General features: G+C 48.2%; 56 protein-coding genes and 1 pseudogene (1 of these 57 only partly in view). 21 read left to right on the top strand and 36 right to left on the bottom strand.

The window, feature by feature from the left end; genetic code table 11:
- Window positions 1-543: the 5' portion of a peptidylprolyl isomerase gene (locus RBH92_RS08370; protein WP_307931647.1), read on the bottom strand. The gene continues 51 nt to the left of window position 1, outside the view; only the first 543 of its 594 coding nucleotides appear in the window; it begins with the start codon at window positions 541-543; its stop codon lies beyond the left edge, outside the window.
- Between the two features lie 148 nt (window positions 544-691).
- On the opposite strand from RBH92_RS08370, the gene cysS reads away from it, so the two are divergent.
- Window positions 692-2,074 (top strand): cysteine--tRNA ligase, encoded by a 1,383-nt coding sequence (cysS, locus tag RBH92_RS08365; protein WP_307931646.1) that lies wholly within the window; start codon window positions 692-694, stop codon window positions 2,072-2,074.
- Window positions 2,075-2,091: 17 nt separating this feature from the next.
- On the opposite strand, the gene RBH92_RS08360 is transcribed toward cysS, so the two are convergent.
- From RBH92_RS08360 to RBH92_RS08340, 5 genes are all read right to left on the bottom strand, one after another.
- Window positions 2,092-2,838 (bottom strand): class I SAM-dependent methyltransferase, encoded by a 747-nt coding sequence (locus tag RBH92_RS08360; RefSeq protein ID WP_307931645.1) that lies wholly within the window; start codon window positions 2,836-2,838, stop codon window positions 2,092-2,094.
- A gap of 23 nt (window positions 2,839-2,861) precedes the next feature.
- Window positions 2,862-3,776, bottom strand: coding sequence for a flagellar motor protein MotB (motB, locus tag RBH92_RS08355; protein WP_307931644.1), 915 nt, complete (start codon window positions 3,774-3,776; stop codon window positions 2,862-2,864).
- Window positions 3,777-3,815: 39 nt separating this feature from the next.
- Window positions 3,816-4,676 carry a flagellar motor stator protein MotA gene (gene motA, locus RBH92_RS08350; protein WP_307931643.1) on the bottom strand — a complete coding sequence of 287 codons (861 nt, stop codon included), beginning with the start codon at window positions 4,674-4,676 and terminating at the stop codon, window positions 3,816-3,818.
- Window positions 4,677-4,839: 163 nt separating this feature from the next.
- Window positions 4,840-6,657 carry an ABCB family ABC transporter ATP-binding protein/permease gene (locus RBH92_RS08345; protein WP_307931642.1) on the bottom strand — a complete coding sequence of 606 codons (1,818 nt, stop codon included), beginning with the start codon at window positions 6,655-6,657 and terminating at the stop codon, window positions 4,840-4,842.
- Window positions 6,658-6,678: 21 nt separating this feature from the next.
- A complete protein-coding gene (locus tag RBH92_RS08340; protein WP_307931641.1) occupies window positions 6,679-7,947 on the bottom strand; it encodes an NRAMP family divalent metal transporter in 1,269 nt (422 codons plus the stop codon).
- Between the two features lie 173 nt (window positions 7,948-8,120).
- On the opposite strand from RBH92_RS08340, the gene RBH92_RS08335 reads away from it, so the two are divergent.
- Window positions 8,121-8,525 carry a hypothetical protein gene (locus tag RBH92_RS08335; protein WP_292923781.1) on the top strand — a complete coding sequence of 135 codons (405 nt, stop codon included), beginning with the start codon at window positions 8,121-8,123 and terminating at the stop codon, window positions 8,523-8,525.
- A 6-nt stretch (window positions 8,526-8,531) separates the two neighbouring features.
- Here RBH92_RS08335 and RBH92_RS08330 read toward each other — a convergent pair whose 3' ends face one another.
- From RBH92_RS08330 to RBH92_RS08320, 3 genes are read right to left on the bottom strand one after another with little or no spacing between them, the layout of a single operon-like run.
- On the bottom strand, window positions 8,532-8,834 hold the full coding sequence (locus RBH92_RS08330) for a hypothetical protein (RefSeq protein ID WP_307931640.1): 303 nt from the start codon (window positions 8,832-8,834) through the stop codon (window positions 8,532-8,534).
- Window positions 8,835-8,864: 30 nt separating this feature from the next.
- Window positions 8,865-10,583, bottom strand: coding sequence for a cation:proton antiporter domain-containing protein (locus tag RBH92_RS08325; protein ID WP_307931639.1), 1,719 nt, complete (start codon window positions 10,581-10,583; stop codon window positions 8,865-8,867).
- Between the two features lie 34 nt (window positions 10,584-10,617).
- Entirely contained in the window at window positions 10,618-12,501 is a 1,884-nt protein-coding gene (locus tag RBH92_RS08320; protein WP_307931638.1) for a hypothetical protein, read from the bottom strand.
- A 204-nt stretch (window positions 12,502-12,705) separates the two neighbouring features.
- Between RBH92_RS08320 and RBH92_RS08315 the strand changes: the two genes are divergently transcribed.
- Together RBH92_RS08315 and RBH92_RS08310 are read left to right on the top strand one after the other, a co-directional pair.
- Entirely contained in the window at window positions 12,706-14,445 is a 1,740-nt protein-coding gene (locus RBH92_RS08315; protein WP_307931637.1) for a dihydroxyacetone kinase family protein, read from the top strand.
- A 222-nt stretch (window positions 14,446-14,667) separates the two neighbouring features.
- A complete protein-coding gene (locus RBH92_RS08310; protein ID WP_307931636.1) occupies window positions 14,668-14,850 on the top strand; it encodes an HVO_A0114 family putative DNA-binding protein in 183 nt (60 codons plus the stop codon).
- Window positions 14,851-14,968: 118 nt separating this feature from the next.
- On the opposite strand, the gene RBH92_RS08305 is transcribed toward RBH92_RS08310, so the two are convergent.
- The 5 genes from RBH92_RS08305 to RBH92_RS08285 form a co-directional block, all read right to left on the bottom strand.
- On the bottom strand, window positions 14,969-15,259 hold the full coding sequence (locus tag RBH92_RS08305; RefSeq protein ID WP_307931635.1) for a hypothetical protein: 291 nt from the start codon (window positions 15,257-15,259) through the stop codon (window positions 14,969-14,971).
- Window positions 15,260-15,461: 202 nt separating this feature from the next.
- A complete protein-coding gene (locus RBH92_RS08300; RefSeq protein ID WP_307931634.1) occupies window positions 15,462-17,789 on the bottom strand; it encodes a nitric oxide reductase activation protein NorD in 2,328 nt (775 codons plus the stop codon).
- A 56-nt stretch (window positions 17,790-17,845) separates the two neighbouring features.
- Window positions 17,846-18,652 carry a CbbQ/NirQ/NorQ/GpvN family protein gene (locus tag RBH92_RS08295; RefSeq protein ID WP_307931633.1) on the bottom strand — a complete coding sequence of 269 codons (807 nt, stop codon included), beginning with the start codon at window positions 18,650-18,652 and terminating at the stop codon, window positions 17,846-17,848.
- Window positions 18,653-18,924: 272 nt separating this feature from the next.
- Complete coding sequence (locus RBH92_RS08290; protein WP_107803688.1) at window positions 18,925-19,281, bottom strand: ribulose bisphosphate carboxylase small subunit; 357 nt, start codon at window positions 19,279-19,281, stop codon at window positions 18,925-18,927.
- A 79-nt stretch (window positions 19,282-19,360) separates the two neighbouring features.
- A complete protein-coding gene (locus RBH92_RS08285; protein ID WP_292923801.1) occupies window positions 19,361-20,782 on the bottom strand; it encodes a form I ribulose bisphosphate carboxylase large subunit in 1,422 nt (473 codons plus the stop codon).
- 234 nt (window positions 20,783-21,016) lie between these two features.
- Here RBH92_RS08285 and RBH92_RS08280 point away from each other — a divergent pair, with 234 nt between their 5' ends.
- From RBH92_RS08280 to rimO, 4 genes are all read left to right on the top strand, one after another.
- Window positions 21,017-21,928, top strand: coding sequence for a LysR family transcriptional regulator (locus tag RBH92_RS08280; protein ID WP_307931632.1), 912 nt, complete (start codon window positions 21,017-21,019; stop codon window positions 21,926-21,928).
- Window positions 21,929-22,034: 106 nt separating this feature from the next.
- Window positions 22,035-22,745: a hypothetical protein gene (locus tag RBH92_RS08275; protein WP_307931631.1), complete on the top strand. Its 711-nt coding sequence runs from the start codon at window positions 22,035-22,037 to the stop codon at window positions 22,743-22,745.
- 12 nt (window positions 22,746-22,757) lie between these two features.
- Window positions 22,758-22,991 carry a hypothetical protein gene (locus RBH92_RS08270; protein WP_307931630.1) on the top strand — a complete coding sequence of 78 codons (234 nt, stop codon included), beginning with the start codon at window positions 22,758-22,760 and terminating at the stop codon, window positions 22,989-22,991.
- Window positions 22,992-23,207: 216 nt separating this feature from the next.
- Window positions 23,208-24,542: a 30S ribosomal protein S12 methylthiotransferase RimO gene (rimO, locus tag RBH92_RS08265; RefSeq protein ID WP_307931629.1), complete on the top strand. Its 1,335-nt coding sequence runs from the start codon at window positions 23,208-23,210 to the stop codon at window positions 24,540-24,542.
- Between the two features lie 72 nt (window positions 24,543-24,614).
- Here rimO and truB read toward each other — a convergent pair whose 3' ends face one another.
- The 5 genes from truB to rimP all read right to left on the bottom strand — a co-directional run bounded on the left by truB (window position 24,615) and on the right by rimP (window position 30,621).
- Window positions 24,615-25,535: a tRNA pseudouridine(55) synthase TruB gene (gene truB, locus RBH92_RS08260; protein ID WP_307931628.1), complete on the bottom strand. Its 921-nt coding sequence runs from the start codon at window positions 25,533-25,535 to the stop codon at window positions 24,615-24,617.
- 33 nt (window positions 25,536-25,568) lie between these two features.
- Window positions 25,569-25,943, bottom strand: coding sequence for a 30S ribosome-binding factor RbfA (rbfA, locus tag RBH92_RS08255; RefSeq protein WP_292923813.1), 375 nt, complete (start codon window positions 25,941-25,943; stop codon window positions 25,569-25,571).
- Window positions 25,944-25,970: 27 nt separating this feature from the next.
- Window positions 25,971-28,613 carry a translation initiation factor IF-2 gene (gene infB, locus RBH92_RS08250; protein ID WP_307931627.1) on the bottom strand — a complete coding sequence of 881 codons (2,643 nt, stop codon included), beginning with the start codon at window positions 28,611-28,613 and terminating at the stop codon, window positions 25,971-25,973.
- A 77-nt stretch (window positions 28,614-28,690) separates the two neighbouring features.
- On the bottom strand, window positions 28,691-30,163 hold the full coding sequence (gene nusA / locus RBH92_RS08245) for a transcription termination factor NusA (protein WP_307931626.1): 1,473 nt from the start codon (window positions 30,161-30,163) through the stop codon (window positions 28,691-28,693).
- Window positions 30,164-30,192: 29 nt separating this feature from the next.
- Window positions 30,193-30,621, bottom strand: coding sequence for a ribosome maturation factor RimP (gene rimP, locus RBH92_RS08240; RefSeq protein ID WP_307933948.1), 429 nt, complete (start codon window positions 30,619-30,621; stop codon window positions 30,193-30,195).
- Between the two features lie 274 nt (window positions 30,622-30,895).
- Here rimP and acs point away from each other — a divergent pair, with 274 nt between their 5' ends.
- Both acs and RBH92_RS08230 read left to right on the top strand, forming a co-directional pair.
- On the top strand, window positions 30,896-32,872 hold the full coding sequence (gene acs, locus RBH92_RS08235) for an acetate--CoA ligase (protein WP_307931625.1): 1,977 nt from the start codon (window positions 30,896-30,898) through the stop codon (window positions 32,870-32,872).
- Window positions 32,873-32,921: 49 nt separating this feature from the next.
- Entirely contained in the window at window positions 32,922-33,887 is a 966-nt protein-coding gene (locus RBH92_RS08230; RefSeq protein ID WP_307931624.1) for an MBL fold metallo-hydrolase, read from the top strand.
- 119 nt (window positions 33,888-34,006) lie between these two features.
- Here the strand turns inward: RBH92_RS08230 and RBH92_RS08225 are convergent, their stop codons facing one another.
- The 3 genes and pseudogenes from RBH92_RS08225 to RBH92_RS08215 form a co-directional block, all read right to left on the bottom strand.
- Window positions 34,007-34,225, bottom strand: a complete 219-nt coding sequence (locus tag RBH92_RS08225; protein WP_307931623.1) for a C4-dicarboxylate ABC transporter — start codon at window positions 34,223-34,225, stop codon at window positions 34,007-34,009.
- A gap of 80 nt (window positions 34,226-34,305) precedes the next feature.
- A complete protein-coding gene (locus RBH92_RS08220; RefSeq protein WP_292923825.1) occupies window positions 34,306-34,500 on the bottom strand; it encodes a C4-dicarboxylate ABC transporter in 195 nt (64 codons plus the stop codon).
- 368 nt (window positions 34,501-34,868) lie between these two features.
- Window positions 34,869-35,120 (bottom strand): annotated as a pseudogene (locus RBH92_RS08215) (IS3 family transposase); the annotation flags it as partial.
- Window positions 35,121-35,263: 143 nt separating this feature from the next.
- On the opposite strand from RBH92_RS08215, the gene RBH92_RS08210 reads away from it, so the two are divergent.
- The gene (locus RBH92_RS08210; RefSeq protein WP_307931622.1) at window positions 35,264-37,711 is read left to right on the top strand and encodes a DNA internalization-related competence protein ComEC/Rec2; all 2,448 of its coding nucleotides are present in this window, start codon (window positions 35,264-35,266) and stop codon (window positions 37,709-37,711) included.
- On the opposite strand, the gene RBH92_RS08205 is transcribed toward RBH92_RS08210, so the two are convergent.
- The 4 genes from RBH92_RS08205 to RBH92_RS08190 all read right to left on the bottom strand — a co-directional run bounded on the left by RBH92_RS08205 (window position 37,708) and on the right by RBH92_RS08190 (window position 40,961).
- The gene (locus RBH92_RS08205; RefSeq protein ID WP_307931621.1) at window positions 37,708-39,156 is read right to left on the bottom strand and encodes a sensor histidine kinase; all 1,449 of its coding nucleotides are present in this window, start codon (window positions 39,154-39,156) and stop codon (window positions 37,708-37,710) included. The two genes, RBH92_RS08210 and RBH92_RS08205, sit on opposite strands and share 4 nt — an antisense overlap.
- Before the next feature lie 14 nt (window positions 39,157-39,170).
- On the bottom strand, window positions 39,171-39,560 hold the full coding sequence (locus RBH92_RS08200; protein ID WP_307931620.1) for a response regulator transcription factor: 390 nt from the start codon (window positions 39,558-39,560) through the stop codon (window positions 39,171-39,173).
- Window positions 39,561-39,766: 206 nt separating this feature from the next.
- Window positions 39,767-40,501: a bifunctional demethylmenaquinone methyltransferase/2-methoxy-6-polyprenyl-1,4-benzoquinol methylase UbiE gene (gene ubiE, locus RBH92_RS08195; protein WP_307931619.1), complete on the bottom strand. Its 735-nt coding sequence runs from the start codon at window positions 40,499-40,501 to the stop codon at window positions 39,767-39,769.
- Window positions 40,502-40,577: 76 nt separating this feature from the next.
- Window positions 40,578-40,961 carry a gamma-butyrobetaine hydroxylase family protein gene (locus RBH92_RS08190; protein WP_292923830.1) on the bottom strand — a complete coding sequence of 128 codons (384 nt, stop codon included), beginning with the start codon at window positions 40,959-40,961 and terminating at the stop codon, window positions 40,578-40,580.
- A gap of 393 nt (window positions 40,962-41,354) precedes the next feature.
- Here RBH92_RS08190 and tnpA (RBH92_RS08185) point away from each other — a divergent pair, with 393 nt between their 5' ends.
- Window positions 41,355-41,786, top strand: a complete 432-nt coding sequence (gene tnpA / locus RBH92_RS08185) for an IS200/IS605 family transposase (protein ID WP_307931618.1) — start codon at window positions 41,355-41,357, stop codon at window positions 41,784-41,786.
- 157 nt (window positions 41,787-41,943) lie between these two features.
- The gene (gene tnpA, locus RBH92_RS08180) at window positions 41,944-42,375 is read left to right on the top strand and encodes an IS200/IS605 family transposase (protein WP_307931469.1); all 432 of its coding nucleotides are present in this window, start codon (window positions 41,944-41,946) and stop codon (window positions 42,373-42,375) included.
- A 75-nt stretch (window positions 42,376-42,450) separates the two neighbouring features.
- Here the strand turns inward: tnpA (RBH92_RS08180) and smbP are convergent, their stop codons facing one another.
- The 5 genes from smbP to nadA form a co-directional block, all read right to left on the bottom strand.
- Entirely contained in the window at window positions 42,451-42,807 is a 357-nt protein-coding gene (smbP, locus tag RBH92_RS08175; protein WP_307931617.1) for a small metal-binding protein SmbP, read from the bottom strand.
- Window positions 42,808-42,839: 32 nt separating this feature from the next.
- Window positions 42,840-43,616, bottom strand: coding sequence for an HAD family hydrolase (locus tag RBH92_RS08170; RefSeq protein WP_307931616.1), 777 nt, complete (start codon window positions 43,614-43,616; stop codon window positions 42,840-42,842).
- Window positions 43,617-43,619: 3 nt separating this feature from the next.
- A complete protein-coding gene (locus RBH92_RS08165) occupies window positions 43,620-44,660 on the bottom strand; it encodes an L-threonylcarbamoyladenylate synthase (RefSeq protein ID WP_307931615.1) in 1,041 nt (346 codons plus the stop codon).
- 54 nt (window positions 44,661-44,714) lie between these two features.
- Window positions 44,715-45,887: a cardiolipin synthase ClsB gene (gene clsB / locus RBH92_RS08160; RefSeq protein ID WP_307931614.1), complete on the bottom strand. Its 1,173-nt coding sequence runs from the start codon at window positions 45,885-45,887 to the stop codon at window positions 44,715-44,717.
- 64 nt (window positions 45,888-45,951) lie between these two features.
- Window positions 45,952-47,049, bottom strand: a complete 1,098-nt coding sequence (gene nadA / locus RBH92_RS08155; RefSeq protein WP_307931613.1) for a quinolinate synthase NadA — start codon at window positions 47,047-47,049, stop codon at window positions 45,952-45,954.
- Between the two features lie 271 nt (window positions 47,050-47,320).
- On the opposite strand from nadA, the gene lptC reads away from it, so the two are divergent.
- The 8 genes from lptC to RBH92_RS08115 all read left to right on the top strand — a co-directional run bounded on the left by lptC (window position 47,321) and on the right by RBH92_RS08115 (window position 53,204).
- Entirely contained in the window at window positions 47,321-47,839 is a 519-nt protein-coding gene (lptC, locus tag RBH92_RS08150; RefSeq protein WP_307931612.1) for an LPS export ABC transporter periplasmic protein LptC, read from the top strand.
- Window positions 47,840-47,848: 9 nt separating this feature from the next.
- Window positions 47,849-48,382: a lipopolysaccharide transport periplasmic protein LptA gene (gene lptA, locus RBH92_RS08145; protein ID WP_307931611.1), complete on the top strand. Its 534-nt coding sequence runs from the start codon at window positions 47,849-47,851 to the stop codon at window positions 48,380-48,382.
- Between the two features lie 41 nt (window positions 48,383-48,423).
- Window positions 48,424-49,146 carry an LPS export ABC transporter ATP-binding protein gene (lptB, locus tag RBH92_RS08140; protein WP_292923841.1) on the top strand — a complete coding sequence of 241 codons (723 nt, stop codon included), beginning with the start codon at window positions 48,424-48,426 and terminating at the stop codon, window positions 49,144-49,146.
- Between the two features lie 54 nt (window positions 49,147-49,200).
- Complete coding sequence (locus RBH92_RS08135; protein WP_307931610.1) at window positions 49,201-50,649, top strand: RNA polymerase factor sigma-54; 1,449 nt, start codon at window positions 49,201-49,203, stop codon at window positions 50,647-50,649.
- A gap of 18 nt (window positions 50,650-50,667) precedes the next feature.
- A complete protein-coding gene (hpf, locus tag RBH92_RS08130; RefSeq protein ID WP_292923844.1) occupies window positions 50,668-50,991 on the top strand; it encodes a ribosome hibernation-promoting factor, HPF/YfiA family in 324 nt (107 codons plus the stop codon).
- Window positions 50,992-51,110: 119 nt separating this feature from the next.
- A complete protein-coding gene (locus tag RBH92_RS08125; protein ID WP_307931609.1) occupies window positions 51,111-51,581 on the top strand; it encodes a PTS sugar transporter subunit IIA in 471 nt (156 codons plus the stop codon).
- Complete coding sequence (gene hprK, locus RBH92_RS08120; RefSeq protein WP_307931608.1) at window positions 51,568-52,527, top strand: HPr(Ser) kinase/phosphatase; 960 nt, start codon at window positions 51,568-51,570, stop codon at window positions 52,525-52,527. Before RBH92_RS08125 ends, hprK begins: the two co-directional genes overlap by 14 nt.
- A gap of 50 nt (window positions 52,528-52,577) precedes the next feature.
- Complete coding sequence (locus tag RBH92_RS08115) at window positions 52,578-53,204, top strand: flavin prenyltransferase UbiX (protein ID WP_307931607.1); 627 nt, start codon at window positions 52,578-52,580, stop codon at window positions 53,202-53,204.
- A gap of 2 nt (window positions 53,205-53,206) precedes the next feature.
- On the opposite strand, the gene RBH92_RS08110 is transcribed toward RBH92_RS08115, so the two are convergent.
- From RBH92_RS08110 to RBH92_RS08090, 5 genes are all read right to left on the bottom strand, one after another.
- Window positions 53,207-53,836, bottom strand: coding sequence for a 5-formyltetrahydrofolate cyclo-ligase (locus RBH92_RS08110; RefSeq protein WP_307931606.1), 630 nt, complete (start codon window positions 53,834-53,836; stop codon window positions 53,207-53,209).
- 301 nt (window positions 53,837-54,137) lie between these two features.
- A complete protein-coding gene (gene mutY / locus RBH92_RS08105) occupies window positions 54,138-55,211 on the bottom strand; it encodes an A/G-specific adenine glycosylase (RefSeq protein ID WP_307931605.1) in 1,074 nt (357 codons plus the stop codon).
- 18 nt (window positions 55,212-55,229) lie between these two features.
- Window positions 55,230-55,484 carry a Rho-binding antiterminator gene (locus tag RBH92_RS08100; protein WP_292923851.1) on the bottom strand — a complete coding sequence of 85 codons (255 nt, stop codon included), beginning with the start codon at window positions 55,482-55,484 and terminating at the stop codon, window positions 55,230-55,232.
- Window positions 55,485-55,587: 103 nt separating this feature from the next.
- Window positions 55,588-56,700, bottom strand: coding sequence for a lytic transglycosylase domain-containing protein (locus tag RBH92_RS08095; RefSeq protein WP_307931604.1), 1,113 nt, complete (start codon window positions 56,698-56,700; stop codon window positions 55,588-55,590).
- 36 nt (window positions 56,701-56,736) lie between these two features.
- Complete coding sequence (locus RBH92_RS08090) at window positions 56,737-57,375, bottom strand: hypothetical protein (protein ID WP_307931603.1); 639 nt, start codon at window positions 57,373-57,375, stop codon at window positions 56,737-56,739.
- Window positions 57,376-57,671: the final 296 nt, after the last annotated feature.

Here is a 57,671-nt window from a genome sequence, read left to right as displayed (position 1 = left end):
AATCACTTTATTTTTCGGTACGTCGCTGGGAAACGGACCGGCCGGACCGGTAGGCGTTGCAGCAATTTTGTTAACAACTTCCATTCCACTTACGACTTTTCCAAATACCGCATAACCATAGCCGCTTTGACTGGGTGCTTTAAAATCAAGAAATCGATTATTGGCGACATTAATAAAAAATTGCGCCGATGCCGAATGCGGATCCGATGTACGCGCCATGGCAATGGTTCCAATTTCATTTTTGAGATCATTCGCGGCTTCATTGCGAATCGGCGGACGGGTCGGTTTTTGATTGAGCGCTTGGTCGAAACCGCCGCCCTGAATCATAAACCCGGCAATGACGCGATGGAATATCGTATTTTTGTAGAAACCGTTCTCAATATATTCCAGGAAGTTTTCTACGGTTTTGGGGGCTTTATCAGGATAAAGCTCCAGAACGATGTTGCCAAGATTCGTTCTCATTTCGACCGTGATAGATGCTGCAAAAACGTTCAAATGAATTGAAAATAAAATAATGAGCAGAAGAATTTGGCAGCGTCGCATCGATAATCAGCCTGTGGTAATGGATGGTAAGAGTTTCATATAAACACTATGTTATACTCTGCGGCTATTTATTTTGGGTGCAGATAATAACAGTTTCCGAGATTCTATCAATAAGATAGACAGAATTACAATTTGAATCGTTGATCCTATGCTAAAAATTTATAACTCAATCGCTCGCGAAAAACAACAGTTCGTGCCTATCTTACCCGGAAAGATCAAGATCTATGTTTGCGGCATGACGGTTTATGATTATTGCCATTTGGGGCATGCACGGGTTCTGGTGGTTTTTGATATGGTTGTGCGGTGGTTCAGGGAGAACGGTTTTGAAGTTGTTTATGTACGCAACATTACGGATATCGACGATAAGATCATTAATCGCGCGCAACAAAACAATGAACCGATCGGGGCATTAACCGCACGTTTTATTCAAGCAATGGATGAAGACGCCGCGGCGCTGGGAGTATTGCCGCCCAGCCATGAACCGCGTGCCACAAACTTCGTTGATCACATGATCAACATGATCGATGCATTGATAAAAAAGAATCTGGCGTATCAAGCGGGTAATGGCGATGTTTATTACGCGGTTCATAATTTTCCGGGTTACGGAAAGCTGTCAGGTAAGTCTTTGAATGACTTGCGTGCCGGCGAGCGGGTTGAGATTGATTCCAGTAAAAAGGATCCGCTGGATTTTGTGTTGTGGAAATCCGCAAAGGCCGGCGAGCCGTTTTGGGAATCCCCGTGGGGCAACGGACGCCCGGGGTGGCATATCGAATGCTCGGCGATGAGCGAGCAGTTGCTGGGCATTCATTTTGATATTCATGGCGGCGGCCAGGATTTGCAATTTCCGCATCACGAAAACGAAATCGCCCAAAGTGAAGGCGCGCATGATCATGTGTTCGTGAATTACTGGATGCACAATGGTTTTGTGCGCGTCGACAATGAAAAGATGTCGAAATCGCTTGGGAATTTCTTTACCGTACGGGAAATTATCAAGTTATATCAGCCGGAAGTCGTGCGGTTTTTTATTTTGCGGGCGCATTACCGCAGTCCGCTCAATTATTCCGATCAACACCTGAAGGATACCAAACTGGCGCTCGACCGGTTGTATATCGCATTAAAGGATGCCGGCTCGTTCGATACGCCAGCCATTGATTGGAATAATCAACATGCGCAAAAATTCAAAGCCGCCATGGAAGATGATTTCAATACGCCGGATGCCATCGCCGTCTTGTTTGAGCTGGCGAACGAGCTCAATAAAACCGGCGCAAAGGACGGCGCTGCCTTATTAAAAGCGCTGGGTGGATTGTTAGGCTTGCTGCAACAAAATCCGGTTGATTACTTGCAAAGCACTTCTGCTGCCGTTGGCGCTGCTTCACTGACCCATGAGCAGATCGAATCCTTGATTCAACAGCGTATCGAAGCCCGTAAAGCGGGGCGTTATGCGGAAGCGGATGAAATCCGGAAAAATCTGCAACAACAGGGTGTTATTTTGGAAGACGGTCCTCAGGGCACTACCTGGCGGCGTGTTTAGCAGGCTTTAGGTGATTGTCATAACCGCCAAAGATAAAGCGTGGAATTGGAAAAATCGTTCAAGCGGATGCTTTGATCAGGCGCAACACCAGGAATAACGAAAGTATTGCTGATTAACAGACTGCCGGGACGCATTTCTTTTTTTGCCTTTTGCCACAGCGAATTCATCGGCACTGGCGATAAATAGGCATAAACCACGTCATAACGTGAGAAATCGTGTTTCCAGAAATCTCCCCAGCGCACATCATATCCCGAACCCAACAAGCTGCGTAATTTGCTGATGACATAAGGCACCGGCGCGGATTCGATGCCATGAAAAGAGCCGTTATCATGAGCATTGGCAAGATTTTTTAATAATCCGCCGCAGCCGCTGCCCAGATCAATAAACGAAAATTGTTGCTGTTGAGGTAATAAAGTCTCAAGCGCCTGATTGACACTCTCGCTGGAAAGGTACAAAGGCACTTGGGTCACGAACGATTTGCCATAGATTAACAATAAACCCAGGAACAGCAATAAATACCAAGTTGATGAAATATTTAATGTCAAAGCGGCGATGACCAGCGGCATGAACAGAAGATGCATGGGCATCCACCATACCGGTAATCTCGCAACAAAACTCAATAAGCCGGCTAGCAATGCTTGTAAAATCACCCACTCCAATAAGCCGGCATTGGCGGAGAATAACGCTATTAAGACCCCTGAGGTAACAGTCGCTGTAATTTGGATCAACAATGCAGCGATGCTTGGATGAAAACGTTTTAGCATGTGATAGCAGTCCGCGAGAGTTTTTAGGGATTTTCCAGCAATTCGGTGCTCGGTTGATCCTGCATATCGATATCGATGGTCGGGTTGTCCATCGTCACCGCTTTCTCAGCCCGCTCGTTCATAACCACGATACTGATGCGGCGGTTGATCGGGTTGAGCGGATCGTCCTTGTCAAAAAGAACTGCCGAAGACAATCCGATGACTTGCAGGATTTTATTGGTATCCATGCCGCCGACAACCAATTCGCGCCTTGAGGCATTAGCGCGATCCGCCGATAATTCCCAGTTGCTGTAACCTTTGTCGCCTGAGGGGAACGGCTTGGCATCCGTATGTCCGGAAAGACTGATTTTATTGTCGACGTCGTTCAGCATTTTGCCGATTTCGCGCAATATGGTTTTGGTATAGGGCTGTAATTCCGCTCTGCCCAACGCGAACATCGGGCGGTTTTGTTCGTCGACGATTTGAATTCTTAAGCCGTCCGAAGTGATATCCAATAGCAATTGATTAGCGAATTTTTTGAGCGACGGATTGTTTTCAATCGCTTCTTCGATTTTTTGCTTTAATCCTTCCAATTTGACGCGCTCCGCCCGTTCCCGGATGATTTTCTTGGTTTGGGCATCGTCATCCTTGATCGCGCCTTTCTTGACTTCGCCATGCTGGCGTGTCAAATCGGTACCGCCGCCTTTGAGTACGCTATTGCTTTCACCAATCGACGATCCGCCCATCAAAGCGACCTTCAGCGGCGTTTTGAAATATTCCGAGATGCCTTCCAATTGACTTTTGGTCGACGATCCCAGTAACCACATCAACAAAAAAAACGCCATCATTGCGGTTACGAAGTCGGCATACGCAATTTTCCAGGCGCCGCCATGATGGCCGCCCGCAACTTTCTTGATTCTTTTGATAACTATCGGTCGCTGTGCAAGATCGTCAGCCATAATTGTTCCTGTAATTCAGATGGAATAAATATTCAATAATTACTTGGACTTGCTTTGTTTGACATGCTCTTCCAACTCCAAGAAAGACGGTCTTTCGGTCGTGAACAGGACTTTTCTTCCGAACTCCACTGCCAAAACCGGCGAGTAGCCGTTCAGATTGGCAAGCAGGGTAATTTTGATACATTCGAACATCTTGCTGGATTCATGGAGATTATGTTCAAGCTTTCCCGCCAATGGGCTGACAAAGCCGTAAGCCAGCAAGATTCCGAGGAAAGTACCGACCAGCGCCGCAGCAATCAAAATTCCCAATTCGCTGGGCGGCAAATGCACCGACTCCATGGTATGCACCACGCCCATTACCGCAGCCACAATCCCGAATGCGGGCAATCCGTCGCCGAGTTTCGATACCACATGAATCGGCACTTCACCTTCTTGATGGTGCGTTTCCAGTTCGCTGTCCATCAAACTCTCGATCTCCAGAGAATTCAAATTGCCGCCCACCATCAGGCGCAGATAATCTGTAATAAACTCGGTGATATGATGATCCGCCAGGATATCCGGATATTTCGTGAAAATCGGGCTATTGGAGGGATCATCGACATCGCCTTCGATCGACATCAAGCCTTCTTTACGTACCTTGCTGAGAATTTCGTACAGTAGCGTCATCAGGTCCATATACAACGCTTTGGTAAACTTCGAGCCTTTGAAAACGGTCGGCAATGCTTTCATGGTGGCTTTAATTGCTTTATTCGAATTGCCGACAACGAATGCCCCAACAGCGCCTCCACCAATCATGAGAAGCTCCACAGGCTGCCACAGCGAAGCCAGGTGGCCCCCGGCCAAAGCAAATCCGCCGAAAACAGAAACAATAATAATGAGATAACCAACAGATACGAGCATTGCGATGACTCCCTAGAATGTAATTACGCAATTGTTGATGGCAAATTCTGGAGTGTGAAGTTATCACATCCGTCTAACATTCATTCGCAGGGATAAGGTTGGTTTTTTCCCGGTATTTTCCGGTTTTTTATTTTCGCGGAAGAAGAAGCTTTGCTGTAAACGGTTAACTGACAGTGGCGGTTGTTTGCTTTGCTTGCGTAGTTTCTTCTTGCTGTTGTAATTCCCACATACGGGCATAAGTGCCGTTGGCCGCAAGCAATTGCTGATGCGTGCCGCGTTCTATGATGCGGCCCTGTTCCATCACCAGGATCTGATCGGCATCGGCGATCGTCGATAGCCGGTGCGCGATCGTTAGCGTGGTGCGATTGACCGCGATGCGCTTTAATTCGGCCTGAATGCGTTTCTCTGATTCCGAATCCAGCGCCGATGTGGCTTCGTCGAAAATCAGGATTGCCGGGTTTTTCAGAATCGTGCGTGCAATCGCTACCCGCTGCTTTTCACCGCCGGATAATTTCAAACCGCGTTCACCGACCACCGTTTCATATTTCATCGGTAATCTTTCAATGAAATCATGAATATGAGCGGCACGTGCCGCCGCGAAAACTTCATCTTCCGTTGCGTCCGGGCGTCCGTACGCAATGTTGTAGTAAATACTGTCATTGAATAACACAGTATCTTGCGGCACGATGCCGATGGCTGCGCGCAAACTTTGCTGGGTGATGTCGCGGATATCCTGATCGTTGATCAGGATACAGCCCGATTGCACATCATAGAAACGGAACAACAAACGTGCCAGCGTCGACTTGCCCGAACCGCTGTGACCCACCACCGCAATATTCTGTCCGGCGGGAATGTCAAAGGTGACATCGAACAAGATTTGGCGATCCGGTTCATAATAAAAATGGACATCGTGAAAACGGATCGTTGCATGACTCGTATTAAGCATAAGCACATGCGCATCCGGCTTATCCTTTATTTCCCGGTTTTCGTCGAGCAGGGTAAACATCCGTTCCATATCCGCCAGTGAGTGTTTGATCTCCCGGTAAACGAAACCCAGGAAATGGAGCGGCATGTACAGCTGCAGCATGAATGCGTTGATCAACACCAGGTCGCCCAGTGTCATGCTGCCGGAGATCACATGATCGGCCGCGAGAAACATCAGCAGCGTAACACCGACGGCGATGATGGCGCTTTGACCGGCATTCAGGGTGGCAAGCGATGTTTGGTTGCGCACCGCGGCTTTTTCCCAGGCTTGCAAATGCTCGTCGTAGCGCCGTGCTTCCCAATTTTCATTAGCGAAATATTTGACGGTTTCATAATTCAGCAAACTGTCGATCGCTTGGGTATTGGCTTTTGAGTCCATGTTGTTCATAGTGCGGCGGAAAATCATGCGCCACTCGGTCACAATCAACGTGAGCGCGATGTACGCCAGTAAAGTGGCGGCAATAATGACGGCAAACCGGATATCGTATTTTCCGGTCAAAATGGCCAATACCAGGCCGATTTCGAGCAAGGTCGGCAGGATATTGAACAGCATGAAATTCAATAAGAAGGAAATACCTCGCGTGCCGCGCTCGATGTCCCGCGAAACCCCGCCGGTTTGGCGCTCCAAATGAAAGCGCAAGGACAACGAATGCAGATGCATGAAAACCTTGATTGCAACCCGCCGGATTGCGCGCTGCGTGACTTTGGCGAAAATGGCGTCGCGCAGCTCACCGAATAAAGTGCTGCATAATCGCAGCACACCGTAGCCGATCAACAAAAATGCGGGCAGTACCAGTTCCGCGCGCGGCTGATCCAAAGCGTCGACGATTTCTTTTAATACCAGCGGCACCGAGACATTCGCGAGCTTTGCCAATACCAAAAGTGCGAGCGCCAAAATGACCCTGACTTTGAATTCCCATAAATAGGGCAACAGCGACGCGATTGTTTTCAGGTTATTACGCGTGGCCGCCGGTTTTTCCAGACGAGTGGGACGCATCACAGGTTTTCTTGAATGTTCCTATAACAGCAGATAAAAAATCGAACAAGCGGATAGCGCAGCGACGCCGAACCAGCACCAGATCCACATGAGTTTACCGGGACGGTATTGATCGGGCATGTGACGGCTGAAAACCGCTTGCATGTTTAATATCGCAATGATGGGCGCAGCCACGAATGAAATGACGGTGGCGATTTTGACCATTTCGCGCATGGAGGTCATGTAAAAGAACAGGATAAACAAAGTACCCGCTATTAAAATTGCCAAGCTGATCATATACGTGAAGTGAGGATTTCGTTGCCGAATCCGGCCGGGGAATAACAATTCCAGCGAAGCGCTGATCGAACGCGGGAATGCATCCAACACGGTCAATGTCGTGCTGAACATCGTGGCAATAGCCGCAATGGCGACGATCGGATACGCCCAGTCACCCAGGGCTTGCTGGTACATATCGAGCAATTGCCCGGCGAATGCCGCGCCCCCGGCGGCAAAAGGAATGCCGCTGCCATACATTACCAACGCGCCGAGCAATAAAAAACAAATGGCCAGAAACGCCGTTCCGATAAAGCCCACACGGAAATCAAACAAGGTTTCCCGCAGCGATGCGATTTTGCCGTCGCTGTCGTTTTTACTTTTTGCCCAGATTGAGTGCCATATGGATAGATCCAGCGGGGCCGGCATCCAGCCCAGAAATGTCGCTAGAAAGATCAAATGCGCGGTATCCGTGAAGGTGAAAGAAACAGTGGCGGTCTTATGATGTCCCGGATTGTCGAACAACAGCATGATGACGGCGGCGATCGACGTAACCGTCAGTATCAAGATGATGATTTTCATCAACTTATCGAGCAGCACATAATGACCGCTGACTAACAGTGTGAACGAGATCAACAACAACAGGCTGCCGATGATGAATGCAACCATTTGCGGATCGTGCCCACCTAGTCCATCGAGTCCGAATATATTGGTAATGAGACCGGCGGTCACAACCGTAATGGCCGCTTGCACGATAAACATGGTGGCGATTGCCATCAGCAGATAAAGCCATACCGCCCATTTACCGAGTTTCAGATAACCATGCAGAATGTGCTGTCCGGTTGCTGCGGTATAGCGTGGACCGAATTCAAAAAAAGGATATTTGATGGCATGAATAATGATGATGGCGATAATCAATTCAAAGCCGAACATGCCGCCGGCTTGCGTTGATTGCACCAAATGGGAAACACCGACAGCCGCGCCCGCATACAATAAGCCTGGTCCGAGGCGTGAAAGAAAATGATTAATCAATGTCATGGATCCCTTGTGCTTTCTTTAGTCAGTCGGTAGTGATATTTTACTTTGGAATTCAGCCAAGCTCACCGGTAAGATAGCCAGCAACAATTTTTCCTCCGCTGCAATACGGCTTGATTGAAGATTAAATACGATTCATCATATGCCATTATCACGACGCTTCGCGGAGGTTGGAAATGGAAATTACCTGTTACCGTGATCCCGAAATTGGCAGGGAAACGCGCTATTTGCCGGCGAAATCATATAATCTCGCGATTACTTTGCTGTCAAAATGCGTAACCCGCCATTTGTTTGTGCCGATTCGCAGCATGCAATACATGGCGATCATCGATCATGATGAGTTTGTGTTTATCGATGGCGAGCGCAAATGCTGGATCGACATTGCCTGGTGCAATTTTAAACGCCATGATCGCAATACGCTTGATGAACCGGTTGCCTATGAAGCCATTTATTATCGTGATCATATGCCGGAAATTATGTTGCGGTTACAGCGCGAATTTCCGCTGGCGCTGCAGCTTCTGGAAAGCAAGTCGAAACTGGACGGACCTGCGCGGATCATTCACTTCCCCGCGAAAGCTTGACCGGCATTAATCATCATCGCCCAATTCGGCGTTCCAGCCGTTGCTTTTTGCGTATTTGATCGCTGCTTCGTAAATCGCGGTATGCCGTTCGCGGAGTTCGTCCGGTAACCGGCTTGGCAGATGCGCATAAGGCTCCCAAGCTTCATGAACCTTTTCATATAAAGTCTGCATCTGCGAAGTGCTCCAGCCCGCGCAAGTTTCTGTTTCAGGCAAGATCCCGAATACCCAGGCATCCCGCACGATCCGCCCGAGGTGCGTGAGTCCGCCGTTAATATCGTCATGAATGCCGGCATAATTTTGTTCTGTCATGGATGATTTCTCTTGATAGTTTTCTAAAGATTAAGCGTTCTTTTGCCGGGATTCTGTTTTAGCATCGAACCGGTCCAAAATATGATGCGTCATGCTTTTAGCCAGTTCTTCTTCACCGAAGAATACTGTTCCCAGATTGTCGTTACGCAATAATTTTGTTTCGTCTTCGCTGCGGGTGCGCAATACGATTTCGATGCCGGGGTTTAAGGTGCGCGCGGTATCGATCATGTGCCGCACATTCAGTGGATCCGCTGTAGCGATCACCAGCATCGCGGCATCGGTAATGTGCGCCTGAATCAGCACCGAGGGTTCGGTGGCGTCTCCGGATACCGCGTTTGCGCCTTGTTTGCGCAAGTCTTGCACTAATTCACGATTCTGTTCCGCCACGATATACGGAATGTTTTTTTCACCCAGCGCATGCGCGATACGTTCTCCGACGTGACCGTAACCCACCAGCACCACTTGCCCTTCGAGAAATTTCCGCTCGGTGCTCATCGGCAATTCCGCGTAGGGATCGTCGCGGTTCTCGTATTTCCGCGCCAACGCGGAATGTTTCAGAATGAGATTTCTGAACGGCGTAACCGCGGCAAATGCGATTGGATTGAAAGCGATGGAAATCAGCGCTCCGGCGAGCACCAGACTCATGCCTTCGGCGGGCATCAGGCCAAGAGACAACCCTAATCCCGCCAAGATAAAGGAGAATTCTCCAATCTGCCCGAGACTGGCGGCGACCGTTAGCGAAGTATTGAGCGGGTAACGCATGATCAACACCAGTAACATGGCGGCCATGGATTTGCCGACGATGATAATCGCCGCCACCGCTAAAACCCGCATCGGTTCTTCGATCAATACCGTTGGATCGAACAGCATGCCGACGGAAACAAAAAACAACACGGCGAACGCATCGCGCAATGGCAGTGATTCCTCGGCGGCGCGGTGACTGAATTTGGATTCGCGCATCACCATGCCGGCAAAGAAAGCGCCCAGTGCAAACGAAACATTAAACAATGCGGCTGCGCCGTAGGCGATGCAAATGGCGACAGCGACGACTGCCAATGTGAACATTTCACGCGAACCGGTGCGGGCAACTTGCCACAGCAGCCACGGCAGCACCCGGCGGCCGACGATCAGCATCAGTGCGATGAACGCTGAAACCAGCAATAATGTAATGCCGATGGTATACCATAGCGGATCGGTCGGATTGCCGTTTTCATTGGCGCCTCCCAGCATGGTTGCGAACGATGGCAACAACACCAGAATCAGAACTGTCACTAAATCCTCGACGATCAGCCAGCCAACCGCGATGCGGCCGTTCATGGATTCCAGCACGCCACGCGATTCGAGGGCCTTCAGCAGCACCACGGTACTGGCGCACGATAGTGACAAGCCGAGCACCAGTCCGGCGCCGGTGCTCCATTCCCACGAAGATGCCAAAGCCATGCCTAAAACGGTGGCAACCGCCATTTGCACAATTGCGCCGGGTACTGCAACGCGCTTGACCGACAGCAGATCATCCAGAGAAAAATGCAAGCCGACGCCGAACATCAGCAGCATGACGCCGATTTCCGACAATTGCGACGCAATGCCGATATCCGCGACAAACCCTGGCGTGGACGGGCTGATCGCAATGCCGGCCAGCAGGTACCCGACCAGTGCCGGCGTTTTCAGCCGCTCCGCGATAAAACCGAAAATCAGAGCCAGGCCAAAACCGGCTGCAATTGTCGTGATCAATGTAATGTTATGGTCCATAAGATTCCAGGATTATAAATGGTTGATTTGTACTTCAGGGTACTTCAGCCGGATGGTTGTCCGCTAACACGGGCGTCGTTAAGAATCTTTCAAATTCGAGACGCTCTTCTTCGATGGCTTCCAGAATCTGGCGCTTGAACTCGTCGCGGGAAAATGCTTCTTCCAGCATCAGCAAGAGCTTTTCCACAGTCAAACCAATAGTGATGCCGCCAATGATACCACCGATCATCGCGCCGATTGCCGTACCGATACCGGGAATGAACGAACCCAATGCGGCTCCCGTTGCGGCGCCGGCGGCGGCACCGCCCAAGGCGCTGACTGCTTTGCCGGCGGTTACTTTGATCAATGCTTGCGCGCCGAGTTTGATGATGCCTTTGCCAGCCACTTTGGCGGTAATCTTCCCGGCGATCGCGCCGGTAATCGCACCTGCGGTGCCGATACCGCCGGAAATCAGCACACGGTTTTCCAGGTTGACGATGACGCTATGCGCCGGCGGTTCCTTGAGGGCATTCAAGGAAGCATGCCGGACAATTTCCAGTTGCGCTTCGCTGACCGGTTCAACGCGATTGTCGGCCAGAATCCGCTCCACCTGTTGCAGATGTTCGGCACGTAACTGCTGGTTGTTTTGCAATACTTCTTCAATGGATTGCTGGACCGGGCCAAAGGCATTGCCTCGCATCAAATAGTTTTGCAATTTTTCGCTCATCCAGTTTTCCAAAACACCGGTAGCCAAGGCCAGAATCCGTTCGTATTCACCGGGCAGGCTATAATACCAATCGAGATACGCATCGACGTTATCGACCATCTGCTGAAAACCGGTGCCGGTGGTTTCACGCAGTTTTTCCAGCGAGGACTCCATTTTACTGAGGGTATCGAGGTAGGCCCGCTCAATTTGTTCCGCAGTGCCGGGTTTGTAGTAATCGTCCCCGATCATTTCCACGGTTTGTACGACCTTTTGCTGCGAAGCGCGGATTTCCCCGACAGTTTCAGGATTGGAACGCAGCCAGGCATCGACATAGACCGTGGATGGCACATAGATAAAGAAAACAAAAAAAGTCGTGAAGGCCGAGGTAATCGCCCAAGCCCAGGGCGATACCGCCGGCGGTTCATCGCTATCCTGGATGGGGGCAAGGATCCGCCGGTATTCCGGCAAAGGCAGCATGAAACTGGAAATCCCGAGCATGACGTTATAAAAAAACACCAAACTGCCGGCGAACACGCAGCCAAGGTATAACACGTCGCTTAAAGACTGCAGGCTGCCCAGCGCGTAGCGCTTCATGCCTTCGACAAAGCCCAGCAGCCGGTTGGTTTCGAGAATCAAAATGCTATTGGTCGTGCCATCGAGTTTTTGGCTTTCCGCCGCGACCGCTTCTGACAGTGACGCATATTGGCGGGTAGTATCGGTGTGATCGACCAAAACGATAAAAAGCGCCGCCATCGTTACGGCTGTTAGCCAGCGTGACCAGCTAAGCGATTTATGTACTGCGATATAGGGTTTGTATTCTCGCGCCGCAACAGATGAAAAAAGTGTGTAAATAACAGCGAATGCCGGGATGGCGGTGAAAAAAACAACCCATTCCTGCTTGTCGGCGGAGCCGAGATAACACAACAACAAGAATGAAAATACCACCGCCCAGAACAACCAAACGAGATAAGCCAGTATCCGCCGGGTGAACAACCAATGCAAAATACCCAGTTTTTGGAACTGATTGGCGCGGTATATTCTCTCGATCGTCACCGCGTAAATCGCGGCGCAATAGATGGGCAATCCGAATAGCAAGGTAACCAATAGCGCAAACCACAATTGCTTATCCGGAATCAATTTTCCAAAATAATAAGCGAATCCCAGCCAAGCCGCGGACAAGGTTGAAAATACAAGAATCCGGGTAAAATTCAAATGTTGAAACGCTGAAAACAATGCAATAATTCCTTTGTGACCGGCAACTGGCGTGATTTAATTAGAGGGCAGGCTGACTTGGCGCACCTGCATGATTCATTAATCCGATTTTATCAGACTACCGGGTAGCGGGATAATGTTCGTAACCTGCGTCAAACACAATTCCAAGCGGTTCACAGTAAAGCGCTATGATGATTATTTTTCAGCTCCGGGATTTAATTAGCAATGACTTATTTATTCAATGATCCGGCGCAATTTGCGGCGGAATTGGCGGACGGTTATGCCGCCGCGCATCGTGACAAAATCCTGCGTGTCGATGGCGGCGTGATCCGGCGGCATAAAGCCAAGACCGGGCAGGTCGTGGTGGTGATCGGCGGCGGTTCCGGGCACTATCCGGCGTTCGGCGGTTTTGTCGGTCACGGATTGGCGCACGGCGCCGCGCTCGGCAACGTCTTCGCCGCGCCGTCGGCGCAACAGATCTGTAATGTGGCGCATGCCGTCGATGCGGGCGGCGGAATTTTGTTTTGCTTTGCCAATTACGCCGGTGACGTGCTCAATTTCACCCAAGCGCAGGAACGTCTGCGCGCGCAGGGTATCGATGTCCAGTCGGTGGTGGTGACCGATGATATCGCCTCCGCGCCGGCGCATGAGCAGCACAAACGCCGCGGCATTGCCGGTACGCTGGCGGTATTCAAAGCGGCGGCGGTTGCTGCGGATGCCGGAAAACCGATTGATGAAGTCGTACGGATTGCGGCTGCAGCCAACAGCCGGGTGCGTTCACTGGGTGTAGCGTTTTCCGGTTGCACATTGCCCGGCGCTGCCAAGCCTTTATTCGAAGTCGAACCCGGCATCATGGAAGTCGGCATGGGCATCCACGGCGAACCCGGCCTGGACCGGGTCAAGGCGCCAAGTGCCGATGGCTTGGCGGAACTGCTGGCGGATAAACTGCTATCCGAGATTCCGGAAACTGTGAACAATATTTCCGGGGCACGGATCGGCGTCATCCTCAACGGTCTCGGTGCGGTGAAGTACGAAGAATTATTCGTGGTCTATCGCAAGATCGAGCAATTGCTGACGGCGCGCGGGCTGATCATCGTCGCGCCGGTCGTGGATGAATTAATCACCAGCTTCGACATGGCGGGCGTATCGTTGACGTTGTTCTGGCTCGACGATGCGCTTGAACAGAGCTGGCTGGCGGCAGCCGATACACCGGCGTTTCATCGCGGCGTGGTCATGAGCGCCGGACCAATGATCGACCATGTCGTCGAATCGAAGGGTTCGCGAGGCAAATTCACCATCAGGTCCGGTTCGCCGGAATCGCAAGCAGTCGTCAACATTGTACTGTTGGCGTTTGAAGCGGCGCTCGGAGCCATCGAAGCGCAACAAGACGAATTGGGACGTTTGGATGCCATCGCCGGTGACGGCGATCACGGCATCGGCATGCAGCGCGGATTGAAAGCTGGTGTCGATGCCGTCAAAAAAGTCATGGCGTTTCAAGCCGGGGCAGGGACGGCATTAACGGCCGCCGGCGACGCCTGGTCGGATCGTGCCGGTGGTACCTCGGGTATGTTGTGGGGCGTCATTCTGCGCAACTTTGGCAATTCTCTTAGTGATGAAACCAAGCCGGATGCTTCAATGATTGCGGCAGGGGTCACGGCGGCACTGCAAGCTGTTATTGATGTCGGCAAGGCGCAGCTTAACGACAAAACGCTGGTCGACGTGCTCTATCCATTTTCCGCCGCGTTGACAAAAGGAGCCGCTCAAGGACTATCAATCGCGGAAGCTTGGACAGCCGCCGCGGAAATTGCCCAGCAATCCGCCGAAGCGACCAAGAATCTCATCCCCAAAATCGGCCGCGCCCGGCCGCATGCGGATAAAAGCATCGGCAACCCCGATCCTGGAGCGGTTTCGATGGCTTTGATTATTGACGCAGTAGGCAGAATCATAAGAAGGCGATGTTTTTGATTGATAACATAGCCTTCTTACTTTTCTGTCGGAGAAATTGACAAAAGCCGGAGAAGGCGACCACCGTCACTGGGGTTATCGGGAAACCGATTACGTATTTACCAGTCTGGAGAAAATACTAGCTGATTTCCAGCAAGATATTGAGAGGTGGAATCATGAAAACGGTTATTCTTGACGTGCGGGAGCCGAAGGAAGCAATGACTGGCTTCGCGCGAGTCTGGCATGCGAATCAACAACAGGAAGCGGATCGCACCAGCTTCGCGGCGGGTGGCGCGCGATGTCAAAGGCGTTCACGGCGATGTGACGGCGTTGCTGGAAGCGGGATTGCTTAATCGTACCGAAAGCGGCGCGATTGAATTTTCTTATGAAGCAATCAAGGTAGAGTTTTTGTTGCAGGCGGCTTGATGATGGAGATATTGGAGTTTTTGGTAATTGATGCGCCTTCTGGTGTCGGCGCATCCTACCGTGCTATTTATCTACCCAAATTCGATTTTCTTTAGAAAAAATTATTTGCAATCGATCTTTACTTATCTTTCAAGTCCTTACTTATTTCGTCAATTTTTTCGGCTGCATCATCAAGCGCTTTATCAATTTCCTTGCCCGCACTTTCTGCCGGCCCATCCGATGCATCATTAAGCTCTTCAATTTTCTCGGCGGCTTTTTCTATGGCGCTATCAATCGCTTTTTTACTGCTGTCGATAGATTTATCAATCTCCTTTCCGGCCTTTTCCGCAGGGCCTTCCTGCTTACCGGAGCAACCTATAAGAGCCAGTGATAAAAAAACCGAAGATATAAACAATGTGAATTTATTCATTTGGATACCTCATTTGAAGAAAGCAAAATAAAAAAAGTGCCACCACGGCATGGTAGCACCCATCAATTGCTTCGACAAATATGAAATAAATCCAGCAGAAATAAGCTTTGCCAAAGATTCCATATAATCTTAGAGAAACAAAGCAATATCTTGCATTTGATTTCTTTTGATGTCAGCGATATAGCTTACTCCTACTTTATTTCTACCGCGTCAACCCCGCATACAACACCGGCAGTTTCTCCGGCAGCCGTTCCACATGATCGACCACTAAATAATTGCGTTCGCCGAAAATGCGCGAGACGTATTGATCGGCGCGCGGATCCAAGCTCATGCAGTAGGTGAGGATGCCGGAGCGGCCAGCTTCTTCGACGGCTTTTTTGGTGTCGTGGCGCAGGTATTGCGGGTCGCGCACGTCGACATCCGCTGGTTCGCCGTCGGTGATGACGAGCAGCAGTTTTTTTGCCGATTTTTGCAGTTTCAAATAGTGCGTGGCATGACGCATTGCCGCACCCATACGGGTCGACAACTGTCCGGTCATGCCGGCGAGCCGGGCTTTGGGAGTTTCGTCGTAAGGTTGATCGAAATCCTTGAAGCGGAAATATTCAACGTCGTGCCGCCCATCCGAGCAGAAGCCGTGGATGGCAAACGGGTCGCCGATTTTGTTGATGGCGTTGGCGAGCAGCACCGTGGCTTGACGGGTTAGATCGAGCACGGAGTAGTCATGACCGGCGACTTTCTCGTTGGTCGATTCGGACAAATCGAGCAATACCAGCACCGAGATGTCGCGCACTTTGCGCACCGAACGCATCATGATGCGCGGATCGGGTTGCATGCCCATGCGGATGTCGATCATCGAACGGATCGCAGCGTTGATGTCGATTTCGTCGCCGTCTTCCAGTTTGCGGATGCGGCGTGTTCCTTGCGGTTGCATGGCGTCGAGCAGGAATTTCATGCGCGCGATTTCGCGTTTGTACTGGTTGGCGATGTCGTCGATGCATTGCATGTCACCCAATTTGGCGCGTTTTTCCTGCACCGTCGCCCAATCCGGACGTTCCAATTGAATCTGGTAATCCCATTCGGAATAGTGATAGGGCGCCGAGACCGGTTCCTTGCCTTCCATATCGTTGTACGAGACGCCCATGTCTTCGTACGGGAAGAATTCAGTACCCATGACCCAGATTTCCTCTGCGTCGTCACCGGCGGTTTCCACGTCGAGTTCGTTGGCGAATTCCATCACATTAACGTATTTCCGCACTTGTTTCGGCGCATCGTATCCGGCGGACAATGATTTGTTGAAGTCGAATTCCTCGAATTCCCAGAAATAGCGGTTGTCGTCGCGGTATGGCGCGGTGAGGACGTCGGTGCGCGGGTTGTACGGAATTTTTTTGTCCATGAAGCTGTGCGCGAGCTGCACACCGATATCCCAAGAGGTCTTGTGGCTATCAAGCTGGTCTTTTGCGGCTTTAAACAGTTTGCGGCCTTCCGCGATCCACGGGTCCTTGTCTTTATAATCCGGATCGAGCAGGGCGCGCGCCAGACGGTTGAGGTAATCACCCATTGACGCATTCATGTCCGGCGTGGCGCTGTGCAGCACCGACCAGGTGTGACGTAATCCGGGAAAACGGCGGATCGACAGTTCTTCGATGCGTGCGTCCTCAATGACGGAAATCACCGCCATTTGCAGCGGGTTCAAACTTTCCGCGGAAATCGGTTGTTTGGTTTCGACTAAATGCGCAGCGGCATGCGCGGCAGCGGCGCGATAGACTTCGGTCGCTGAAATGTCGCCGAACGCATCGTAAGCATCGGGCAGATGGATGAAATAGTTCTCGATGAACGGTTTGTAGCCTTCACGGGTTTCAAAGTCGCCGGAAGTCGGTCTCATGAAGAAATCGCGTCCCCACAGCGCGCGTAAATACATGTTGATGCGGCGCTGCACGTCGACAAACAAGGTGCCTTTGCGTTCTTTCTGCAAGACCGCGAGCGACTCTTTCGATTCCAGGCCGAAATAGCGGATTTGCTCTTCGTAATCGGTGCGGTGCGCATGCGCGCCCCACATGGCCCAGCGGCGCAAGCCGCCGAGGGTTAGTTGTCCAAAGAGAATGTCCAGTTTGTTGAGCATGGGACGCATACCACGCGGAGCCTGGGCGATTAAAGTATTCAAGAATTGCAGATAATTTTGGAATAGCTGCGCATCACCGAGACGTTTTGCCGCAGTGGGGGAGGTTGCTAATACCAGCTCAATCACGGCGCCCGAAGTTCTTGAAGCAAGCGAAAGCACGGTAGTCGCCAGGTCACTGATAATATCTTCACCAATTTCTTTGGTGACTAATGGGATTTCGTCGATCCAGCAATCCACTAAACTGCGCCCGCGTCCTAATCCGCGGATCGCCGATGCGCCTTTCAGATAGTTATCGAGTCCACGCGCTGAAAAAGTCTTCACTGCTTCCGGCCAAGCATGATTGAGCAGCTCGATTGATTCCGGCTCCAGATCCTCGAGCAATTCTTTGTAATCGTCCAGATTGATACTCATGGCAACACCTGTTTACGTTTTAAAACATTTGATAGTTATCGCAATTCATCCAAGTCTTAGTTGAAGAAAGTGCTGACAGCCGCGTCCAGCGCATCACGCATATCCGGGTCGTCGGTGATCGGACGTACCAAAGCTACGCGGCATGCCGCGTGCGCGTCGACTTTCTTGACGATCAGGCTGCCGGCGTAAATCAGCATCCGTGTGGAAATGCCTTCGTCCAAGCCGTGGCCTTTCAGGTTACGCGCGCGCTCAGCGATCGATACCAGTTTTTCCGCGATGTCGGTCGATACGCCGGATTCGTGCGCGACAATTTCGCTTTCGATGTCATGGCTTGGGTAGTTGAAATCGAGCGCGCCAAAGCGTTGCTTGGTCGATTGTTTCAAATCTTTCATCAGGCTTTGGTAGCCGGGGTTGTACGAAATCACGATTTGAAAATCCTCGTGTGCTTGGATCAGTTCGCCTTTTTTCTCCAGCGGCAGTACGCGGCGGTTATCGGTCAACGGGTGAATCACGACGGTGGTGTCCTGACGCGCTTCCACAACTTCATCGAGGTAGCAGATGGCGCCGTAACGCGCGGCAACAGCGAGCGGACCGTCTTGCCAGCGGGTGCCGTTGGCATCCAGCAGAAAACGGCCAACCAGGTCGGACGCGGTCATGTCTTCATTACAAGCAACGGTGATCAGCGGTTTTTTCAGTTTCCACGCCATGTATTCGACAAAGCGTGTTTTTCCGCAGCCGGTCGGGCCTTTCAGCATCATCGGCATGCGCACTGAATAGGCGGCTTCGTAGAGTTTCACTTCATCCGCGACGGGATGGTAATAAGGTTCTTTTTTGATGCGATATTGATCAATGATAGTGCTCATGACAGACTCCTATAGAAACAGTCTTTATCGAGATGCTCTCGAGTAATTGCAATCCAAATTCCGGTTAAAAAAAACCCCCTGCCCTGTTAAAGGGAGAAGGGGGTCTTGGCAGGCTGTTGAAAAACTATCTACGTTGTCGCTGCGGTGTTAAAAACAAACTCAAGATGCTCATTTATTATGCATAAACTGCGCTTTTTCGCTTGTTTTGCCTTGCATCGACTGCCTCGAAAACGTTTTTCAACGAACCTTTAGGGTTCGAACCCCGTTATTACTTAAACAGTCTTGCCGCGGTATATCACCATGGCGGTGCCTTGGGACTGGTTGAAATTGTTGTAACCAATTAAACGAACATGATTGTTCGGATTGGCTTTATGACAAGCGGCGGCTTCTGCCAGCACGCGCTCTACATCAGTTTCACCGAACATAGGCAGTTTCCACATATACCAGTAGGAATCCATTACATACTCAGGTTCGGTATGTTCAATAGCTGGGTTCCAGCCTTTACTGATTAAATACTGCACTTGCTTTTTGATATCTTTGTCAGCCATTGCAGGCAGGTAGGAAAATGTTTCAAACTTACGGCTTGCTGGATCGCTGACACGTGATTTGTAGTCTATTACTTCGCTCATTATTTATTCCTCAATTTTAGGGAGATGAAGAAGAAAAGTGATATTAACTATTCGCTTTTCTTCTTTGGTCATGTATTGCTTACTTGTGGGCTACGTCGAGCTTATCAACCGTATCGAACTCGAACTTGATCTCTTTCCATGTTTCCATGGCGATTTTCAGTTCTGGACTGCTTTTCGCTGCCTTGGTCAAGATCGCTTTGCCTTCTTTCTCGATTTCAATACCTTGGTTACGTGCTTCAACGCAAGCTTCCAATGCCACACGGTTAGCAGCGGCGCCGGCAGCATTACCCCATGGATGACCTAAGGTGCCACCACCGAATTGCAAGCAGGCATCGTCACCGAAGATCGAGACCAGCGCTGGCATGTGCCATACGTGAATACCGCCCGAAGCTACTGGGAATACACCTGGCATAGAGCCCCAGTCTTGATCGAAGAACAAGCCGCGGCTGCGGTCTTCTTTAATGAATTTATCGCGCATAGTGTCGATCCAGCCGAGGGTTGCGGCGCGATCGCCTTCCAGTTTACCAACGACGGTGCCGGAATGCAGGTGATCGCCACCCGATAAACGCAGCACTTTGGTTAAAACGCGGAAATGAATACCATGGTGCGGGTTGCGATCGAGTACCGCATGCATCGCACGGTGAATGTGCAACAGGATACCGTTGTTACGGCACCAGTTAGCCAGGCCTGTGTTAGCCGTTAGACCGCCGGTCAAATAATCGTGCATAATAATCGGCGCATTCAATTCCTTGGCAAACTCGGCGCGTTTGTACATTTCTTCCGGGGTTGGCGCGGTAACGTTCAAATAGTGACCTTTGCGTTCACCGGTTTCACGTTCTGCTTTATGCACGGCTTCCATCACGAATTCGAAACGATCGCGCCAGCGCATGAACGGTTGGCTGTTAACGTTCTCATCATCCTTGGTTAGATCCAGACCGCCACGCAGACATTCATAAACCGCGCGGCCATAGTTTTTGGCGGATAAACCGAGTTTAGGTTTGATGGTGCAACCGAGCAACGCACGGCCATATTTGTTCAGGCGATCGCGTTCCACTTGAATACCGGCTGGAGGTCCGCCGCAAGTTTTGACATAGGCAATCGGGAAACGCACGTCTTCCAGGCGCAAAGCACGCAGCGCTTTAAATCCGAATACGTTACCTACGAGTGAAGTCAACACATTGACTACAGAGCCTTCTTCGAACAAATCGATTGGGTAAGCGACGAAAGCATAAAAACAAGAATCATCACCAGGCACGTCTTCAATCTTATAAGCACGGCCTTTGTAGTAATCCAAATCGGTCAGCAAGTCGGTCCACACTGTGGTCCAGGTGCCGGTGGAGGATTCTGCCGCTACTGCAGCTGCAACTTCTTCGCGAGGTACGCCAGGTTGTGGTGTAATTTTAAAACACGCCAGAATGTCGGTATCCAGGGGCGTGTAATCCGGGGTCCAATAAGTTTGTCGATATTCTTTTACACCAGCATTATATATTTTTACGGCCATGATGATTTCTCCAGTTAAATTCCCTTTCTATATCCAATCGCTGAAGCCAATGAACATAACAGGGTGTTGCACTACAAAATGACTGCTTAAGTGACTGCTTAAGCTCGCTTTTTACGACTATTTAAAATAGCTCAGATTGTTAAAACGAACTATAACGTGATTAAGCTATAAGAACAAATCAAAAATTCTAATATTTATGATAAGTTAATGCTTATAAAAATGCTGAGTTAAACCATGCTTCATTTAACGTTGAGACAACTAAGAGTATTCGAGTCAGTCGCCAGACATTTGAGCTATTCACGTGCTGCCGATGAACTGCATCTGACCCAACCCGCTGTTTCCATGCAAATAAAACAATTGGAAGACAACATAAGTTTACCGCTATTCGAGCAATTAGGTAAACGAATTTATTTGACGGACGCGGGGCGCGAGCTTTATCAATACAGCCGCGCCATTGCGCAGCAACTCGCTGACATGGAAGTGGCGCTGGATGAATTGAAGGGAATGGAACGCGGTAAATTGAGCATTGCGGTGGTGACGACAGCCAATTATTTCGCGCCGCATTTGCTGGCGAAATTTTGTCAGCGCTATAGCGGTGTGACGGTCAGCTTGAACGTATCCAACCGGGAAACGGTGTTAAAACAACTGGCGGATAATCTGATTGACCTTGCGATCATGGGGCAACCCCCCGAGAATCTCGATATCGACAGCGAATCCTTCATGGAAAATCCGTTGGTGGTGGTGGCGCCGCCGAACCATCCGTTGTGCAATGAGTGCGATATTCCGGTTAAGCGATTAGCCACTGAAACTTTTCTCGTGCGGGAGTCGGGATCGGGGACACGAAGCGCGATGGAGCGTTTTTTTGCCGCGCACGAGATCAAAATCAATAAAGGTATGGAAACTGATACCACCGAGGCGATCAAGCAGGCGGTGCAAGCTGGGATGGGATTGGGGATTATGTCGCGCCATACGGTTGAGTTGGAACTTGAAACCAAGCGTTTGAAGATACTGGATGTACAAGGTTTTCCCATCGTTCGTTATTGGCATGTCGTGAATCGCAAGAACAAGCGCTTATCGAGCGTTGCCAATGCTTTCAAGGAATTTCTGCTGAAAGAAGCCGAGAAGTTGATACCAATTTCAAAGTAATGATAATGAGGCAAAATTCCGCTGGTATTTGTCAATTAATTTTTGGAAATTATATGTGAGAATATTCTTACTTTGATATTGATATTTTATTGTCATGAATAATTCCGTGAATACTGACCTAAATTCCAATCCGACAAGCAATGCGGCAATTTATGGAACATATATGGCTTGCGGCTTATGCGCATTATTCATCTTGTTCATTGACTTAAGAGTACCGCTTGGTGTCGCCACCGGAGTTTTGTATATTGTCGTCATATTGATTTCTCTGAAATCCTCCAATAATCGCTTTACCATAGCGATTGCCTTCATTTGCACGTTATTGGTGTGGATCGGCTATTTGGGTTCGCCGCAAAACGTGATCAGCATGGAAGTTGTTTATATCAATCGTTTTTTAAGCGTGCTGGCGATTTGGGTTACCGCGGGATTGACTTTGTGGCAACGCAATAGCCTCCATCAATTGCACCAGGAACGGCTGAAGCATTTGCAGTCGAAAAAAACCGCCGAAATTCAGGAAGAGAAATTGAAAGTATTAAAAGCAACGATGTATACCGTCCAGGATATCATCGGTAATTCTTTGAATAATTTGCTGGCCCTGAAGCTCGAGATCGAACACCGTAGAACCTTGAGCACCGATTCGCTGCACACGCTCGATGCGATCATTCACGATACTTCGCAACGCATCAATAAGCTGACTAATTTGGAAGAAGTACGTGAAAAAAGAATGGCGGGGAATTTGATGGGTATTGAGTATGATGCTTCGGTACCGGATATGGCTGTTTGCCCGACTCATGATAAACTTGCAAAAAAATCAGCGTAAGGGGGTAGTGGTGTGACAGGGCAGGGATCCGGGGGTAATGTACTGGCAGCGGTTTGTAGTTTCTTCATTCCAGGGCTTGGCCAGTTAGTGCAGGGGCGCTTGGTGTCGGCCTTACTGTTTTTTGTGATCACGGGATTGGGTTATTTTTTCTGGGTGCTGATTATTCCGGCGGTGATCGCGGGAATTTTGCATTTGTGGTCGATTATTGATGCCGCGCGGTTTACCGGACCAGGCTCAGACCGTTGAGAAACTTCTACATTACCGCCACGGTTTAAAAACAACCGCATAATGCGCATTTATACCTTATAAATTGCGCTTTTCCACCTGTTGTTTTTTCGGTTGCATGCACTGCGGTGCAAAATTCAAGCCATTATATATTCTAAAATAAACATCGATTATCGGCTAAAATCCTGCGTTTGCTTTTCGCCAGCAATCATTCTTTCTTATCCAATCCGGTAGATTATGTCTTCATCCAAACAGATTCCCAACAAAGTTGGTTTTATTTCATTAGGTTGCCCGAAAGCATTGGTTGATTCGGAGCAAATACTGACGCAACTGCGTGCCGAAGGTTACGAGATTTCGCCATCTTACGATGACGCCGATCTGGTGGTGGTGAATACTTGCGGGTTTATTGATAGCGCGGTCGAGGAATCGCTCGATGCCATCGGGGAAGCGCTGGCCGAAAACGGTAAAGTCATTGTGACCGGCTGTCTGGGTGCAAAAGAAGATGGTGACGTGGTCAAAAAAGCGCACCCGCAAGTCTTGGCGGTGACCGGGCCGCATGCATTGCCGGAAGTGATGTCGGCGATTCATGCGCATTTGCCGCAACCGCACGATCCGTTTACCAGCTTGATACCGCCGCAAGGAATCCGGCTAACGCCTAAACATTATGCCTATGTCAAAATTTCCGAGGGCTGTAACCATCGTTGCTCCTTTTGTATCATTCCATCCATGCGCGGTGATTTGGTCAGCCGTCCGATTCATCAGGTCATGCAAGAAGCCGAGCATTTAGTCGATGCCGGCGTCAAAGAATTATTGATCATCTCCCAGGATACCAGCGCCTATGGCGTGGATGTGAGATACCGTACCGGTTTCTGGCAAGGACGTCCGGTTAAAACCCGTTTGACAGAATTAGCTACCGCATTGGGTTCACTGGGCGCGTGGGTGCGATTGCATTATGTCTATCCCTATCCGCATGTCGATGAAGTGATACCTTTAATGGCAGAGGGTAAAATTCTGCCGTATCTGGACGTGCCGTTCCAGCACGCTAATTCGCGGATCTTAAAAGCGATGAAACGGCCGGCTAGCGCTGAGAATAATCTGGAAAGAATCCGGCAATGGCGGCAAGTATGTCCTGATATTACGCTCCGCAGCACGTTCATTGTCGGTTTTCCCGGGGAAACCGAGGAAGAATTCGAAGAACTTTTGTTGTTTCTGCAAGAAGCGCGGCTGGATCGCGTCGGTTGTTTTGCGTATTCACCGGTTGCGGGCGCCGCCGCCAATCAGTTGCCGGGGCAGGTTCCGGAAGACGTCAAGGAGGAACGCAGGGCACGCTTCATGCAGTTGCAAGAAGACATCAGCCGTCAGCGCCTGGCGGAGAAAATCGGGCAAAGGATCACCGTGCTGGTGGATCAACTGACCGAAGATCAAGTGGTTGCCCGCAGTAGCGCCGACGCGCCGGAAATCGATGGATTGGTGTTTGTGGAGAATGCCGGAGATGTTCAGCCGGGGGATTTCCTGGAAGTGGAGATCACGGATTCCGATACGCATGATTTGTTTGCGGTTGCGTTAACTTGATATTTCCGCATTATGATCCCGTAGCGAATTGGGTCATCCGTTTTGCCGGATTGACAGAAAGCGAATAACCGGTTATGGGATACCGGATAAAAGCCGCTTGGCCACAATCGCGCGTTCGGGTGTTATGACACCGAGTCCCAAAAATTGTTGCTGTTCATTATAAAGCCGCGCCATTGCACCTTCGGGTATAACACTGGCATCCGATGGGCATGCAACGATTCTTCCTTGCAGGATGTGTTTTGCCATTAAATCGTTCAATTGGATCACGGGATAATCTTGCAATAAATGGTCGATCGATAATAGCAAGCGTTGCCGCTCGCCGGATTCCAGATCTTCGATCGCTTGCAGCGTCTGAGCTTGCGCAATGTTAAACCGGTCGATTTCAGTGCGGCGTAAATCCGTCAGGTAGGCGCCTCCACAGCCTAGCGCCTTGCCAATATCTTCCGCCAAGACTCTGATATAAGTGCCGGAGCTGCAGCGGACGCTGATGCGTAACTCATCGTCATGCAGCGATAGAATTTGCAGCGTATCAATATTGATATCGCGTGCCGGTCGTGCAATGGTGTCGCCGTTTCTGGCATATTGATACAGCGGTTTACCCTGATACTTGAGCGCGCTGTACATTGGCGGGATTTGCTGGGTTGTTCCGGTAAATTGTAAAAGTATCCGCTCGCACTTTGCTTGCGTAGGATATTCCGGTATTTCCAACTGATGAATTTCGCCTTCCGCATCGCCGGTAGTGCTTAGGAAGCCGAGTTTCAGCGTAGCGATATAGGATTTTTCAGCACCCAGTAAATGGGCTGAGAACTTGGTAGCTTCGCCAAAACAGATCGGGAGTAACCCGGTAGCCATTGGATCCAGCGTGCCGGTATGGCCGCATTTGGCAGCCGAAAAAATTTTTTTAACTTTTTGCAGGGCGTGATTGGACGAGATCCCATGCGGCTTATCCAATAGCAATACACCGTTGATTTTACGTTTTTCCGGCTTAGACACGTTAGCGAGGGGGCTACCGATAGTACTTTTCGATCAATCCGGCTGATGAGTGGCTTTATCCAGAGCGATCGCTTCGTCAATTAATTTTGACAAACGTATGCCGCGTTCAATCGATTCGTCATAGATAAAATGCAGATGCGGGATGATTCTTAATTTCATCCGATGTGACAAGTGAGTGCGCAAAAAACCTTTGGCGTGTTCCAAGCCTTTCTCTACGAGATCGTGTTCTTCAGGGTTGCCAAGCGAGGTATAAAAGATTTTGGCATGGCTGTAATCACGTGTTACTTCGACGGCGGTAATCGTGATTTGCTTGACGCGCGGATCTTTGATTTCATTTTGCAGTAAGTCGGCCAATTCCCGTTGTATCTGATCGGCGACCCGGAGCGTGCGGGAATATTCTTTTGGCATGGAAGTTTGTCGGTGGCCGGATTGTTATTATAACGATCGCGCTGTTTCTACGATTTCGTAGATTTCCAGCTGATCTCCCACCTGGATTTCATTGAAATTCTTAAGCGACAATCCACATTCAAAGCCTTCTCTGACTTCTTTTACATCATCCTTGAAACGTTTCAATGAATCCAATTCGCAACTGTGAATCACTAAACCATCGCGCAATACCCGGACGAGTGAATTCCGCTTGACGATGCCATCCAATACATAACATCCAGCCACTACACCCACTTTAGGAATACGGTAAATTTCGCGGATATCGATCAAACCGGTGATGTTTTCTTTGCGTTCAGGCGACATCATTCCGGAAAGAGCCGCCTTAATCTCATCAACGGCTTCATAGATGATGTTGTAATAACGCACATCGACACCGGTGGAGGCGATCAATTTCCGGGCACTCGCATCGGCGCGGACATTAAAGCCGATAATAACGGCTTTGGACGCCAGCGATAGATTGACATCCGATTCAATAATGGCTCCGACACCGCTATGAATGATATTGACTTTTACTTCGTCGGTTGAGATTTTTTGCAAAGCATAAGCCAGTGCTTCGCACGAGCCTTGTACGTCCGCTTTGATGATGAGCGACAAAATTTTGACATCTGCTTGTTGATCGAAAACATTTTCCAGTTTTGCGGCTTGTTGTTTCGCCAATTTTACATCGCGATACTTGCCTTGCCGGAACAATGCGATTTCCCGGGCTTTTCGTTCATCATCCAGTGCCAGCACCGTTTCACCGGCTTCGGGAACTTCCGATAAGCCCTGTATTTCCACGGGAATTGATGTTCCTGCATGTTTGATAGCCTTACCGTTTTCATCGTTCATGGCGCGTACTTTGCCATAAACGGCACCGGCTAGCAGCACATCTCCGCGATTCAACGTGCCTGATTGCACTAAAATGGTCGCTACCGGACCGCGGCCTTTGTCCAAGCGTGATTCGATTACAACGCCCTTCGCCGGAGTGTTGATTGGCGCTTTGAGTTCAAGCACCTCCGCTTGCAATAAAATACTTTCCAAAAGTGCATCAATGCCTTGACCGGTTTTGGCCGATACTTCCACAAACATGGTGTCGCCACCCCAATCTTCGGGCACCACTTCATGACTGACCAATTCATGCCGGATTCTTTCAGCGTTAGCTTCCGGTTTATCGATCTTATTGACGGCAACAATGATGGGGATTTTTGCGGCCTTGGCATGATGAATCGCTTCGATGGTTTGCGGCATGACGCCATCATCCGCAGCTACGACGAGAATGACGATATCGGTGATTTTCGTTCCGCGCGCGCGCATGGCGGTGAATGCCTCGTGACCGGGGGTATCGAGAAATGTGACCATGCCATGATCCGTTTCGACGTGGTACGCACCGATATGCTGTGTGATACCGCCCGCTTCGCCGCCTGCAACGCGGGTGCGGCGGATATAGTCAAGCAAAGAGGTCTTACCATGATCGACATGTCCCATAACCGTAACGACCGGTGCCCGGGGAATCATTTCGGCCGCAGTCATCGACGATTCTTGATCGGTAAGGAAACTCTCGGGATTGTCCATTTCGGCATATTTTGCAATATGTCCCATTTCTTCAACCACAATCATGGCAGTATCCTGATCGAGCATCTGGTTGATTGTTACCATGCTGCCCATTTTCATCAGTACTTTAATCACATCCGCAGCTTTTACTGACATTTTTTGAGCCAAAGCGCCTACCGAGATGGTTTCAGGAACCAGTATCTCTCGCACGATGGGTTCGGTGGGCGCGGAAAATGCATGAATGTTTTGCTCTTCGACGTGGTGAGGCTTGCTGTGTTTTTCTCTGCGCGTGCGCCAGCCTTGGCCGCTTGAAATATCGCCGCGGGTTTTTACAGCACGTTTCTTGGTATTTTCATCTTTCCATATTACTTGCTGCTTTAGTTGTTTCTTTTTCTTGTCGGTTTTTTCTTCCGGTTTTATGGCTGGTTTATGCAGCGTGCCTTCGGTAGCACTGACGTGCGAATCGGAACCCGGCTGTTCAGATTCAATCTTGTTTTTGGCAACCGGTGGTAATTGAGAACCGGTTTCCGGCGGTGCGAGAGGGGGCGATTGAGTTGAAGGGGGTGACTGTTCGGCTTTAGTTTCAGCGGCGATGGCTTGTGATTTTTCAATTTCTTCGGTTTTCTTGCGAGCTTTCTTTTGCCGGATTTCTTCAGCTTGGCGTGCAATTAATTCAGCTTGCTTTCTTGCCTCTTCATTGCGCAATGCCAATTGCGCTTCATCAATAACAGGCTGATTGACCGGCTGGTTCGCTGCTTCAGAGACTGCCGGTTTTGTGGGTACGGTTTCGCTTTCTCCAGGGATAACCGGTTTTGACAGGACTCTTCTTTTTCTGACTTCGACTTGGATAGTTCGCGCCCGTCCAGTGCTATCGGATTTGCGGATTTCAGAAGTTTGGCGGCGGGTTAAAGTGACTTTGCTTTTGGTGTCGGTGGCTCCATGGGTTTTTCTGAGATAATCCAGCAGTTGTGCTTTGTCTTGCTCAGTTAAGCTGTCTTCCACCAACATTTTTTTGACGCCCGCAGCTTTTAGTTGCTCGAGCAATACCGTCGGCAACAAACCCAATTCATTTGCAAATTGTTCCACACTCATTTGAGCCATTTATAACCTTTCACCAATCCGTACTTCAAGCGATTCTAAAAAAATCTAAGTTAATTCATTTTTCGTATGTCGTAAAATCAAGTAAACCATGGTTCACGCGCTTTGATAATCAATCGATTGGCGCGTTCAATATCGATGCCGGTTATTTCAACCAAATCATCCGCAGCCAGATCAGCCAAATCCTCTTGGGTGTTAATACCGTGTGCTGCAAGTTCTCTGACGATATTGATATCCATTCCTTCGATCGAGAGTAAATCTTCAGCGACATGCTCGACTTTTTCTTCGTTGGCGATGGCATCGGTTAATAATGCATTACGAGCACGATTTCGTATTTCATTGACTGTCTCTTCATCCAACGATTCGATTTCCAGCATTTCATTGAGTGGCACATAAGCCACTTCTTCCAGTGTCACGAAACCTTCTTGCAATAATATTTTGGCGATTTCTTCATCGACATCGAGTTTTTGCATGAAAAGCTGACAAATTTGCGTTGATTCCTGTTCATGCTTAGTCTTGGATTCTTCGACAGTCAGAATATTGAGTTCCCATCCTGTCAATTCTGATGCCAAACGGACATTTTGCCCGCCGCGGCCGATTGCTTGTGCGAGATTATCATCATCCACCACAATATCCATACTGTGTTTTTCTTCGTCCACCATGATACTGCTGATTTCTGCCGGTGCCAGCGCGTTAATGATAAATGTCGCGGGATCTTCAGACCATAGCACAATATCCACCCGTTCACCGGCGAGCTCGCTGATAACCGCCTGTACTCTGGAACCGCGCATCCCAACGCAAGTACCGATCGGATCAATTCTTTGATCATTTGATTTGACAGCAATTTTTGCACGGGATCCTGGATCTCGTGCAGCAGCTCTGATTTCTAGCAAACCCTCTTCAATCTCAGGAACTTCCAATTCAAACAGCTTCATCAGAAACTCGGGCGAAATTCGCGAAAGCTTTAATTGCGGGCCCCTCGCTAAGCGATCGACTTTATGCAAATAAGCGCGAACGCGATCGCCAACACGCAAATTCTCTTTGGGAATCATTTGATCGCGAGGCAATTCCGCTTCTATTTTTCCTGATTCGATGATCGCATTGCCGCGTTCGATTCTTTTAATGGTACCGGTCACTAAATAATCACCTCTCTCGAGAAAGTCATTCAGCGTTTGCTCGCGCTCTGCATCGCGAATTTTCTGGAAAATTACTTGTTTGGCGGCTTGTGCGCCAATGCGCCCAAACTCAATGGGTTCCAAAGGTTTTTCCAAATATTCCCCAGTCTGGAGAGCTGGATCGGATTTCAGTGCATCACTTAAAGAAACCTCGCGTGCAGCATCATCTACAGTGCCGTCTTCCACAACCAGCCAGCGGCGGAAGGATTGATGATCTCCTGTCACCCTGTCAATAGAAACACGTGTATCGATGTCTTCTTGAAACCGTTTTTTAGTTGCAGATGCCAAGGCGAGCTCAAGCGCCGTAAAGACGATTTCCTTTTCGACAGCTTTCTCTCGCGCCAACGCATCAACCAACAGTAAAATTTCGCGGCTCATAACCCTCCAGCCTATGTTTTCTGTATGACCTACAATTTTGGTACCAAACGAGCTTTTCCAAGATTACTTAATTCAAGGTCTAGCATTTTTCCATCAATTTCAAGTTTAATTATGCCATTATTTACTTCTCGCAGAATCCCAGTAAAGTTTTTTTGCCCTTGGATGGGGACATGTAGTTTTAATTTGATTGTTTCTCCAATAAAACGAGAAAAATCAGTTTCTTTCCGCAGCGGTCTGTCGAGTCCCGGCGAGGAGACTTCGAGCCGGCCATAGTCTATATTTTCGACCGCAAACAAGTGACTCAAGTGATTACTAATCACGACACAATCATCAATGGTGATTCCGCCTGCCTTGTCTACAAAAATCCTGATCAGCTTGTTGTGCGCGAGCCGTTCTATTTCGACCAACTCATAGCCCATATTGTTTAGAGTCGATTCCAACAATTCTTCTAGTGCCATAGCTCCGCCACAAATAAAAAATGGGCTGACAAAGCCCATCGAAATTATTGTGCCCATTTTAACAAATATTTATCGATTATGGAATATAAACTTTTCGTTCATGCCAATATTCTAGCGTTTCTTGGCGCTGCTTTGCCCGTTTCGAAGTGATGTGATTATGTTATTTCAATCGCGGTTATCCTTCCTGGTCGCAAGAAAAGAAGTGCTTATACTGATGGGTGCCGGTGATACAATTTGACGATTGAAGATTACTCGAAATTCGGAGAGCTGTTGCATGACGACTATTGAAACAGTGTTACACGAAACCCGTGTTTTTCCGCCACCAGAAGAATTTACCAAGCAAGCCAACATTTCCGGCATGCAGGCTTACCAGGCGCTGTGTGCAGAGGCGGAAAAGGATTATTTGAAGTTTTGGGCGAATCGCGCAACCGAACAAATTTTATGGCATAAACCTTTTACTCAAATTCTTGATGACCAAACGCCGCCGTTTTACCGGTGGTTTGGTGACGGAGAATTAAACGTATCGTATAACTGTCTTGACCGGCACCTAGCAACGCAGGCTGACAAAGTCGCGATAATATTTGAAGCCGATGACGGTACCGTTATCCGATCGACTTATCGGGATCTGCATCAAAATGTGTGCAGGTTTGCGAATGCATTGAAATCACTCAAAATTAAAAAAGGCGACCGGATAATCATTTATCTGCCGATGGGAATCGAAGCGGTCGTTGCGATGCAAGCATGCGCACGGATTGGTGCGATTCATTCCGTAGTTTTCGGTGGTTTTTCTTCGAAAAGCCTGCATGAGCGTATTGTTGATGCCGGTGCCGTAGCTGTTATCACGGCTGATGAGCAAATCCGTGGCGGTAAGTATCACTCGCTCAAAGAGACCGTCGATGAAGCGCTGCATACGGAAGATACAGCATCCGTCAAGTGCGTGGTGGTTTATCAGCGCACCGGTACCGCAGTACCTTTCGATACCAGCCGCGATGTTTGGTGGCATGAGATTATCGAAGCTGCCAGCACGGACTGTGAACCGGAATGGGTCAATGCCGAGCATCCATTATTTACACTTTATACTTCCGGATCGACAGGCAAGCCGAAAGGGGTTCAGCATTCCAGTGCCGGATACCTGCTGGGTACAAAACTATCGATGGAGTGGATTTTTGATTATAAACCGGATGATATTTTCTGGTGCACCGCGGATGTTGGCTGGATCACCGGTCATAGTTATGTGTGTTATGGTCCGTTGGCGATGGGGGCTACGCAGGTAATATTCGAAGGCATTCCGACTTATCCGCATGCCGGACGTTTTTGGGAGATTATTCAGAAACACCGGGTGACGACTTTTTATACCGCTCCCACAGCGATACGTTCTTTGATCAAACTGGGGAGCGATTTGCCAACACAATATGATCTTTCCTCCCTGCGTTTGCTTGGTTCGGTGGGTGAGCCGATTAATCCGGAAGCGTGGATTTGGTTTTATCAAAAGGTTGGACAAGCACGTTGCCCAGTGGTTGATACCTGGTGGCAAACCGAAACGGGATGCCACATGATCGCGCCCGTTCCTGGCGCGATTGCACTTAAACCGGGTTCTTGTACATTTCCCTTGCCCGGAATTTTTGCTGCGATAGTCGATGAGGCGGGGCATGATGTCGAAAAAGGAAAAGGAGGGTTTTTGGTGATCAAGAAGCCCTTTCCTTCGCAAATACGAACCTTATGGGGGGATCCGGAGCGGTTTAAAAAAACGTATTTTCCAGAAGATATCGGGCATGGTTTGTATTACCTTGCCGGTGATTCCGCTTATCGTGATATGGATGATTATTTCTGGATTATGGGACGCATTGACGATGTTCTGAACGTATCGGGGCATCGATTGGGGACAATGGAAATCGAATCGGCGTTGGTTGCGCATCCGCTTGTGGCGGAAGCGGCAGTAGTGGGAAAACCCCATGAAGTTAAAGGGGAAGCGGTAATTGCTTTTGTGGTTTTGAAAGGCAGATATCCGCAAGCCGGAGAGACCGCGGATATTGTTCATACATTACGGGAGTGGGTAGCGAAAGAAATCGGCCCCATCGCGAAACCAGAAGAAATCCGCTTCGGCGAGAATTTGCCAAAAACCCGATCAGGCAAGATTATGCGCCGATTGTTGCGCGCCTTGGCCAAAGGTGAAGAAATCACCCAGGATACTTCGACATTGGAAAACCCGGCTATCCTGGAGCAATTAAAGAAACCTGCGCAATCATTTTAATGATGTGCCGCTTATTGAACGGATGTTACGCGGATAGGATTGGAAAAACATGAATCTACCAGTTGTAATTGATTATGAAGATGGAATCAGTGCGATTGATGCGCAATTTCATCGGCCTAGACGCGCAGCAATCCATTTAATCGTCGAGAATGGCAGTGCGGCGTTGATTGACACCGGAACAAATTTTTCGATCCCTGGCGTAGTTGCATCGCTCAAACAAAAATCCATAGCGAAAGAAGCGGTTGCTTATATCATACTCACGCATATTCATTTGGATCATGCGGGCGGCGCGAGCGAATGCATGCGTCTTTTTCCAAACGCGAAACTGATTGTTCACCCCCGTGGTGCGAGCCATATGGCGAATCCGGCACGACTCGTCGCCGGTGCAATAACCGTATATGGTGAGTCTGAGTTTAAACGGGTATATGGTGAAATCTATCCGATTGAAGCGGACAGGATTATCGAGGCTGTAGACGGCAGTACTATCGAACTGAATGGGCGCCCCTTGTTGTTCCTTGATACTCCAGGGCACGCGCGTCATCATAATTGTATTTTTGATGCCCGCAGCCAATCTTTTTTTACCGGCGATACTTTTGGCGTCTCATATCGGGAATTGGATGTCGATGGAATGGAATTTGTTTTTCCAACCACTTCTCCGGTGCAATTTGATCCAGCGGCCGCGCATCATTCCATTGATCGCATCATGAGTTATCAACCACGCCATGCTTTTTTGACACACTATAGCCGGATCAATCACCTAACTCGTCATGCTGGATCTATGCATGAATTAATTGATGCGCATGTTGAGATCGCGCAACGTGCAAGAGAGCATCAAGACCGGGCAGCTGAGATTTCAGAAGCTTTAACGGATTTACTGCTGAATCAATTAACAAAGCATGGCTGCCGTTTAGCGCAAGTCGAGATCAAAGAACTTTTGCAATCCGATATTCGCTTAAATACGCAAGGTTTGATTCACTGGCTTGATCAACCAACCGATCGCTTTAAACAGCTGTGACATGATTGGATTGTTGAAATTCGGTATAGCTTCGAAATCAGGGATATTGTAAAAAGAGGTGAAGACGTCTTATTCGACTCGTCTTCACCCCTGATTATTGAGCTAGTTAAAGGGAGAGATTAAGCATATATCCTTTTATTGGAACGATACCCAGAACGCTGGGATGAACCGTAGGTAAAAGTGATAACTAAGTAGCTGATATATAAAATCACTCCCAAAATAACATCGGAGATGATCCATTCCGTTACCGATGCAGGTAAATCAAACAACGATAAAATACCGAAGAATATACCGCTAATGATGAATACGGTTAACATAACCAATTGATTCGTTTTCATAAGATCTCCTGGATCGAAGGGTGTGTACTATGCTTGATTTAGTTTAGTTCTTGTGTTTGTTACTGACGCTATAAATTAAATCAGCGCATTCTGGGTTTGGATGTTCCGTTCATCAAGGCTATGATTAAATAGCTGATATAAAGAATGACCGCTAGCGCACCATCAGTAATAACCCACTCAATAATTGTTTGTGGTAGTCCAAACATCGACAGGATTCCAAAGAACACTCCGCTGATCACTAAAGCAGAAATAATAAAGATATGATTGGTGGACATGATTAGCTCCTTTATAAAGTTTAATAAATTTGATAAAAATTTTTTTAACACCCAATTTGATACATTTGTTCACAAAAAGTTCACACTTATTTCACATTAAATTTACATTTCGGATTGTTACGCATGATCGCCCCGTTCGTTGGTGAGAATCCTGCGCTAGTGATGGAGTTTTAGATGAAAGACATTGGTACAAGCATAATCTCCGCTTATTATTGCAATAACCGGCTTAATGGCGGCTGTTAGCACCGATATGGTCATGTATGGAAAGATAAGGCGGATGTATTACCTTGCTCTGCTGATCAACGGAACTCAACGGCAAACGAATTTGTCGCAGAACACGATAAAGAAGTGGATTTGTGGCCACTTTGTTAAGTAATTTTCATCGTTTTTATCGCTTCGACCTCATTTTGGTTTGGACTTTTATAACTCAGGTATGAATGCAGTCAAAACACCGCGATATCCTGCTGCGACTCATAGCAGGTTTGGTAGTGCCGCCACTGATAGCGTTCCTGTTTAAGGCTGCTAAAGCTTTTCGCAACCGCAATGTCCCAACAATCCCCCAAACGGCTCATACTGTTAATAACCCCATGTGCTTTCAGCAACTTATGAATGGCTATCGACTATCAGAGACAATCTTTAGTCTAGAGCCAAAGTAATTAATCCAAGAAAATAATGCCGTAAAAGCCAATGCGTGTATCGTATATTTTTTTGTTTTCAATGAGAGCGCTCCCTATCGGTTTCAAACAATGAAGAGGTGGACAAGTTGTTTTGGCAATTGAATATTCTTGCATTTGTAGCTGGCGCTTGTCTGCTGCAGCAACAAGCCGATTTGCCTGGAGTGAATCAGATTGGGTGGGTGTTACCAGCCATATTGTTACTTAGATTGCTTTGGCGTCCGCAGTCAAAAATTGGTAATGCAATAAAAAGAGTCGTGATTTTGATTTTTATCGGAATGATTGGATTTACCTGGGCAGCCGCAGTTGCGCACTGGCGTTTATCCGATAGATTGGCAGAAAACTGGGAACGACGCGATATCCAGGTAATTGGCGTGATTGCCAGTGTTCCCTCTCAGAATGAGTACGGTACGCGCTTTTATTTTGATATTGAAAAGACGATTAGCGAAGATGCTGTTGTGCCTAAACGTGTTGCTTTGACTTGGTACAAGGAGGCGCAATCGCACGATGTGCAATCATCAAAAAAGCCTGTGCTTCAAGCCGGCGAAAGGTGGCAATTGACCTTGCGGCTCAAACAGCCTCATGGCAGTGCAAATCCGCATGGTTTTGATTATGAAGTATGGGCATTGGAACGAAATATCCGGGCCACCGGTTACATACGAAAATCCAATGAGAATAAACGCTTGGATGACATGGTTCCTAAACCTCGGTATTGGGTTGAAAAAATCCGTGAGAAAATCCAGCAAGAGCAGAGCCGATATCTTGCTGACCAGGCCTATGCCGGTATCTTGAATACATTGGCGACGGGCGATCAACATAGGATTCCGCGTGAGCAATGGCAGGTGCTTATACGCACCGGCACGAGTCACTTAATGGCGATTTCCGGTTTACATATCACCATGGTTTCCAGTTTGATTTTTGGATTGGTTTATTGGTTATGGCGCTGGAGTTCATATCTGACATTGCGAATATCCGCAAGACGGGCAGCGGTTCTAGCGGGATTGATCGCTGCTTTTGGTTATGCGCTAATATCCGGCTTTGCTATCCCGGCACAGCGGGCATTTTGTATGTTAGCGGTGATGGCGATAGCGATCTGGAGAGGGCGGCAAAATTCAACAACCGGGATCTTGATGTGGGCTTTGTTTTGGGTAGTTTTATTGGATCCTTGGGCGACTATTTCTCCAGGATTTTGGCTATCTTTTGGTGCAGTCGCTATCATTATGTTGATAACTGTGGGACGTATCGGAAAATTTCATTGGTTGAAAGGATGGGTGCGGATACAGTGGGCGATTACGCTAGGATTGATTCCTGTTCTTTTAGCTTTGTTTCAACAAATATCATTGGTGTCGCCGATCGCTAATGCGATTGCTATTCCGGTAATCAGCTTGGTAGTTGTTCCACTGACTTTGCTGGCGATTATCCTGCCCTTCGAATTTTTGCTGTTTCTGGCGCATGACATATTGATGATTTTGATGATTTTACTCAATTACATCAGTGACTTTCCTCAGGCGGTATGGTTGCAGCATTCCCCTCCGTTTTGGACGATAGCAGTAGCCGCGATCGGGGTTATTTGGCTGCTGTTGCCGGGAAGCATCGGATTGGGATGGTTAAGAGGATTTCCGGCCCGCTGGCTAGGATTCATAGCAATGAGTCCGATGTTCTTGGTGCAATTGCCGGAGCCTAAAGCGGGTGAGTTATGGCTCACGGTATTGGATGTTGGACAGGGACTCGCAGTAGTCGCACGTACCGAACAACATGCGTTACTGTTCGATACCGGTCCAAGATTAGGTGAAACGGATAGTGGCCGTCGCATCATTATTCCTTTTTTATACAGCGAAGGGATACGGCGGTTGGATGTTTTGATGGTGTCTCACGCCGATTCGGATCATAGCGGAGGCGCGCTATCGGTACTGGCAGGAATACCGGTAAAGAAAGTATATTCATCGCTAGATCCTGATCACCCGGTCCGGCAATACACTTCCAGCAACGATCTGTGCCATGCCACTCAAGCATGGAATTGGGACGGAGTGCAATTTGAGGTATTGCATCCATTGAAACAGGATTATCTCGAATTAAAGCGTGGTAATAATAGAAATAATTGTGTCTTAAAAATTACCACCGCGCACGGGAGTGTGCTGCTGCCCGCTGATATTGAAAGCAAGGATGAACAGGCTATTCTTGCGAGAAGTTTTGAGGATCTAACGGCAACGGTATTGATCGCGCCGCATCACGGCAGCCTAACGTCATCCACCGATGCATTTGTCAAGACTGTAAATCCTGCGGTGACGATATTCACGGTTGGCTATCTGAATCGCTACGGCCACCCAAACAATGCGATTACGCAGCGCTATCACCGGTTAGGCAGTAAATTAATGAGAAGCGATCAAGATGGAGCAATTATCTTACGTTTTGCAGATCAACAATTAGTGATTGATAACTGGAGAAGGTCAAACCGGCGATACTGGCATCAGCGTTTTGCAGGTCATGTGATGCCGAGGTATCAAATATCTGTCGATGCGGTAAAAATGCAATACTAGATGGGCAAAGCAGCGATACGTTCCGCGGGAATTTCAATGTCATTGAAAATAATTGAAAAAGACGTTCCTGTGCCAGGTTCGCTGGCAACTTTGATTTTTAGTTTATTATTTTCAGCAGCAATTTTGACAATCGATAAGCCTATGCCACTGGTCGCTTTATTGTGCATGGCCGCGCGTGGTGAATAAAAATATTCATTGAAAATATTGGGTAAGTCTTTGCTTTCGATGCCTATGCCGTGATCAGTGATCGTAATGTGAGCGCTATGATTTAATTCGTCGATTTCTGATGTAATTTCGACGCATGAGTTTTCATGTGAATAGGTGACTGCATTGGAAATGATATTTTCCAGCAAAATTCCCAGCTGATCCGGAATCACGTTGCATATGAAATTTTTTACGGAAAGATTCAGAGCGACCTGTTTGGAGTTGGCAACAGGGGTCAATTTTTCTATACATTTTTGCAATACAGTTTGAATTTCAACGGGTTCAAAAACCGCAGTATCAAGACAAGTATCCTTCAATCGTTCTAAACGCAACAAATCAAGAATTAAGCCTGACATATTTTTGGCTCGGACATCCATCTGTTCGAGTGCAGTAGCGACTTCTGTCGATGTCTCGCCAAGATAACCATCCTTAATTAGATTAATTTTGCTGCGAATCGCATCAAGCGGGGATTTCAATTGATGGGTGATTAGTAATGCATATTGATCCTTTTCGACTTGCGCTTGATTGATTTGCTTATAAGCATCCAAGAGATGACGTTCGTGAGCGCGCACAATCAATGAAAGTCTTGAGACTACATACCAGACGATAATAAATAGCGTATCAAGAAAAAACATCCATAGCAGCGCGCTCTCTACCCGCTCGGATTCGAAAGAGAGGCGGCTGCTAATCAATGTTGAAAGGGGTGTTTGTGTAATAAAAAAATTATCGACGAGGATTACGATTGTGTCCATAAAACAGACCAGTATCGTTACATACAGACTTTCTCTTGTTGAGAAAAAAATACACGCGAGGGCGATGTGCAACACGTAGAAAAACGAAATAGGCGTGGTGGTGCTCCCGATATAATGAACCACAACCGATAAACAGAGGAGATCAACAATAATCTGGATCCACAGATTAATAGAAGGGGAGTTGTATTTACTGGGACGGCAATGGTCTAAAGCGAATAAATAGGAGATATTGGCAATTATCAATACAACAATGATCGCGATGGGCCATTTATTTTGATCACTGATACCAAACTGCGCCAAGGTATCGGCCGCAGAAAGCATCAAGATCTCAAAAAAAACAAGTGTGACTATCAAAATCCAGCGAAAAGTGATAAACCAGCGGATATTGCTGATTAAAACATCATCACTGAGCTTGAGCTTGTCTCCTTTGATTTCTAGCAGAATATTTTGATTACTCGGCTTATTCCAAGAAAACTCGGTGATTGCCATGCGTTGTTAATCCGTTATGCAGCATTTCCAGGTTGCTTTAAGCGGTCATTGATAGTTGCGAGCAAACTCATCGGCTCAACGGGTTTTTCCATGATGCAGACCCATTCATGCGATCCATTTTCAAAATAGGGTCTTATCATATCGCCTAAAGACGTCAAAAAAATAGCTTGTATTTTTGGGAAACGTTTATGAATTGCTGCATAGGTTGTCAATCCTGAATCCATCGACTCAACCATAACATCAAGAATAGCCAGATCCGGTCGCTTACTCTCGTCTTCCAAGGAATCGATAAACTCTTGCATAGACAAATAACTGTCAACATCGTAGCCGTTTTTAGTTAATATTCGTTGAACGGATTCTCGGATATCCGCATCGTCATCAACATGTGCAATTTTTGGTGCCATAATAAATCTCCTTCGTTTTTAGTTTACCCCGATTTGAACGGTCACTAGAAACCCCTTGCTAGTCGAGGTTATTGTACCCAATCATATCGTAGCGTGTGTGAAAAATATGTGAAAAATCGATATCGGCGCATGATAGGAAAAAAATAGTCGGTTGCAAGAATTCCAGTTTTTTTATGGCAAATCTAGAAAACAGTAACAGTGTGTGATCAAAATTTGTATCCACGGTGTAATGCAACGATACCTGCAGTCAGGTTGAAAAATTCTACGCGATCAAAACCGGATTGCTGCATGAGTTCCTGTAACTCAAGTTGTGCAGGATGCATACGGATCGATTCAGCCAGATAACGATAACTTTCTGCATCATTAGTGATTACTTTTCCCATCGCCGGGAGTATTTTGAACGAGTATGCGTCATAGGCGGATTGCAAAGGTTTCCAGACTTTTGAGAACTCTAACACAATAATAACTCCCCCAGGTTTGAGAACACGCAGCATCTCTTTTAGCGCTATTTCCTTACGCGTCATATTTCTGAGACCGAAAGCGACACTGACGCAATTAAAATAATTATCCGGAAAGGGTAATTTCTCGGCATCGCACTGCGCAACAGGAGTCGGCGTGCCGTCGTCAATCATACGGTCACGACCGATGGAAAGCATGGAATTATTAATATCGGTTAACCAGACTTCTCCGGAGCTGCCTACTTTTTGTAAGAATAATGCGCTGAGATCGCCTGTGCCACCAGCAATATCCAGCACTTTATCGCCCATTCTGACGCCGCTCGCTTGAATTGCAAATCGCTTCCATAAGCGATGAAGTCCCATCGACATTAAGTCATTCATCAAATTGTAGCGCTCGGCTACGGAATGAAATACTTCTGCAACTCTGCCGGCCTTTTCTTCTTCAGCAACAGTGTTAAAACCAAAATGGGTTGTTTTGCTCATAGTTAATTGATTTAAGATGTGAAGTGAAAAGTATGATTGTGCGTGTGATTGATTAGTGAAACGGCCGATTCATAGACTATTCGCTACCAGATTCCCGGCTGGCACCAGCTTCCGCTAAACGTTGTAGATAACGTTGCCACATTTTATCTTGATTCAATCCGTAGCTATATAGTAAATCCCAAGAATACAGTCCGGTATTATGGCCATCGGTAAAATCGAGCTGTATGGCATAATTGCCAACAGGTACAATTTTTTTGATGTTGATCATTTTTTTGCCGGTTTGCAGCACTTCTTGTCCTGGACTATGGCCGCATACTTCGGCAGAAGGTGAATGGACTCGCAAAAATTCGCATGAGTAATGAAAAATTTTTCCATCGGAGAAAGCGATATCCAATATTCTGGATTTTTGATGCAGCTTTATTTCTATGGGAATAGGAGTGTTTTTTGTCAAACCTGCCATTTTAAAGTCTTTACCTGATAACCGGTGCTTTATTGTAACAAACTGTGTCAATAATAGTTGACGGATTCGAGTAATAAGCACAACTAAATTATGTATGCAGCAAGCCGATCGGCTTGCTGCTCCTCCTAAGGAAATGCTGATTGATTGACTATACGAGCGAATCACTTCGTTACACGGTACTCGCCTCCTCGCCTATCTTGTTGATATGTCTCGGTTGTTGCGTTCCGTGCACCTCGCGCTTCATCTCGTTCGTCGAATTATTATACAACCAATGCCATTGGACACTTTCTTCCTGTGCAAGTACTGCTTTTTTATTGTCCATCATAAGGTTAAAACCACCGGCTTCAGCCGGTTAGCTTTAGCTGCGAGAATATGCCACACAGGAGGTGTGGCATGGATTATAGATATGGAAGTCATACGGTTTATCAGATTGAATATCATTTTGTATGGGTAACGAAGTATAGATATAAGATTCTGAAGGGAGAAGTAGCAGAACGAGTACGAGAGTTGGTTCGTCAGACGTGTGAAGCATTTGAAATGAGAATTGTACAGGGTGTAGTAAGTAAGGATCATGTGCATATTCTGGTGAGTTGTCCGCCGGAGATGGCTCCGAGTGAGATCATGAGGCGGCTAAAAGGACGAACATCGAGCTATCTGTTTGAAGAATTTCCTCACTTGAAGAAGCGGTACTGGGGAAGGCATTTTTGGGCGCGAGGGTATTTCTGCGTGACAGTAGGTCAGATGACAGAAGAGATGATCAAACAATACTTGGAGCATCATTTTGAGCCAAATCCAAACGACAATTTTAAAATGGAGCCGGAATAAGACGCGTCGTTTAGTCGACGCGTATCCGGACTTTCAGTCCGTAACTCAAACCCACCGGCTTTAGCCGGTGGTTGTTTATTGTCCATCATAAGGTTAAAACCACCGGCTTCAGCCGGTCAGCTTTAGCTGCGAGAATATGCCACACAGGAGGTGTGGCATGGATTATAGATATGGAAGTCATACGGTTTATCAGATTGAATATCATTTTGTATGGGTAACGAAGTATAGATATAAGATTCTGAAGGGAGAAGTAGCAGAACGAGTACGAGAGTTGGTTCGTCAGACGTGTGAAGCATTTGAAATCGGAATTGTACAGGGTGTAGTAAGTAAGGATCATGTGCATATTCTGGTGAGTTGTCCGCCGGAGATGGCTCCGAGTGAGATCATGAGGCGGCTAAAAGGACGAACATCGAGCTATCTGTTTGAAGAATTTCCTCACTTGAAGAAGCGGTACTGGGGAAGGCATTTTTGGGCGCGAGGGTATTTCTGCGTGACAGTAGGTCAGATGACAGAAGAGATGATCAAACAATACTTGGAGCATCATTTTGAGCCAAATCCAAACGACAATTTTAAAATGGAGCCGGAATAAGACGCGTCGTTTAGTCGACGCGTATCCGGACTTTCAGTCCGTAACTCAAACCCACCGGCTTTAGCCGGTGGTTGTTTAGTTTGTGATTGAAAGGCGCATTTGTTCGATGGCTTTTTCCATGTGTCGAGTCGCAGTCTCCGGATGATTTTGCTTGGCATTTTCAATCGCTTCGTTTAGGTGTTTAATGGATTCATTCAGATGTGGCGACGTATTGGCAAGTTTTTTTTCTGCAGCTTGTGCATGAGTAAGGCTTTCTTGCGCATATTCCAGCAGTGTGCTGGTATGACCGGCTTTGCCGTGTATTTGAGCAGTTTCGGCGTGGTCGATTGCCTCGGTTATTAATGCAGTGGTTTCTCCCGTTGCTGCAACAGATTCATTAGCGGAAATAGGTGCGCTAATCAACATTGCTAATATCAATCCAATTAACTTCATTCTGATTCTCCTTAGTTCTACTATTAAAAGCGTTACGCCGCATGAGAGACCAATTTATTGAGCACTTGGTAGTTAATCCATCCATTTTCTGGATTGCTGCCTGAGATTAGTTTGAATGGTTGGGTTGGTTCTCCCAGGTCTGATACGACTGCAGTTGCGCCGCTAAAGTTTTGCGAACGGGTATAGCCGCTGACAGTAATGAGTGTGGGAAGGCTTGCCGCCAATGCCGATTTCAATCCATTTTCGGAATCTTCTATCGCGATGCATTGGTGTGCAGGCAAACTCAATTGAGTGAGTACCCAATGATAAATATCCGGCGCCGGCTTTTTTGAAGGAACAATGTCACCCGCGCCAATAATATCGAACCAGCCGATGGATTCTTCGCCTAAAGTCGACTTAAGTAAGGCGGTGACATTTTCCATCGTGGTTGTCGTTGCGATAGCCAGTTTTACCTTTTCATGCCGCAATTCGCGGATTAATCTTGCCACCCCGGGCCGCAACGGGATATTTCCAGCTTCCATCAGCGATTCGAAATACTTGGTTTTGGTTTTGTGCAAACCTGCAATCCATTCGGCCAAATCACTTTTATCGAGAAGCGCGGGAACATATTTCTCGATATAGTGACGAATTCGCTCTTTTCCGCCGGTAACCTGCAAAAGATCCCCGTAAAGGTCGACATCCCAGTTCCAATCGAGATCATATTGCTTGAATGCAGCATTAAATGCGATGCGATGACCATCTTGTTCGGTATCGGCGAGTGTGCCGTCCACATCAAAAAGTACCGCTTGAAGTTTTTTAGTGGTATTCATCGGTTAAAGTTGTTCTCCTTGGTTATCAGAAAAATGAAAGCTTGCTCGCTGCAGCCGATCGGTGATCGCGAGCCATTGAAAATCATTTGGGGGTGTCTCAACCAGTAAGTAATCAAATCCTGCCTGATCGAACCGGCGTAAATTTGCATAAAGTTGTTTGCCATATTGAATTGGATCGGCGGGCATGCGGAATTGCTCGAATGATTGATTCGCAGCTTGGGGTTTCCCGGTACTTGACCATGTGATTGCCAGTATGCGCAAGTTTTGTGCGGCTAATGCGGTTGCTTGGCGCCACAGCTCTGTTGCAGGAAATAATCTTAGCGGAGTTGACGGTGCGTAGTGTGCGGGCAATGATCCGGACGAGCGGATGGTGCAGCGGGTTGAGACAGCGATTGGCCTTCCCAGTGCTTCCGCAAGCTCGGCGGGTGTAATTCCTCCGGGCCGTAAAATCAACGGTTCATGCTCATGAAAGCTTATGATCGTGCTTTCTAACCCTACTTCGCAGTCACCACCATCTAAGATCATATCGGCACTGTTCCCAAGCTCCTGTCGGACATGCGCGGCGGAAGTCGGGCTGATCCGGCCAAATCGATTAGCCGACGGCGCAGCCAATGCTTTTTCCGGCCCCAGAGCTTTTAATAAAGCTAATGCGGTCGGATGCGCGGGTATGCGTAAACCCACCGTATCTTGTCCGCCTGTTATGCAATCAGAAATGCGGTGGCTGCGCTGTAAAATAAGCGTTAACGGACCCGGCCAGAAACGATCGGCTAAATCATAGGCAGTTTCCGGTATCGCCTCAGCCCAATAAGCAAGGTCGGAAATTGACGCGATGTGCACAATCAATGGGTGATCGAAGGGGCGTTGCTTGATTTCGTAAATCTTGCGAATGGCATCGGGATTTGTGGCGTCGGCACCGAGACCGTAGACGGTTTCGGTGGGAAACGCAACGGTGCCGCCTTCGCGTATTATCCGGGCAGCAGCGGCAATTTGTTCCGATTGACCGGGAAGTTGATTGGATTGTTGTTGACCTTTAAACGGATACATGTCGATAATTCCCGGCCATCAGTAAAAGTTGAGTGAATGCATAACGCCGGTCATTTATTGCTGATTGTCATACCAATCATAGCCAAGCACACCTTGCAGGGTGCGGACAAAATAAAAGCATAGCCAATTGATTATAAAATTTCGCCAGGAAAAAAATTTATTGTCAGCCGGGGTTACTGCGACAGATTCTTTCGTGATTGCGGTTCTTAAACTGATTCTTAATTCCGACGCGATATCTTGGTTTTCAATAAGAACATTGGCTTCGCGCGCCAGCAGCAAACTAAACGGATCAATGTTGGAAGAGCCTACAGTGACCCAATATTGATCGATCACAGCGACCTTCGCATGCAGATAGCTGCGGTTGTATTCATAAATTTTTATTCCCGACTTCAATAGATTTTCGTATAGCGCTTGGGTTGCATGATACTGTAAACGGTATTCGATTTTTCCTTGCAATAACAGTTCAACGCTCACTCCACGCTTAACCGCATGCTTCAAAGCATTGCTGAATTTTCTTCCCGGCAGGAAATAAGCATTTGCGATAATAATCTCTGTTTTTGCCTGGTTGATGGCTTCCAGGTAAGCATGTTCGATATCATGGCGATGACGCCAATTATCACGGATAACAAAAGCCGCTTTGTGATTTCCGCAACGTGTGCCGGCTGGCGCTACAGCATCCGGCGTAATCCAGCGCTTCTTCAAGTGAGCCCAGGCAACCAGCATCCATAGATGCTTAATGGCTTTATGGATCTGTAATAGTAAGGGTCCTGTGACTACAACCGCATAATCGAAGCGAGGCGTCAGATGCTCCGGATTATCCTCGTCATCAATGATATTAATTCCGCCGATGAACGCGGTGTGAGCATCGATCATTACCAGTTTGCGATGCATTCGCCGCAACCGGTAACGGCCAAGTCTTGCAAAAATAAGTTCAGGTCTGAAAATCAGGATCTTAATACCGGCTTGCAACAGGTTGTTAATGGTTTCTTTGGACAAATTCTGTGAACCGAATCCATCTAGAAGCAGGTAAACGGTGACACCGCGCTGCACCGCGCGTGTTAAAGCAGCGGCTATTTTGGTACCGACCGCATCCAATTCAAAAATATACGTCTCAATATGTATTTCAAATCGCGCTGTTTCGATTGCGGCTTCGAGCACTGGAAAGTATTCTTCGCCGTTATGCAATAACGAGATCTGATTGCCTTCAACAAAATGAAACTTTGACATTGGCTGATAGTAGTTGCGGGTACGTGATCGCAAAGTTCTCGCCGGTTGTCGCGGCAAAATCCGATTATGAAATCTTCAGCATCCGGTCTAATGCGATTCTGGCCAGTCTGGCTTCAGTCTCGGGAACCTTGATTTGATTCACGACATTGCCGCTGACAAGGTTTTCCAGTGTCCAAGCCAGATGCTGCGGATCGATTCGAGCCATCGTGGAGCACATGCAAACCATCGGCGACATGAACTGAATAATTTTTCCTTGCGATTTGAATTCTTCGGTGATCCGGCTGACGAGATTCAATTCGGTGCCGACCAGCCAGCGAGTTCCGCTTTCAGCCGCCGCGATGGTTTTAATGATGTATTCGGTGGAGCCGACGTAATCGGATGCCTTGCATACTTCAAAACTGCATTCGGGATGCGAGATGACGATGCCATCGGGATATTGATTGCGAAAGCGGATAATGTGGTGCGGTTGAAACATTTGATGCACCGAACAGTGGCCTTTCCAAAGCAATATCTTGGCGTTCTTGATTTGTTCCCGTGTCAACCCGCCCATCGGTTCGTCAAAGTTCCATACCGGCATTTGTTCCAGTGAAATGCCTGACTGATGGCCGCTCCAGCGGCCTAGATGCTGGTCGGGAAAGAACAATACTTTTTCCCGTTGCTTGAACGACCACTGCAGCACTTTGCCAGCGTTGCTGGAGGTGCAAACGATGCCGCCATGTTCACCGCAAAAAGCTTTCAGATCGGCTGAGGAATTTATATAGGTAACCGGTGTAATCACTTCATCAGGATCAAGCACTTCGGCAAGCTCTCGCCAAGCGCGTTCAACATTTGCCAGGTTAGCCATATCGGCCATTGAACAGCCGGCGGCCATGTCCGGCAAAATAGCGATTTGTTCAGGGCTTGAAAGCATATCCGCAACTTCCGCCATGAAGTGCACGCCGCAAAAAACCAGATAATCGGCGTCAGTCTGCGCAGCCAGGAAAGAGAGCTTTAAAGAATCGCCGGTTAAATCCGCGTGCCGGTAAACATCCGCGCGTTGATAATGATGCGCCAGAATGACAGCGCGATCCCCCAACGTTTTTTTAGCCGCGATGATGCGCTGTGTGCAGGCTTCATCCTGTAACTGCTCATACTTCTCAAAATCGATTGCTGTCTGGAGCATTGTAATGGGTGTGTTCCTAATGGTTTATCGGAATGTCCGGTATATTTTATTCCAAGATAGGGTTGCAAGTTAGATATTTAAAGACTTGCAACGAAACCGGCAATCAGGATGATTGGTAAAATGGTGATACGCGTTCTGCTATAATTCAATAAATAGGTAAAACAGGTTTTTTGAGTCAAGCATCAATACAAAAAGAGAAAACAAAACCCCGAGCCATAACCTAATGATCAAGCGCCCGTTTATTAGTTCACCGGTAATTCTACTTATTATTTTGGCATTATTGACATTCTGGCTTGATCATATGACTCGTCCGCCTGAGTCTGTTAGCGACGAAAGTTTGAGTTTGAATCCGGATTATATTGTTGAAGAGCTATCCGGTGTTCGAATGGACTACGAACAGCACATCCAACGCAAATTTGCCGCTCAAAAGCTTTTTCATTTTTTAGATGCGGAAGTCACGCAATTGGAACAAGTGAGCTTCGCAAATGCCGATCCCAAAAATCCGCTGATGCGTGTTTATGCTGAACGCGCTGAAATTATCAACAAAGGAGAAGATGTTTATCTGACCGGGAATGTGAAAGCGGTGCGAGGCACTGATGAGGATAACGGCAATATCACAATGGTGACGGACTTCTTGCATTTGATCCCTAAGGAAAATTTGGTAAAAACGGATCAGCCGGTCACTATTGCCAGATTCGATACCACCATCAAGGCAATCGGTTTGGAATTTGATAACCGCATTGGCATGATACAACTACTATCCAGTGTAAGAGCAGTCAATACGAAGTAATTTGAACATATGATGAAAATAATTTTTGTTGTAAGTCTGTTGAGTCTATTGTTTGTTCATTCTGCCAACGCCGAGAAGGGCGACCGGAAAAAGCCGATCTATTTGGAAGCGGACCGCGCTACTGTTGAGGATGTCAACCGCAAAGAAGGAAGCCGGGTCAGCGTGTTTACCGGTAATGTGATTCTGACGCAAGGAACTTTGCGGATTACTGCCGATAAAATGATTATGAAAGAAGATGTGCAAGGGTTCCGCCATGCAACGGCGATCGGCGAGCTTGTGACTTTCCGGCAGAAGCGGGATGGACTCGATGAATATGTAGAAGGCTGGAGCGAGCGTGCGGAATACGACAGCAAAACCGATAAAATCGAGCTGTTCCGGCAGGCGCGGCTGAAACGCGGCACGGATGAAGTTCAAGGCGATTATATTGCCTACGATATGAATAGCGAATTTTTTCAGGTTAAAGGCAGTAAGGAACGAGGGGTCGAGTCGGGTCCCGACAAGCGGGTACGGATAACCATCCAGCCTAAAAACAAATCTGAATAGATTTTACCGGTATCCGATTCTTTTGAAGGTTGCGTCAGCAGATGAGTGAATTAAGAGCGAGTAATTTAAAAAAGCGATATAAATCGCGCACCGTCGTGCAAGATGTTTCTTTTTCGCTTGGGAGCGGGGAAGTGATCGGATTGCTGGGGCCTAACGGCGCCGGTAAAACGACTTGCTTTTATATGATCGTTGGATTGATCCCGCTGGATAGCGGCGGTGTTTTCATGGACGGAGAAGACTTAAGCCAGTTGCCGATCCATCGAAGAGCTAAATTAGGGTTGAGTTACCTGCCGCAAGAGGCATCGATTTTCCGGCGGCTGACGGTTGAAGAAAATATTCTGGCGGTGTTAGAGCTGCAGAATCTGGATGAAGAGACGAAACAGCGGTATTTAGACGATTTATTACACGATTTGCACATCAGTCATTTGCGCGATAATCCAGCTATCAGCTTGTCCGGAGGTGAGCGCCGCCGTGTGGAAATAGCCCGCGCTTTGGCGTCGCAACCACGTTTCATTTTATTGGACGAGCCTTTTGCCGGTGTTGATCCAATTGCTGTGTTGGATATTCAGAAAGTCATTGCTTTTCTGAAGGAGCGGAATATCGGTGTTTTGATTACCGATCATAATGTTCGTGAAACATTAGGGATTTGCGATCGTGCATACATCATCAGCGACGGACATGTGCTGGCTCAAGGCAGATCGGAAGAAATTATTGATAATGAGAAAGTTAGAGAAGTTTATTTGGGTGAACATTTCCGGATGTAGTTTCGGGAGACGGCTTGAATCGTTATTTTCAGTAATCGTTGTTTTTTCAGTGTCATGAAGCCAGCACTCCAACTTAAATTATCGCAACAATTGAGGTTGACGCCTCAGTTGCAACAATCTATCCGGTTGCTTCAATTATCGACGCTCGAGCTTAATCAGGAGATCGAGCGGATTGTGCAGGAAAATCCATTACTGGAAGTGTATGAAGAGTGGGATGTATCGACGGCTGAGAACGCCATCGAATCCACCGAAGCTTCCAATGCTGAAGACTTTAATCAGGTCTCCGCGGAAGATACTGTGTCTTTAAACGATGATGCTGCGGAAGATAATTTTGATTCCAATCCGGAATGGCCGCAAGAGAATGCTTCAGCTTCGAGTGGTTTCGAGGATGGTGATCGTGATTCATCACAGTTACTGGCGGAACCATCAAGTTTGCGGGAACATTTATATTTTCAAACCGCTTTAAGTCATATTTCAGAATCCCGGAAAAATCTAGTACGCTTGTTAATCGATAGCCTGGATGAAGATGGTTATCTGTTGCAGGATCTAAGCGAATTGCAGGAAATGCTGCCCGAAGAATTGGGGATTGCGCAAAATGACTTGGAAGAGGCGCTCGACTGCTTGCAACATTTTGATCCGGCCGGCGTAGGCGCGAGGAATTTGAAAGAGTGTCTGGTATTGCAGTTAAAAGCGCTGCCCGGCGAAGTCTGTTACCGGGAACAAGCCATTCGAGTTGTGCGGGAATATCTGGAAATTCTGGCATCCCATGATTTCATGCAAATCAAGAAATTATTGGGGTGTGAAGATCAAAGCTTGCGTGCCATTCAGAAGCTGATCACGAACTTGAATCCAAAACCGGGTGCGCAGTTTAATTTACATAGTGAACGCTATATCGTTCCGGATATCACGGTTGCCAAGAAAGACGGAACCTGGGTGGCGAGCCTGAATCAGGCTGCAATTCCGCGTCTCAATATCAATCATCTCTATGCTAATATATTAAAGCAGGAGCATCATTCCGAACGTGGTTTGATAAACCAATTGAATGAAGCTAAGTGGTTGATTAAGAACATTCAGCAACGCTCAAGTACCATTCACAAAGTAGCCAGTGTCATTGTGGAGCGTCAACAGCAATTTTTTGAGCATGGAGATGTTGCCATGCGGCCGCTGGTGTTACGGGAAATCGCGGAGGTGTTGAATCTTCACGAATCGACGGTATCCCGGGTCACCACGCAAAAATTTATGTATACTCCGCGTGGCATTTTTGAACTGAAATATTTTTTTGGTAGTCATGTTGCCACCGATTCCGGCGGCGCTTGTTCTGCGACGGCTATCCGTGCATTAATCAAGCAGCTGGTACAGGAAGAAAATCCAAGGAAACCGCTCAGCGATAATAAAATCTCAAACATACTGGAACAACAAGGAATCGTTGTCGCCCGTCGCACTATTGCAAAATACCGGGAATCGTTACAGATTCCTGCAGCCAATCTTCGTAAATCCATTTAACAGAATAAGGGAATAATAATGAACTTAAAACTTACCGGTAACCATGTAGAAATTACTGATGCAATGCGCGATTATGTCACTTCAAAAATCGGGAAGATTACACGGCATTTTGATCATGTTATTGATGTCAGCGTCATCCTGTCGGTGGAGAAACTCAAGCAAAAGGCCGAGGCCAATGTTCATATACGCGGCAAAGATATTTTCGTCGAGACCGACAGTGAAGACATGTATGCATCTATTGACAGCTTGGTTGATAAGCTCGATCGGCAGATACTCAAGCACAAGGAAAAAAACCTGGAGCGGCGCAATCACGGCGCGTTAAAAGATCAAGAGCTGGAATGATTAAAAATATAAAGCAGTTCGGCTTTCATATGAATACCCGATAGCTGTTACATTTTTATTCACACGCGCCGTGTTCAAGAAACTGCAAATTTAATCTCCGTTTATAAATTCAATTTTCCATGAATCAGATTTCGCAATTGTTACCACTCTCCAATGTCATTGTCGATCTCGATGTGACCAGCAAGAAACGTGTTTTCGAGCAAGCCGGGTTGTTATTTGAGAATACCAATCATATTGCGCGGAGCCAGGTTTTTGATAGCTTGTTTGCACGCGAGAAATTGGGTTCGACAGGGTTGGGGCAGGGAGTCGCGATTCCGCATGGCCGGATTAAAGGTTTGCGCGAGGCGGTCGCTGCGCTGGTGACAATGAAGGAGGGCATTCCATTCGATGCGCCGGATGGACAACCGGTGAATATTGCCTGCATTTTATTAGTTCCGGAAAAAGCCACTGACAAGCATTTGCAAATTCTAAGCGAACTGGCGCAGATGTTCAGCGATAGACAGTTTCGTGAACACATCCTGCAGTGCAAGGATGCGGCCACGATTCACAAGCTGATAGTTGATTGGGAGTCTTCCAGTGTCCCGAATTAGCATTGCACAACTTTTTGAAGATAAAAAAGAAAAACTCAAGCTGAGTTGGATTGCCGGTCAAAGCGGTAGCTCGATTGAGCTGAGTGAAGACGAAATTTCCCATTCGGGCCAAGGCATGATCGGGCATTTGAATTTTATCCATCCGGATCGCATACAGGTCATCAGCAGCGATGAGATTCACTATCTGAACAAACAGGAAGCTGCTTCCTTAGAGAAGAAAATCAATCAGCTAATACAAAGTAATCTGGCTTGCATCATTGTTGCGGATGATGCGGAGGTTCCTAAAGCGATTCTCGATATGGCCAATGCGCATAATATTCCTTTGTTGCATTCGCCGTATCCCGGGCTGGAAGTAATTTGGCTGATACGGACTTATCTGAGCGGCATCTTGGCGCCTTCGTGCAGTTTGCACGGTGTATTGCTGGATGTGCTGGGGATGGGCGTGATGATTACCGGCGAGAGCGGTGTCGGTAAAAGCGAGCTTGCGCTGGAATTAATCAGCCGCGGGCATGGACTGGTTGCGGACGATGTCGTGGAATTGCGCCGGATTGCTCCGGAAACACTGGAAGGCCGTTGTCCGCCGATGTTAAGGGATTATCTGGAAGTGCGCGGCCTTGGCATGTTGAATATCCGCACCATTTTTGGTGAAACCGCAGTGCGTCGGCGCAAGAACATGAAGCTGATCGTGCATTTGCAGAATATTGCGATGACCGGCACGGGCGTGCTGGAAAGATTGCCGATCAGCGATCTGACTGAGAATATTATCAATGTCGATATCCGCAAAGTGATTATTCCGGTGGCGCCGGGCCGCAATCTGGCGGTACTGGTGGAAGCGGCAGTGAGAAATTATGTATTACAGTTGCGCGGTATCGATGGCACCAAAGAATTCATTGAGCGCCATGAGCGTGCGATGATTGACGGATCCGCTGATAAGTATCAATACTGACACGCATCCGGTTTCGCTTATTTCCTTTTCCTGCCGGATATCCCAAAATAATGCGAACGAACATTGATTATCCTGCAACGATTACCCTGGCGTTTACCGGCGCATCGGGAATGCCGTATGGAATTCGCTTGCTTGAAGTGTTGTTGCAGCAAGGCAAGCAAGTCTATTTGTTATATTCCAAAGTCGCGCAAATCGTCGCGCAACAGGAAATGGAACTGGCGTTGCCATCCAGCGCCAAGGAAACTGAAGCTTTTCTGCGAAGCCGTTATGGCGTTACAAACGAACAATTGCGGGTATTCGGGCGCGAGGAATGGTTCGCGCCGGTGGCTTCCGGCTCCAATCCCGCCGATGCTATGGTGATTTGTCCCTGTACCATGGGTACTTTGGCGGCGGTTGCCGCCGGTTTGAGTCAGAATCTGATCGAACGGTCCGCCGATGTGATGCTGAAAGAGAACCGTCCGCTCATTATCGTGCCGCGGGAAACACCATTTTCTCCAATCCATTTGGAAAATATGCTGAAGCTGGCGCGAAGCGGCGCGGTCATCCTGCCGGCCAATCCGGGTTTTTATCATCACCCGCAAACCGTGCAGGATTTAGTGGATTTCGTGGTTGCGCGCGTGCTTGATCATTTGCATGTCAACCATGACTTGATGCCGCGCTGGGGCGAGGAAAACTGAGACTACTGCTGGTGCGAGCCTGATCCGGAGTTTTGCAGCGTTAAAGCGGGGAATAAGTGATGCTCCCGTGTTTGAAAAATGCCGGCCTCAGTGATCACAAAATGCATCGAGATATCATGTGCTTGCGGGTGAATGTTGGGTAGCCGCTGCAGTTCAAAAGCGACACCGATGGTTAAAGGCTGGCGTTCGTAGGTTGCCAGGGTGCGATCATAGTAACCGCTGCCGTAGCCAAGGCGGTAGCCTTGCGGATCAAAACCGACCATCGGAATAATAACCGCATCAAGCCTGACAATCGGGCTGCTGTCCGGCACCGGGATACCATAAGCGCCGGCTTTCATAGGCATATCCGGCAGCCACTCGCGAAAGCACAGCGGTTTATTTTTTTCGATAACTTCCGGTAGCGCCAGTGTTGCGCCCTGCTGCAGAAAATGGGCGGCCAGCGGACGCGGGTCGTATTCACCGCGAAACGGCCAATAAATTCCGATCGTCATGTGTTGCGGTTGCGCCAGTCCCTGTTTGAGAAAGGCCGAAATCGCGCCGCTCCATTGCCGATGCAAATCCTCCGCAACCGATTCGCGCGCAGCAATCAATTGTTGACGCTGCTGTTTCTTCCATTCTTTCAAATTATCCATGTTGATCGCTGCAAAAAGCTAAGGAAGCGCTGATTAATTGACTGCACGAGCGAATTGCTTCGTTGCGCGGTACTCACTCCCTCGCCTATCGGATTGATATGTCTCGGTTGTTGCGTTCCGTGCGCCTCGCCCTTCATCACGTTCGTTGAATTAATCAGCGCTTCTCTAAGGAAATGCTGAATAATTGGCTACACAAGCGGTCTGCCGCATTGGGTGGTGCTCGGAAATTCGCCTATCACGATGATTTGCCTCATTTTCTGCGCTCCATCCGCCTTGCATTTCATCTTGTTCCTCGAATTATTCAGCATTTCCCTAAGGGTAGCTTACCGGCCGAAAAGTTTTGCATCAATATCGATCGTATCGGCGCCGGTATCCCAAGTTCCAGCGCTTCCGCTGGTTTCAACCAGATGTAATCCGGGGATGCCACCCGGCTATCCGCTGCTACATCCAAGCATTGCGGGTATATGCGCAATTTAAAATGAGTGAACTGGTGGTCCAAAGCCGGCATTTCAACCGGTGATTGAACCGCGATCCCCCATTGCTGGCGGCAGTAATCCACAGCGTCCGCGCCAATTGTCATTTCCGGCGGACACCATAAACCACCCCAGATACCGGATGATGGCCTTTTTTCAAGCAATAACCGCTGTTGATGTTGTAGCAGCAGTAATACGGTTTCTTTTCGTGGTAATGGTTTGCGTGGTTTTGCAGCAGGTAGTTGCGCGACACGTTGTTGCTGCCAAGCGATGCATTGCGGTTGCAACGGACACAGATCGCATTGTGGCTTGCTGCGGGTGCAAACGGTGGAACCCAAATCCATCAAAGCTTGCGTATAAATTTCGATAAGGCCGCCACGATGATCCGCAGGTAACGCCGCTTCGGCTTGTTGCCATAACAGTTTCTGAATTTTCGGCTGGCCGGGATAACCGGCGATGCCAAAAAAGCGCGCGAGAATCCGTTTCACGTTGCCGTCGAGTATCGCTTCACGCTGACCAAACGCAAAAACCGCAATCGCAGCGGCAGTCGAGCGGCCGATACCGGGAAGTTGCTGGATGCGCTCGCGTGATTCGGGAAATTGTCCTTGGTGTTCTTGCATAATGCGTTGAGCGGCTAAATGTAAATTACGCGCACGTGAGTAATAACCCAAGCCGCTCCATAAAGCGAGCACTGCATCGAGTGGCGCGTTTGCCAAGCTATCAACGGCCGGGAATGTCTGCATGAAACGCTGATAGTAAGGAATAACCGTGCTGACCTGGGTTTGTTGCAGCATAATTTCCGAAATCCAGATTGCATACGGATCGCGGCGCTGTTGCCACGGCAGATCGTGGCGGCCGTTCAGCGGGTGCCAGCGGATCAAATGCTCTGCAAGGGACGGCATCGGCAAATATGCGGACAATTAATCGAACACGACTTCGCTGAACTTGGCGTTAGGCGTTAAAACTTCCATCTTGGCGAGCGACATCAAATCGACTTGCTGCTGCGTATCGTTTTCGACGATCAGGCATTCGCGCTTGTCGGGCGTGCTGGCGATATCGACGGCTTTGCCTTCGATTACTTGACCGTCCTTTAAAATGAGCTTCAATTGATAGCGGTACATGCACGCGACTTCGACAAAATCGTGCAGTTCGCAGTCAATCACGGTATTAGACATCGTTGTGACTCCTTTCATAAAATGGAAACCGGATGCGTACTATACACGCAAAGCCGTTAAGCGAATCAATGCTCGCGTATCTAAAAGCGCCTCAACACCGTCATCACAAACCGCCATGCAATCCCGGTATGCCGATGCGCTGGATGCGGATGGCATTACTGCCTTCTTCATACGCCAGCAGCTTGCCTTCTTGGTGCCATAGCCGGAATGCCAGCGAATAACTCAACACCCGGATCGGATAATCGCGCGGCAATGTTTGCAGATACGGCTGTATCGTGGTGAAGTCGGTTGCGCCGTATTGTTGCATGATGAAGCGCAGGCCGCCGTTTGCCGGGCCGATGTTATACGCCAGCAGTCCCAGAAACAGATCGCCGTTCATTTCCGCCAAATAGTGTTTGAACGTCGCGGCAGCAACGAAGGCATTGTGCTTGTGATTATCCAATGCAATTTTTTCCACACCCAGGTATCGGCGCGCCTGGTTGATCGCTGCTTCCGGCACGCGTGTGATTTGAAACAAACCACGTCCGCCGTCGCTGCTGGTGCGCGGAATGAATGATGATTCGGTCGCTGCGAGACCGTGCAGTAAGTGAACATCGATTCTGAATATCCGCGATGCATCTTCGATCGCTTCACGATAATCCCGGGAACGGTCGAGCATTTTCTGCAACTGCGCTGGATCTTGCCGCCGGTATGCGGCGTAGACTTGGTGCGCAATCGTTACGCGCCCGGCTTCTTCCTTGCCGCCGACCAGTGTGCGGAAATGGCCGTATGCCATGGTGAATTGGTCGTGCGTGACAAACCACATGGTTTGCAATGCGAGCGCTACCGATAAAGCGAGAATCCAATATTCCGAATGCAACCGCAGCCATTGCCGCAACTTCCACCACCCGATCAGGAAGATGCTGGTTATCAGTATCAATATCAGAATGCCTGCGGTAAATGGCAACATATTGGCAAAAAAACCGGCGCCTGAAAACCGGTTGGCAGCATGACCAAGCAGCACGATAGTCGCGCATGCCGCGGCAATGAACAACGCGGTGATTTCAATGCTGGTGAACAGCAGTTTTCGCCGGAACCCATCGAACAGGTTTTTTGAGGGACGCCTGCGGGTTCTCGGTAAGATGCGATCGCTGCCTATCACCGCATTACGCCGGCGTTTAAGTCTAGGCTTCGGTTGTCTTGATGGAGAATTATTGATGCGCGTGGTGTTGTTCACTGGGGAGTGATTTGATAAAAGTGCGTTGTCACCGAGTTACAGTTCTTGCCAATCGGCACAACGCGGATTAGACCCTTGACTGAGCTGCCGTCCGGTTGCGCCGGAAAGAATTGTGCGTAAATTCAGCTCATTGGCCGCGCTCAAGTCGATCTGGCGGTGGATGTCTTCACGGACTCTATTTTGCAATACTGCATCGACACGATCGAAATTGGTGACATCGAACTGACCGTAATCCACCCGGGAGCGGAGGATGCATAAGCCGGGTTCGTTCAGATTGGTTGCCCAGACGGCTTTGTAATTCAACGAAAATCGCAACTCTACCGGAAACTCGATGCGACCGGCCGTAACGCATTGCGCGGAGGGCAGCGGCTGCAATGCGACTGCATGAGCATCGGCGTTGTAGCGCGAATCGCGAGGTACACAGGCAGCGATCGCGTTTTCTTCTCCTCCAGGGAAAATCGTGATGCCTGCGGTGCCGGATAAACGCTGAGCTTTTAACTGATATCCCGCGCAAAATTGCTGTCCGCCGATTGTGAGCAGTTCGGGTGCTCTATCCGGCATGGATTGGCTCAGGCTGAGACCGGAATTGATGCCTTGCGGATCGGAAGTGCATGCGTTGGGGAAAGGTACATTATTGTCCGGGGTCGGATTGGTTGTGCCACAACTTGCTAGCATCCCCGCAATCCAGAAAATTGCCAAAATTTTGACCGGTATATTGGAATTTACTGGGGCTATACGGTTATACGGGACCATGTTTCTCTCCTTATCCGGCAAAGTTGCATTGCTGTGAATGACGGGACTGTTAACATTTTGATCGATTTTAACATCGAAATTTTTGTAATCACATGCAAAATGATTTAAAGGGTTGTTGGCTATGGTATTAACTGCTTCCGCTGCAGCAAAAACACAAATTAATTCACATTGCTAGTCAATTGCTTATGATTTAAAGAAGGACAAAGCTAACCTTGATT

The organism is Nitrosomonas sp. sh817 (assembly GCF_030908545.1).
Classification (GTDB): domain Bacteria; phylum Pseudomonadota; class Gammaproteobacteria; order Burkholderiales; family Nitrosomonadaceae; genus Nitrosomonas.
Note: the sequence above shows the minus strand (reverse complement) of the source record. Positions and strands in the feature narration are given on the sequence as shown.

Coding starts and splice junctions, on each gene's coding strand:
- motB (WP_307931644.1), bottom strand. CDS start 3,776: ATGGCTGACGATCTTGCACAGCGACCGATAGTTATCAAAAGAATCAAG.
- RBH92_RS08135 (WP_307931610.1), top strand. CDS start 49,201: ATGAAGCCAGCACTCCAACTTAAATTATCGCAACAATTGAGGTTGACG.
- tnpA (WP_307931618.1), top strand. CDS start 41,355: ATGGATTATAGATATGGAAGTCATACGGTTTATCAGATTGAATATCAT.
- RBH92_RS08280 (WP_307931632.1), top strand. CDS start 21,017: ATGCTTCATTTAACGTTGAGACAACTAAGAGTATTCGAGTCAGTCGCC.
- lptB (WP_292923841.1), top strand. CDS start 48,424: ATGAGTGAATTAAGAGCGAGTAATTTAAAAAAGCGATATAAATCGCGC.
- RBH92_RS08230 (WP_307931624.1), top strand. CDS start 32,922: ATGAATCTACCAGTTGTAATTGATTATGAAGATGGAATCAGTGCGATT.
- ubiE (WP_307931619.1), bottom strand. CDS start 40,501: ATGAGCAAAACAACCCATTTTGGTTTTAACACTGTTGCTGAAGAAGAA.
- RBH92_RS08325 (WP_307931639.1), bottom strand. CDS start 10,583: ATGGACCATAACATTACATTGATCACGACAATTGCAGCCGGTTTTGGC.
- infB (WP_307931627.1), bottom strand. CDS start 28,613: ATGGCTCAAATGAGTGTGGAACAATTTGCAAATGAATTGGGTTTGTTG.
- RBH92_RS08125 (WP_307931609.1), top strand. CDS start 51,111: ATGAATCAGATTTCGCAATTGTTACCACTCTCCAATGTCATTGTCGAT.
- clsB (WP_307931614.1), bottom strand. CDS start 45,887: ATGTCAAAGTTTCATTTTGTTGAAGGCAATCAGATCTCGTTATTGCAT.
- acs (WP_307931625.1), top strand. CDS start 30,896: ATGACGACTATTGAAACAGTGTTACACGAAACCCGTGTTTTTCCGCCA.
- nusA (WP_307931626.1), bottom strand. CDS start 30,163: ATGAGCCGCGAAATTTTACTGTTGGTTGATGCGTTGGCGCGAGAGAAA.
- RBH92_RS08310 (WP_307931636.1), top strand. CDS start 14,668: ATGCGAATCAACAACAGGAAGCGGATCGCACCAGCTTCGCGGCGGGTG.
- RBH92_RS08165 (WP_307931615.1), bottom strand. CDS start 44,660: ATGTATCCGTTTAAAGGTCAACAACAATCCAATCAACTTCCCGGTCAA.
- RBH92_RS08315 (WP_307931637.1), top strand. CDS start 12,706: ATGACTTATTTATTCAATGATCCGGCGCAATTTGCGGCGGAATTGGCG.
- RBH92_RS08110 (WP_307931606.1), bottom strand. CDS start 53,836: ATGGATAATTTGAAAGAATGGAAGAAACAGCAGCGTCAACAATTGATT.
- RBH92_RS08090 (WP_307931603.1), bottom strand. CDS start 57,375: ATGCTAGCAAGTTGTGGCACAACCAATCCGACCCCGGACAATAATGTA.
- RBH92_RS08330 (WP_307931640.1), bottom strand. CDS start 8,834: ATGACAGAACAAAATTATGCCGGCATTCATGACGATATTAACGGCGGA.
- nadA (WP_307931613.1), bottom strand. CDS start 47,049: ATGCTCCAGACAGCAATCGATTTTGAGAAGTATGAGCAGTTACAGGAT.
- RBH92_RS08200 (WP_307931620.1), bottom strand. CDS start 39,560: ATGGCACCAAAAATTGCACATGTTGATGACGATGCGGATATCCGAGAA.
- RBH92_RS08335 (WP_292923781.1), top strand. CDS start 8,121: ATGGAAATTACCTGTTACCGTGATCCCGAAATTGGCAGGGAAACGCGC.
- rimO (WP_307931629.1), top strand. CDS start 23,208: ATGTCTTCATCCAAACAGATTCCCAACAAAGTTGGTTTTATTTCATTA.
- RBH92_RS08285 (WP_292923801.1), bottom strand. CDS start 20,782: ATGGCCGTAAAAATATATAATGCTGGTGTAAAAGAATATCGACAAACT.
- rbfA (WP_292923813.1), bottom strand. CDS start 25,943: ATGCCAAAAGAATATTCCCGCACGCTCCGGGTCGCCGATCAGATACAA.
- smbP (WP_307931617.1), bottom strand. CDS start 42,807: ATGAAGTTAATTGGATTGATATTAGCAATGTTGATTAGCGCACCTATT.
- RBH92_RS08290 (WP_107803688.1), bottom strand. CDS start 19,281: ATGAGCGAAGTAATAGACTACAAATCACGTGTCAGCGATCCAGCAAGC.
- rimP (WP_307933948.1), bottom strand. CDS start 30,621: ATGGCACTAGAAGAATTGTTGGAATCGACTCTAAACAATATGGGCTAT.
- RBH92_RS08205 (WP_307931621.1), bottom strand. CDS start 39,156: ATGGCAATCACCGAGTTTTCTTGGAATAAGCCGAGTAATCAAAATATT.
- motA (WP_307931643.1), bottom strand. CDS start 4,676: ATGCTCGTATCTGTTGGTTATCTCATTATTATTGTTTCTGTTTTCGGC.
- hpf (WP_292923844.1), top strand. CDS start 50,668: ATGAACTTAAAACTTACCGGTAACCATGTAGAAATTACTGATGCAATG.
- cysS (WP_307931646.1), top strand. CDS start 692: ATGCTAAAAATTTATAACTCAATCGCTCGCGAAAAACAACAGTTCGTG.
- RBH92_RS08115 (WP_307931607.1), top strand. CDS start 52,578: ATGCGAACGAACATTGATTATCCTGCAACGATTACCCTGGCGTTTACC.
- RBH92_RS08300 (WP_307931634.1), bottom strand. CDS start 17,789: ATGAGTATCAATCTGGACGATTACAAAGAATTGCTCGAGGATCTGGAG.
- RBH92_RS08295 (WP_307931633.1), bottom strand. CDS start 18,652: ATGAGCACTATCATTGATCAATATCGCATCAAAAAAGAACCTTATTAC.
- RBH92_RS08345 (WP_307931642.1), bottom strand. CDS start 6,657: ATGCGTCCCACTCGTCTGGAAAAACCGGCGGCCACGCGTAATAACCTG.
- lptA (WP_307931611.1), top strand. CDS start 47,849: ATGATGAAAATAATTTTTGTTGTAAGTCTGTTGAGTCTATTGTTTGTT.
- RBH92_RS08360 (WP_307931645.1), bottom strand. CDS start 2,838: ATGCTAAAACGTTTTCATCCAAGCATCGCTGCATTGTTGATCCAAATT.
- RBH92_RS08100 (WP_292923851.1), bottom strand. CDS start 55,484: ATGTCTAATACCGTGATTGACTGCGAACTGCACGATTTTGTCGAAGTC.
- RBH92_RS08225 (WP_307931623.1), bottom strand. CDS start 34,225: ATGAAAACGAATCAATTGGTTATGTTAACCGTATTCATCATTAGCGGT.
- RBH92_RS08305 (WP_307931635.1), bottom strand. CDS start 15,259: ATGAATAAATTCACATTGTTTATATCTTCGGTTTTTTTATCACTGGCT.
- RBH92_RS08170 (WP_307931616.1), bottom strand. CDS start 43,616: ATGAATACCACTAAAAAACTTCAAGCGGTACTTTTTGATGTGGACGGC.
- mutY (WP_307931605.1), bottom strand. CDS start 55,211: ATGCCGTCCCTTGCAGAGCATTTGATCCGCTGGCACCCGCTGAACGGC.
- RBH92_RS08220 (WP_292923825.1), bottom strand. CDS start 34,500: ATGTCCACCAATCATATCTTTATTATTTCTGCTTTAGTGATCAGCGGA.
- tnpA (WP_307931469.1), top strand. CDS start 41,944: ATGGATTATAGATATGGAAGTCATACGGTTTATCAGATTGAATATCAT.
- RBH92_RS08190 (WP_292923830.1), bottom strand. CDS start 40,961: ATGGCAGGTTTGACAAAAAACACTCCTATTCCCATAGAAATAAAGCTG.
- RBH92_RS08340 (WP_307931641.1), bottom strand. CDS start 7,947: ATGACATTGATTAATCATTTTCTTTCACGCCTCGGACCAGGCTTATTG.